The organism is Streptomyces sp. JK94 (genome assembly GCF_053613315.1).
In genome coordinates, this window is sequence record NZ_JBSICH010000045.1 from 1 (window position 1) to 55815 (window position 55815).

The window sequence follows — 55815 nt, forward strand, 5'->3', positions numbered from 1 at the left end:
TTCGCTGCCGCGATCGCTGTGGACCACGCAGCCCGGCTCCAGGCCGCCGCGGCCGTGGGCCATGTTGAGAGCGTCGACGACGAGCTCGGCGCGGTGGTGGTCGGCCATGGCGTAGCCGACGACCTCGCGGGTGGCCAGGTCCAGCCAGCAGGCGAGGTAGAGCCAGCCTTCGGCGGTGGGCAGGTAGGTGATGTCGCCGACCAGCTTGATGCCGGGCCGCTCGGCGTGGAATTCGCGGCCGATCAGGTCCGGGGCCGGCGTCGCCTTCTTGTCGGGCTGGGTCAGCGAACGCCGTCTGCGCCGGGTGACACCACGGATGTCGCGCTCACGCATCACACGGGCGATGCGCTTGCGGTTCACCTGCCGTCCCAGGCGGCGTAGTTCGGCGTGGATGCGCGGGACACCGTAGGTGTGGCGGGAGGCGATGTGCACCACGGTGATCTCGTGCGCGAGCGCATCGTCGGCGGCTTGCCGGGCACGGCGGGCCGCCTCGCCCTCCCACCATGCGTAGTAGGAGGAGCGGGCGACTTTCAGCACCCGGCACAGCAGGACGATCGGGTACGTAGCCTTCTCCGCATGGATCAACCGGTACAGCTCGCTCACCGGTCGTTCTCCTTCACGAAGAAGGCCGTCGCTTTTTTCAGGATCTCGATCGTCTGCTGCTGTTCGCGGACCTCCTTGCGCAGCCGCTTGAGCTCCTCGCGCTCGGCACTGGTCAGCTCACCGGACTCGCCCTCGCCCCGGTCGGCCTTGGCCTTGCGGTACCAGCCGCGCAGGGACTCCGAGCTGATGCCGAGTTCCCGGGCGACGGCGGTGACCGTCTTGCCCGAGGAGTCGACGAGCGCGATCGCGTCCCGCTTGAACTCCTCGGTGTACCGCTGCGTGTACTTGCTTCCCACCTGGTGCTACTTCCTCTGGAACCTCAAGATCCCAGTCTCCAGGTGTCCACGATCAAGGGGAAGCTTCAGAGGACCTGTTGAGCGCGATTCTCACCTCACCGGACAACGAGCTCGCACGTGCGCTGCACGGCGGACCGGCCGACCCTGCGATCTACGCCGACATCTCGGATTGGCGTGCCGCGCAAGACTCTCTGTTCGGAGACGTGATGGCCGCTCTCGCCGACTGGGCAGACCATACGATCGCCGCGCGTGTCGATGCCTTGCTCAGCGAGAACGACAGAGTCTTCGACACGGACATCGGACGGGCCCGGCCGTTCATCTTGACGCTGGTCACCCACCGCCCGCCCATCGGCGAAGCCATCTGCGAACAGGCCATGGCCGCGCCCGAGAGTTCGCTGACCTCGTTGGCGTCGGTCGCTCTCGCTGCGATGGGACATGTCGCCGGCGACCGCGCGGTCCACTGGGGCCGGACGCTCATGGGCTCGGGGAACACCGAACTCACCCGAGAAGTGGCGCACGCCTTCGGCATCCAGCGCGGTCGCGGAGATCTACTGGATGGCGAGGGGGACCTGCTCCGGAAACTCGCTGCCCACGGGGACAACGTCGTGCGAAGGGCCGCTCTCGGCGCCGTGCACGCCATCGCCGCGCAGCACAAGGACTTGGCCGTCGAACTGCTCACCGCATCGCTCCCCGTGGAGAGAGGGGACTTCGACGCGTTCGCCCTGGCTGTAGCAGGTCCTCCATACAGTCAGTTGTCCTGGTCGGATCTCTCCAAGGACCAGCAGAGCGCATTCCTCGCCGCCCTGGCCGCGGCACCGTCCATCGACGGCTACGAGATCGGCCAGTTCCTCGCAAAACTCGCCCGCACCGAGCCCCTCGCCGTCATCGAACTACTCGAAGCCAGGGTGGAAAGCCCACTACACCAAGTGACAGGCATGCACTCCCCCCTGCCCTTCCGCTGGCACGTGACCCCGCCGTTCCGCGATCACGACGACTTCCCACACCTGCTGCGACAGATTCGCGACTGGATCGCCGCCGACCCGGAGTCCACCCGCAGGCGCTTCCTGGGAGTCCACATCTTCGAGCTTGTAGCTGGGCCCTACGACAGTCGAGTCACTGACGTGATCGACGAGTATCTCGATGGCAGCGACCCAGTGAAGATCAAAGTCGCCGCGGCGATGCTGTCCAAGGCCCCTCGGACGATCGTCTGGGACGTCGGGTTCGTACGCCGCTGCCTGCGTGCCGCGGACCGCCATGGAGACGCCAGCCTGAGGAGAATGAGGGGCGCTCTGTACAACGCCAGCAACAGCGGAATGCGCTCCGGGACACCCGGACAGCCCTACCCTGAGGATGTCGAGGAACACGCGAAGGCCACTGAGCTGGCCGACGGATGCGCCACGGGCAGCGTCGAGGAACAGTTCTACCGCGACCTCGCGGCCTCTGCCCTGGACCGTATACAGGACGTGACAGATGAACTCCCTCCGGACGGCCGCGACTGGTGAGGACCGAGCGAGGGATAAGACCGACACCCACGGTGCCTTGAACTCTGGCTACCCTCCCGTAATGAATGCAGAAGAACAGGCGAGACACGACGAGTTCGAGCGGCAGCAGAAGATCCGCGCTGCTGCTTACGATGACATGATCACACTTGTCGGGCAGGCGGCGCAGGCCAGCGCCCTCGTGGAACTTCACCTCCGCCAACTCATGGTCGCGCTACTGGACTCCAGATACGCGAAGTTGGTCGCAGCTGGCCTGAGCGCAGGCGATCTCATCGACACCTGCACAGTCCTGCTCAAGGTGAACAAGGAGATCAACAGCGACCAGCGAACCGAAGGATTGGCGCTGCTGTCGGGACTGAAAGACCTGCTTAATACGCGGAACAACCTCGTGCACGGCCTCATCGCAATTGCCAGCGATAGCGACACCCGTACTGCCGAGACGGCCCCTGAACCCGTGATCGAGACCATGGCTTTGGTCAGCAAGAGGCGTAGGCCGGAGCTACTTCTCACCATCACCAAGGCCGAGGCCGAGAAGACGGTCAAGGACCTCCGTGAACGCGGAGATGGAATCCTGCATTGGGTCGTCGCGGCCCTACCCGCCCAGCTTCATCGAGACCAGGTCACCAACTGACGCTTCATCCCCGACGCCGGACGGCCTCACCGCTGAGGTGCCATCGTGCTGCGGATGTTCACTCGGATTATGGGTTTGGTCCCGTTCGGTCCCCTCAGTCCCCATGGAACTGCACAGTGGCCACCATGGGGATGCGCGTGGAGGAAGGGGCGACGCCGTCGCGAGTGGACGGCTTCGAGGTCGGCTGGCGGGACGACCAGGGTGAACATCGGCTGCCGTTGGCGGATGCGGTTTCGGTGCGGTTCGAGGCCGGGCGGCCGGTCCGCAGCTTCCCGTCGTATCGCAGGCAACGGCATTTCCCTGGGTTGTACTGGTCTTCGACGACCGGTGGGCACGTGGGGTTCGAGTCCTGGCTGGAGCGGGATCACGCGATGCTGCTCGACTTCACTCCGCAGGTGACGGGGCTGCTGTCGCAGCCGTTGTGGCTGTTCTGGGAGGACGAGCGGGGCAAGCGGGTCTCGCACGCTCCGGACTACTTCGCTCGGTTCGAGGACGGGCGGGGGCTGGTGGTGGACTGCCGGCCGCTGGACCGGATCGACGCACGGTGGGCGGCCAAGTTCGCGGCGGCACAGACAGCGTGTGAGGCGGTGGGGTGGGGCTACCGGGTTGTCGGCGAGGTTGATCAAGCGCGGATGGCGAACGTCCGCTGGCTGGCGGGATATCGGCATCCTCGGCACGGGGCGGCTGACAGCCGATCTGTCGCGGCCACTGTCAGATGCCACTCTGGTATTGCGGTCGGAGGCCCTGTGAACGGGCGCCCCGGGCCGAGGGCGGCGTTAAGGGTCGGGGACCGAGTGCGCCTGGATGACCGGCTGCACACAGTCGTCGGCCTCTCCGGCACGACGGTGCGGCTCCTGGACGAAGCCGGGTCAGCGAGCCTGGTGCTGTTACCCCATCTGCTGGCCTCGGAAGGCTTTGAGCTGATCGGCCAGGGTGCCGATCAGGCGCGCATGCCACCGTTCGCGCTCTTGGACATCGTGCCGGAGCGGGAGGCCGAGAAAGCGGCGGCCTGGGAACAGCACGTGACCGAGGTGGAGTTCGGCAAGCCGCTGGATGCTGATCCCACAGCCCTGCCTCGTCCGGAATATGACCCGGCCCGCCACACGGTGGAGGAGCGGGTGGCGGCCAAGGCGGCGGAACTGCGGGCTATCGGCTGGCAGGCGAGTGTGGGGACCGTTCAGCGAATGCGCAGGCGCTACCGCGAGCAGGGGCTGTGGGGCCTGGTGGATCACCGTGCGACTCGCCCGTCCTCACCGACGGGACGGGCCGATGACAGGGTGGTGGCCGCCATCACGGAGATCCTGGCCGCGACGACAGATGAGTCCACTGGCACCCGCGGCCGGCTGCGTCGGCGGGTGGAGGCGCTGCTGGCGGAACGGCACGGGCCGGGCACAGTCGCGATGCCGTCGAAGTCTGCGTTCTATCGGCTCGTCGAGGTGATGAGCGAAGGTACGCACGCCTTCGGCGAGGCCACATCACGCAGGTCAGCGGCTCGCCGCCCTCCAGGAGCGTTCACCCCTTCCTCGGCCTGCCGACCCGGCGAGATGGTGCAGATCGACACGACACCGCTGGACGTGCTGGTGATCCTGGAGGACGGGGTGAGCGGACGCCCGGAACTCACGATCGCCGTTGACGTGGCAACGAGGTCGATCTGCGCTGCGGTACTGCGACCGGCAGGAACCAAGGCCGTGGACGCCGCACTGCTGCTGGCCAAAATGCTGGTCCCGGAGCCGCTGCGACCCGGTTGGTCGGACGCGCTGGCGATGTCGATGACGCTGATCCCCCACCAAAGGCTGCTGGACATCGACGCACGCCTGGAGCAAGCGGCCGCCAAGCCGGTGATCGTGCCGGAGACGATCGGCATCGATCACGGCAAGGTGTTCGCCTCCGACACCTTCCTGACCGCCTGCCGGTCACTGGGCATCTCCGTCCAGCCGTCCCGCCCGGCGACCCCGACTGACAAGGGAATCGTCGAGAGGACATTTTCCTCGATCAACACGCTGTTCTGCCAACACATCCCCGGTTACACCGGTTGGAACACGACCCGTCGGGGCGCCGGGATCGAGGCTGTCTGGACGCTCGCGGAACTGGACGACCTACTCCAGGAGTGGATCGTGGCCTGCTGGCAACAGCGGCCACACGAAGGGCTGCGCAGCCCGTTCCTACCGGGCCAACCCATGTCTCCCAACGACGCATATGCCCTGCTGGTCTCCCGCACTGGCTACCTGCCGATGCCGCTGAGCGGCACCGACTACCTGGAGCTACTGCCAGCACTCTGGCGTTCGGTCAACGACTACGGCATCCGCATCAACCATCGCACCTACAACTGCCCCGGACTGAACCCGCTACGGCGCCGCTCCTCGGGAGTGACCGCCAAAGGCGGGCTCTGGGAAGTCCACTACGACCCCTACGACCTGTCCCAGGTCTGGGTACGCGACGCGCGCACCGGAGAGTGGATCACGGTTCCGTGGACACACCGGCACCTGGTCTCCGCGCCGTTCGCGGACTTCACATGGCGCCGGGCCCGGGACTTGCTCGCGATGCGAGGGCGGGACGACACCGACCAGGCCGCCGTGGCCGCTGCCGTAGACCAATTGCTGACCCGGGCGGAAAGCGGGCCGGACCGCCGGATCGCAGCCCGCACCCGCGCAGCCCTGGAACCCGCTCGGCCCGTCGCCGCGCTGCCACAGGCACCTGCTCCGGACGACACCGAGGACGAGACCGCCGTCCTGGAGCAGCCGTCGAACGTCATCCCCTTCGGCGTCTTCGACGCCTTCACTGACGGGAGCCGCCTGTGAGCCAGGCCCCGCCACAGGACATCGCCAATCCGCAGGCGTCGCTGACCACGAAGGAAGGCTGGCGGGCGTTCGTCGACGAGAACCCGGAGCCCCCGCCGTCCCTCGGGTCCAGCACCGTCCTGGACAAGGGCGAACTGGAGTCCTATAAGGAAGCGCGGATCGACTACCACACACGATCCGTCATCGTGAACACCCCCACGATCCGCGGCGTCGTCACCACCGGCCGCAAACGCATCGTGCTCAACCGGCACCAGGTCTCAGCCCGGCGCGGCCTGATCGTGTCCGGTTCCGCCGGGACCGGCAAGACAACAGCGATCACCCAGCTGGGCAAGAACGTCGAACAGATCACCCGGCGCCGCAACCCCGCTGCTGTCGGCGGACTGCCGGTCGTCTTCGTCACCGTTCCCCCGGCCGCCACCCCGAAGATGCTCGCAGGCGAGTTCGCCCGATTCCTCGGCGTCCCGCTGGAGCACCGCATGAGCCAGGTCCAGATCACCAACGCCGTCTGTGACCTGCTCGGCAGGCTCGGCACCACGCTCGTCCTGGTCGACGGGATCCACAACCTCGACCTGACCACCCGCAACGGAGCCGAGGCATCCGACCAGCTGAAGTACCTCTCGGAACGGATCGCGGCCACCTTCGTGCTCGCTGGTCTCGATGTTGAAACCAGCAGCCTGTTCCAGGGCACCCGCGGGCAGCAGATCGCCGGCCGCTACACGGTCATCCCCTCCCGACCCTTCGGCCACAAGAACCGCGCGGACAAGGAGCACTGGCAGGCCCTGGTGGCGACCATGGAGGACTCCCTCCGACTGCACGCCCATCGTCCGGGCACCTTGGTCGCCATGACCGATTACCTGCACGACCGCACCGGCGGACTGATCGGCAGCCTTTCCCAGCTCGTCCGAGAAGCCGCGGTGGACGCCATCGACACGGGCGCAGAAAAGATCACCAAGCGCATGCTCGACGCGATTGAGCTCGACCACGCTGTCCAGCAGCCTCACTCTGATCACCGCCGCGCCAAGCGCGCCCGCAAACCGAGGGCGGCCTGAGCGTTGGAGCCCTGGGAAGCCCCGGTCCGGCTCCTGCCGCTTCCTCTGCCACCGGTTCACGGGGAGGTCTTCGGCTGGTATCTGCACCGCCTCGCCGCCGCCAACCAAGTGACAGCGGGTCAACTGGCGAAAACTCTGACACCGTTCAAAAACGCGCAGGTCGGCAAGCGGACAGACACACTATGGCGCTGGACTCCGATGGTTCTGCCACGGCTGGCCGCCCTGACGGGTCTTACGCCCGAGACCCTTCGGATGCTGCTACCGGCGATCGCACGGGTTGAGGCGCGCACCGCAGGCGACGTAGTCCGCTACCGTCGGCGTCTTTACGTCGCCTGCTCACACTGCATGCACCGCCGCGGGATCACCAGACCCGTCCTCGCCCATCGCCCCGCCGATCTCCAGCTCTGCCGCCGACACGGCATTTGGGTGGACGGCAACCGTCACTACCGTGTCGGCCACCTCCCAGAGCTCGTTTCCGCTGAGCACCGACACCGACGGATCGCCCGCCGTTTCCCCGACACCCTGGAAGCAGCGACGAAAGAAGCGCAGCACTTGGTCCGCTCCTGGCTCCATAACAAGAACCAACCTCATCTGCTCTCACGCTGGAATGACCGCCTCGCCCAGCTCCCTCCCAAGGAAGCCATCTACGGGAACATCATCAGGCGACGCGTCGACGAGCGGGACTACATCGCGACCTATCCAGAGTTCGTCACGCTGTTGGGCATGCTGGCCGATCCTGCTTGGCGGACACTGCGGGCGCCTCGCCGATGGGCGAACCTCAGCCAGCACCGGCGCACCATCAACTCCGTCTATGCAGAGGCCGAGCACCGGCTGAACGTCCCCACCCTTCGCGAGAAGCTCCACTCCCACGCCTTCTCCAACGACGCCCTCTTCCGCTGGACCGACCCTTTGGGAAGATCACTGATGCTGGTGATGACGCCGGACGACCACGACGCCCTTCGGGATGAGCTTCAGCAGAAATAGCAAACTCCCGTATACGTCGGGCGAGTCCCGAGGGAGCATCCCAGACGACCTGCAATCCGCTGATCATGCCCAGGGAACGTTAGCCACGTCGCCCACCCAGCCCCGGATTCGTGTGAGATCCCTATAATTGCCGCTGTATCCTAGGGAGTTCAGAATCAACAGCACTAGGTAATGGCGAGCGAGAAGCCAAGCATCCCTCGTCAAGCCATCCAATCGGTAAACCGGCTCCTGCGACTCTTGCGGATGCACCAGTCGATTCCTGACCCAGGTTACGACGTCAGCCCCGTCAATGGCCTTGTTCTCGTTCATCTTTACATCAGCGGCGTACTGTGCGGCCGCCGGCAGGAGCTGAGGATTGATGTCGACGGGGATCTGGGCACTCAGCAGCACTTTGCGCAGCAACTCATGTGCCGGACGTTGCTTGTATTGCTGCTTGGTCAAAACGCCGTTGAGGACGAGACTTTCCCACATGATGTGTTCCAGTCCAGCTGTACCCATGATGATTCGAGGCTCGACAAAGTCACGGCTGCGCATGGCGGAGATGGCATACATCATCTGAAAGCGCAGCGGCACGAGTCGGTCAGGGTCCGCAAAGGCGTCGATCACGAGGCTCAAGAAGTCGCCAAGCGATTGGTGATCTTGGTCGTACCACCAACCATCGCTACTCGTGCGCGCCGGGTCACAGTGGGAGGCTCCCCACTGCTCCCACCCCACGCGACCGCCGCTGTCCTCGCCAACTGACAGCATGGGAGCAGCCCATCGGCCGAGCGCGAACGAGAACCCGACGTGCATCGCTGTCAGCACGGGATCCACCTCGTCGGCTGTAAAGGGCGAGCCGTCGGTACGACGCACTTCCATTACGTGCGTCATCACGTACACATCAGTCTTGTGGAGATCGCGCCAAACCCTCTGATAGTCGGGGCGAACATCTAGCGTGATCTTCCAGCCACTCGTTTGATGCTCCCAACGGCCTGACCACTCCTGCTCTCCGTCGGCCGTCCTCGCCACCAGCCCCAGCGGACCATGCCAGTTGGGCAGGTTGAACCAATGAACGACGAGTCGAGTCAATGGGGCCCCGGAGTTCCCGAACGAGGCCCCGTTCGACCATCCTCCGTCGATGTTCCGCGGCACCCCAGGCATGATCATGTCGCCTATCGGACGATGGAGAGTCAGGTCAACCTCGTCACGGTTCGCGAAGCCTGGAGATGCCCCATCTCCGACCTTCCACTCAAAGTTGAAGCCGTTTGAACAGATCAACTCGACGCGGCCAGGAACGTCAGTTGCTCCTAGCCCGCCGATCAGGCCGTCGTACAGAAGGACGGCCTGGCTCGGTTCGTTGTACGGATAGATCGGCGCGAGTGGTTGGCCCGCTGCGGGCATGTTCGTGGTAGCCACACCGTCACCGTAGTGATGCAGCATCTGACCACGCCGGGATTTAGAAGAAGTTCTCGGTGGACCTACTTAATCTGAGTGAGTGATGCCGTCGTCATGGTGCGGATGGGGACAACGGGCATTTCAGTCCTGCGTACGATCTCCGTCCCACGGGGGTCGAAGGAGCGCGTGGCCGGGCCCGGGGGGTGTCGCCTGCGAGGGGCCAATTGCAGGTGTGCTCGATGTACCCAGAGTTCGAGGGATCACCACCCGGTTCTCACCGAAGTACCGCCGGATGGAGTCTTGACGCGTCGTACGCATCCATAGAGGAGCCCCGATGAGGATGCGGCGGACGCCATCCAGCTCCGGCTCCACCCGGAAGTCCCACCGCCCCGGTGTAAGGACCACGTCCCTGTAGACGAGAGCGACGTACTCGGTCGCGTCGAACCCCAACACTGTGTATGCGCGGGTCTCGGGACGCCCCTGATGGGCAGCGGGTTCGGTGTAGATGCCCTGCGACATCGCGACCTTAAGGATCTCCACGGCAAGCTGCTCATCGTCGAACGGAAACTCGTGTCCCGTCCGCGTGCTCACCTCTGCACCTCGGAGGGCAATGAACTCCTCGATCATTGGGGCGGCCGACGAAGTCCACCCGCCGACACTGTCCTCCTCCGGAACAGCGAACCCCCTCAGGTTCTTCAGGCTTCCGAACAGGCAGAGATCGACTCGTCCCTCCCGCGTGATTCCCTGTGTGTGGATCACAGCGGTGCGCTGGTGGAGGCGGTGCTGTGGGTACCCCCACGTCTGGAACTCCGCCACCTCAGCATGGCCTGCCCCTTAAACGAGTTGCCCAGAAGCCGGGGGGCTGAAGTCCGTGATGATCGACTTGCGGAGCTTCCTCTTGAGCTTCTCGGCGACGTCGAAGGTGGTGTTCTCCTGGTCCCTGCCAGCGAGGCTGACGCCATTGCCCGCCAGACCGAGATTGAGGGCGGGCTGGATACGGGGGTTCAGCCGGACCCCGTTGTCGTCGATCACCTCGGTGACCAGGCGCTGGGACCAGTACACGTACCGGCCTACGGGTTGGCGCAACGCCTGCCTCCATCGCGCATCAGGGCCGGTTCGGAAACTGCGGCCGCTCAGGTAGATAAGGACGAACGGAGCTTGGCAAGAGGTTCCCATGACTCCGCCCGTTGCCAGGCCGCACGCACGGCCTTCGAGCAGTCGGGCGTCGCGCTGGATCTGACCGACCAGGACACACCACGTCTCCCCTTCGTCTTTCGGGCGCCGCGCGGAAACGACACCGGCGTCCCAGGAGAACTGAACAGGGCCAGGTCACGATCGTCGCCAAATTTCAGATGCACGGGGCTCCTGAGAACGAAACAGAAGATGAGAATCGTCCCGACAACTTCGCTGGGACGCCCCCGCCTGGCACCGTCCCAGCGAAAGCGACAGCTCCCTGATCAGAACAGGTCCGTCCCCTCACCTCTGTTGGGAAGGGACATCGACTGTCACATTTCAGCGCTTGTTGTCACGGCCGCGACTCGCACGGCACGGACGGGTACACCCGGGCCGCCGAGGTCATCCGCGCGCACTGGGCGGCGCGCGCGACGTCAGAAGGGCAGGGGCCGCCCGTGCACCACGTCCAGCCGGGACACCGCGCGGGTGAGCAGCACGTACAGCCGGTGCAGGCCCCGCCCTCCGGGCCCCTCCGCCTCCGCGACGGCCGCCGGTTCGACGGCGACGACGTGGTCGTACTCCAGGCCCTTGACGACGCTCGCCGGCACCACGGCCACCCGCGCACCCGGCGTCTCGGGCCCCGCCGCCGCGATCCCGGCCGCGTCGAGGGCCCTGCGGAGCCGGGGCACCTCCGCGTCGGCGGCGACGACGCCGACGGAGCCCTCCCGGGCGAGGGCGGCCCGTACGGCGTCGACGACCGCGTCGTGGACCCGGCCGGGCGCGGCCGGGCGCATCGTCAGCTCCCCGTCGGCGCGCAGGGAACGGACCGCCGGTACGTCCACGCCGAGCCGCGCCAGCAGCCGGTTGGTGAGGTCGACGACCGCCTGCGGCACCCGGAAACCGGTGGTCAGCGGGACCACGGGCGCGTCCGGCCGGCCCAGGTGCGCGAGGACCGTCCGCCAGGACCGCGCGGCCCACGGCGTGGTGCCCTGGGCCAGGTCGCCGAGGACGGTGAGCGAACCGAAGGCGGCCCGGCGGGCGATGGCCCGGCACTCCATCGGGGAGAGGTCCTGGGCCTCGTCGACGACGACGTGCCCGTAGCCCTCGGGGTGTTCGAGCAGCCCGGCGACCTCGTCGAGGAGGACCAGGTCGGCGGCGGACCAGCGGGCCGACTTCCACGACCGCGGCGCCCGGTCCGTCCACAGCACCGCCTTCTGCTCGTCGTCGTCGAGCAGCCCGTCGGCGGCCTGCGCGAGCGCGCCGGGGTCGGTGAGCAGCCGCGCGACGACCTCTTCCGGCCGCACCCGGGGCCAGGCCGCGTCGACGTACGCGCCGACCGGCCGGGACCGTTCGATCCGGCGCGTCCAGGCGCCCGTCCGCGGCCCGGCGCGCCGCTCGGCCAGGTCCTGGACGTACCGCACGATCCGTGCCCGCACCCGCTCCCGCCCCACGGTGTACGGCGGTTCCTCGTCCCGCACGTCCGCCACGATCCGGTCCAGCTCCTCGGCCGGGACCCGCCAGCGGTACGAACCGTCCGGTACGGCGAGGGAGCCGGCGGCGCCGACGGCCACCCGCGCGTACAGGGCGCGGCGCAGCACCTCGGCCATCCGGGCGTCGTGCTTGACGGTGGCGGCCCGCTCGCCGTCGGCGCCGGTGACCGGGTGCCGGGCCAGCTCCCGGGCGAGCGTGGACTGCCGTACGCCGGTCTCGCCGAGGGCGGGCAGCACCTCGGCGATGTAGGAGAGGAAGGCGGGGTGGGGGCCGAGGACCAGCAGTCCGCCCCGACGGATGCGCTGCGGGTGGGTGTAGAGCAGGTACGCGGCACGGTGCAGTCCGACGGCGGTCTTGCCCGTGCCCGGGGCGCCCTGCACGCAGACCGTGGTGGTGAGGTCCGCGCGGACGAGGTCGTCCTGTTCGGGCTGGATGGTGGCGGCGATGTCCCGCATCGGGCCGACGCGGGGCCGTTCGATCTCCCGGGCGACGATGTCGCTCGCCCGGGACTCACCCCGGCCGAGGTGCTCGTCCTCCAGCCCGGTGAGGTCGGCCGAGTCCCCGCGGCTGCCGGGCGCCCACCCGAAGCGGCGGCGGACGGCGACACCGCGCGGGTCGCCCGGGGTCGCCTGGTAGAAGGCGCGGGAGACGGGGGCGCGCCAGTCGACGACGAGGGGCGGGGCGGTCGGCTCCTCGGTGATCCGCAGCCGCCCGATGTGCAGGGCCGGTCCGGCGGCCTGCGGCTGCTGCGGCTGCCGGGCGCCGTCCTCGCCGGCGTCCGGGCCGGCGAAGTCCAGCCGTCCGAAGAAGAGCGGTCCCTCGGGCAGTTCGCGCAGTGCCCTGGCCCGGCTGCGCAGCCGGTGCCCGAGGACCTCGGCGTCGACACCGGAGGCGGAGACGTCCTCGCCGGTGACGACGTGTTCCCGGGCGCCCTCGACCAGGGCGGCGAGGGCGGCGCGGCAGTGTTCGTGGTGGGCGCGTTCCCGGGCGAGGGCGTGCTGGAGGGCGGGGTCGGGTGAGGTCATTCCATGGAGCGTACCCGCTTAGCGTTACCGAGTTACATTATTTACTCAGGCACCTTTGCTTGGCGGTTCCCCTTTGCCTGGCGGTTCCCCGTTACTCGGCGGTTCCCCGTCCCCCGGGCCGGCCAGCCACGGCAGCCCCGCCGCGAGCACGCCGAACCCCCGCTCCGCCGCCGCCACGGCGTCCTCCCGTACGTCGGCCACCCGCTCCCCGGCCGCGACCCGCCGCCAGTTCTCCAGCGCGAGGACCCGCTGCACGGCGATGATCTGCCCGGCGGCCAGCCTGGCCTCCAGGTCACCGCCGAGCACCTCGGCGAGCGCGGCCTCCGACCGCTCCAGGTGCGTGTACAGCCGGGCGACGAGGGCGGGGGTCCCGTAGAGCAGCGCGTGGAAGGCGAGTACGTCGGGACGGTCGTTGAGCCCGGTCACCGGATCGGACCGCTCCAGCCCTGCCAGGAAGTGCCGGCGCAGCGCGGCGAGCGGCGTGGGCCCCTGGCCGGCCACCCGTGCCGCCTCGCCCTCGTGGTCGGCGATGCGGTGCAGGACCAGGTCCTCCTTCGCCGGGAAGTACCGGAAGAGCGTGGGCTTGGACACCTCGGCCGCGGCGGCCACCTCCGCGACGGACACCGCGTCGAACCCCTTCTCCAGGAAGAGGCCGACGGCGACGTCCGACAGCGTCCGGAACATCCGCTGCCGCTTGCGTTCTCGCAGACCGGGGGCGTTCATGGGGGGAGGCTAACGCGTTCCGGGCGCCGGCCCCCGGTGGTGGGCCTGCGGCCTCGCGGTGCCGGCGGGCCGGCGGGCCGGGGTTGCCGGCACCCCGGCGTCCCCGGCCGCCCCGAGACCCCGTCCGGACCGGGCGGACCGGGCGGACCGGGCGGGGTCCCGGGGCCCCGTCCGGACCGGGCGGCCCGGCGCCCCGGCGCCCCGGTGCCCCAACCACGCCCCCCGCGTCCGGACGCAGCCGCCCCCGACCCCCGGGTCGCGGAGCCACCGCCCTCTCGCGGCCGTCCGCGGGCCCCCGGTCAGCGGTGGCCTCCCACGCGTCGCCGCCCCCCGCCCGCCGCCTGACGGGCGAGGCTCCTGGAGCGTCGTGTGACTCCCGCCCGTTCCGGTGGAGGCCGGCGGGACGAGGGGGTTGGCGGCACGTCGCCGCGCCGGGCCGTGTCCCGGCCGCCCGTCCGCGCTCCGTGCGGGACACTGCCGCGATGACCCACACGGGCTCCGGCCGGAACACGATCGACGACGACGAGTCCGCCCTGCTGCGCGCGTTCGGGTCCGCCCGCGCGGTGCTGTTCGACTTCGACGGTCCCGTCTGCGACCTGTTCGGCGCCTCCACCACGACGGACGTGGCGGAGCAGGTCAAGCGGACGGCCCGGCGGTACTGGGGACCGCTCGACCCCGCGGTGGAGGAGTGCGACGACTCCCACGGAATCCTCCGCCCCCTCAGGGAGATGTACGAGGGATCCGCACCCGGAGCGAGCACCCGCCCGCTGGAGCTGGCCGAGGCCGCCGTCACCTCCCGGGAGCGGCAGGCCGTGCGCACCGCGGCTCCCACGCCCCACCTGCACACGCTCGTGGACCTGCTGCGCGGGCTCGGCACGCGCCTGGCCGTCGTCAGCAACAACGCGCCGGGCCCGATCCGGCACTGTCTCGGCCGTCTCGGGCTGGACCGGGCGTTCGACGGGGTCTTCGGCCGCTCCCCGCACGACGCGCGGCTCATGAAGCCGCATCCGGACTGCGTGCACCGGGCCCTGCGCCACCTGGGCCTGCCCGCCGCCGGCTGCCTGCTCGTCGGCGACCAGCTCACCGACCTGGGGGCCGCCCGGTCGGCCGGGACCGGCTTCCTCGGGCTCACACCGTGCCCGGTCCGCGCGCGGGCCATGGCGGAGGGCGGCGCGGACGCGGTGGTCTCCTCCTACCTCCCGGTCGTACGGGCCGTCGCCGGGCTGCCGGCCCGCGGGTGACGGTCCGGTCGCTCCGCGGGCGGGCCTTGGCCGGCCGCACCGGGGGCCCGTTCCCGCAGTACCCGCAGGAGCGGTTCGAGGGAGCCGACGAGCACCGGTGCCCCCGCGTCCCGCAGTTGCCGCTCCTTGCGGTCGTTCCTCGCGTACCCGAGGAAGGCGACGCCGGCGCTCCGCGCCGCGGCCAGGTCGGCGGGTGAGTCGCCGAGCATCAGGGCGGCGGAGGCGGCGCAGCCCGTGTGGCGCAGGGCGCGGCGCAGGGAGTCCGGGTCGGGCTTCAGGAGGTGCGGGTCCCGGGTGCGGCCGTAGACGTGCGGGGCGAAGCAGGACAGCAGGCCGCGGCCGGCCAGGTAGGCGTGCGCCGCGCGCGGGGAGTTGTTCGTGACGACGGCCAGCCGGCTGCCCCGCGCCGACCAGGTGCGGATCAGCGGATCGGCGTAGGCGGTGGGCGTCGCGGAGGGCACGGCGCGCAGCTCCGCCGACGTGAGGAACTCCTCCAGTTCGGCCACCAGGGCGCTGCCGGGGCAGCGGCGGTTCGCGGCCCGCAGGACCTCCTGCGGGTCGTCGGCCCCGCGGCCGTCGGGCGGGAACAGGTCCGGCACGCCGCGGTCCGCCAGCCACGCCGTCATCTCGCCGGCGATCCGGCTCGCCCGGTAGCGGGCGAACAGGCGGCAGATCGGGCCGTCGAAGTCCCACAGCACGAGCCGGGCGTTCCGGACCGTGGAGCGCAGCCGCTCGTCGTCCGCCTCCGCGGTCATCGGTCGCGTCCGCTCCGTGTCAGGAGAAGGTCATGTCGGTGGCGATGGTGTTCCACAGGGCCTCGAACCACCGCTCCGACTCCTCCACGAACGCCGCGTCCCGGTGGCCCGACCGCTTCAGGAAGGAAAACAGCAGGGACTGGGAACCGAGGGCGTCGTACATCTCCAGTGTCCGGTTCTCGTACTCCTCCTCGCGCCGGGTCAGCATGTAGTGGCCCATGAGCGCCTCCTCGCCGTTGAGCAGGTACAGCTTCGTCGGCGGGGTGAACGGCAGCGTGCGGAAGGTCACCCGCACGTCGACGTGGCGGGTGGTGCGCACGGCGCGCAGATTGTGCCGGAGCACCCTGGCCTGGGCGTTGCGCATCTCCAGCCAGCGCCGGTGGACCGGGTCGTCCTCCTCCTGCTCGACCAGGACGGGGAAGGCCAGCGCGATGTCCCGCGCCGGCAGCAGGACGCGGAAGTCGATCGACTCCGGGCGGACGTGGCCCTCGTGGATCAGGCGGAGCGGCTCGCTGAGGGCGAGCACCAGCGTCTCCGAGGTGTGGCACACGACGTCCACCCGCACCCGTGGGGCGGAGAACGCCGCCGTCAGGCGGTGCCCCAGCGCCCGCATGGTCGGCTGCGGCTGGTCGCCCCCGGCCGGGGCGGGCTCGGCGATGCGCGGCGGGCTGCCCTTGCTGACGTTGGCGAGCAGCCCGTCCTCGTGGAGCGCCCGCAGGGCCTGGCGGACGGCGCCGCGCTCCACGCCGAACTCGTCGGCCAGCTCGGCCTGGGTGGGCAGGCGGTCGCCCGCCTTCAGCTCTCCGCCGCGGATCCGTTCCCGCAGGATGTCGGCGATCTCCTGGGACGAGAGCCTTCTGCTGCCGTTCACGGACACGTTCTCCTGGGTCACGACCGAACGTTACAACTTCGACCTGCCTGCCGGGAGTTGCTTGAAACCCGTTTACCGGCAGCTGCCAAGTGGGGACAACACGACTAAAGTTGGTTGCCAACTTACCCTAGTTGGCGGGAGTTTTCCTTCCAGGCTTCCGAAAGGGACGACCATGCCCGTCCTCGCTCTCGTGTCCGCGGTCTGCGTTCTCGCCTTCGAGCAGATCGCCCAGTGGAGGTACGGCACCACCGGCATCATCGGCCTGCTCCTGCTCGCCCTGGGCGTCAAGGCCAGGAGCCCGTCGCTCAGCTCCGCCGGGGCGGTGGTGCTGGCCCTCCTGGTCGCACGGCCCGCCCTGTGAGCCGACGACGGCCGAGGACTGCCGAGGACGCAACAACTTCCCGCCACCTTGGGCGAGTTCACAGAAAGGCGGTTCCAGAGTATTCCGTCCGAGCATAACCAACGCTAAGTTGGCAGCCAACTTGAGCAACGTGGTCGAACCCTCCAGGGGTTGGCCACCACGGTGAACAGGGGGTCCACCATGCCGCTCATCGCCATCCTCGTCGCCGCTCTGGCCGTGGGGTTCGAGCAGCTCGTGCAGTGGAAGTACGGCCCGATGGGCATCATCGCGTTCGTCGCGCTGTCCATCGGCATCAAGGCGAAGAACACCATGATCGGCGGTGTGGGCGCGGTGATCCTCGTGATGCTGCTCGCCCAGTCCGGCTGAACCGGCGTACTGCCGTCCGGGCCCCCTTCCGGAGGGGAGCCGGGAGCCCGGACGGCAGTCGGCACCACCGCACGGCCACCGCAACCGAAGAGCACGCGCTACGGATGCGCACACCCGCCCGTCACCGGCAGAAGGGAGCCGTTCTCAGAACATGTCCGGGCACCAAGGCCGCCTGGACGTACGCAGCAGGGCGTCGGCCACACGGGCGGCGCCCGCTCGTTCTTCCCCGGCCCGGCCGAGCGCGGCCAGCCGTACGGCCGACTCGTCACCGAGCCACAGCGCCGCCAGCTCGGCCGCGCCGAGCACGAGGTGGGCGCTCTCGGTGGTCGGCGTGCAGGCGGCGCCGTCCGGCCCCGCCTCCAGCCGCCACCGTCCGCCGGCCGGCCCGCCCCGGTCCTCGACCTCCAGCACCAGCGTGCCCCGCCCCTCGTACGTGCGCGCCTCCAGCGCCCGTACGACGTCCAGGACGCGCACCCACAGCCAGTCGGCCTGCGTGGTGATCCTGGCCGCGCGCGGGTCCGGCAGGAGCTGCGGGAGCAGGTCGTCGGGGGAGCGCCAGCCGCTCTTGACGGTCTGGACCCAGTCGATCGAGCACAGGTAGCGCCACAGGGCGCGCTCGGCGGCCGGCGTCACCGCCAGCAGCCAGTCGACGGTCGCCGTGTTCAGCGGCTGCTTGGCGCTCCAGTGGTCGTCGGACCGGTACGACACCATGCCCTCGACCTCGCCCTCCGCCGAGCGGTACACGGCGTAGAAGGGCTCGGTCCACGGGGTGCCGTTCCAGTTGACGACGCCGGTCCGTACCCGCCACCACAGGTCGGTCCGGCTGACCGCGCCCGGCTGGGCCCGGCGCAGCCGCTCGTGCAGCCCGGGGCCGAGCCTGCGGACGTCCTCCCCGTCCACGAGGTCGATCCGGCCGCCGTCCCCGGGGGCCGCCCAGCGCGGGTCGAGACGGGCCCGGGGCACGTCGACGGTCCACTCGGTCATCGTGGTCGCGGGCCCGAAGCCGTAGCGGCCGTAGATCGGGTACTCGGCCGCGATCAGGGTCGCGACGACGTCCCCGCGGTCCTTCGCCGCGGCCAGGTCCCGCGCCATCATGCGGGTCAGCAGGCCGCGGCGCCGGTGGGTGGCGGTGACGGTGACGTTGGAGATCGCGTCGGCCCGGACCGGGGCGCCTCCGACGGCGGTGACCTCCTGGTCGAAGGACCGGAAGGTCGCCACGCACCGGTCGCCGTCGAAGGCACCGAGGAACCGGCCGGGCGCGAACTCGTTGCGGCGGGTCTCCAACTGCTCCGCCCCCACGGCGGGCGGCAGGAGGAATCCGGTGTTCAGGGCACGGTTCCAGTCGGGGAACTCGGCCTCGGTGACGGGGCGTATGCCGATGTCGGTGCGGCTGGTCATGGCCTCACGGTAGGCCGCCGCCCCCGCCCCCGTCGCGCGGGTATTCGGGGCCGCCGGGACGGTCAGAAGGCCGCCCGGACCTCCCCCACCTCACGCCCGCCGCCCAGCAGGGGCGCGCGGCCGATGCGGTCGACCACGGGCTCCTTCACGCCCAGCAGGGTCAGCGCGCGGGCCAGGACCGGTCCCAGGGCCCGGGTCGAGCCGTCCTCCACCTTGAAGGCCAGGGCGCGGCCGTCCGGCAGGGCCACCGCCTGGACGGCCTCCGCGCCCATCTTGGAGAGGGCGCCCGGCACCTCGCGCATCAGCCAGGTGTCGGCGCGGCGGGTACCGGCGACGTACTCGGGATGGGCGCGCATCGCGTCGGCGACCCGGCGCTCCGCCGTGCCGGGCTCGGCGCCGACGAAGGAGCGGAAGGCGCGGGCCAGCCCGGTCAGACCGACCGCCATCAGCGGCGCGCCGCACCCGTCCGTGCCGACGGCGGCGACCGGCTCGCCCGCCGCCTCCTCCACGACCTCGTGGATGATCCGCTGCAACGGGTGCTCCGGGTCGAGATACGACTCCAGGGGCCAGCCCCGCTGCGCGCAGACGGCCAGCATCACGGTGTGCTTGCCGGAGCAGTTCATGGTGATCCGGTCGGGCACCGCGCCCGACGCCAGCCGGGCGTCCCGCTCCTCCGGGTCCAGGGGCAGGTCGGGCGGGCACTGGAGCAGGGCCGGCTCCAGGCCGTACTCGTCCAGCATCCTGCGGACCAGGTCGCGGTGGAAGGGCTCCCCGGCGTGGCTCGCGGCGGCCAGCGCCAGCCGCTCCCCGGACAGGCCGAGACCGGCGCGCAGGACGCCGGCCGCCTGCATCGGCTTGTTGGAGGAGCGCGGGAAGACCGGCGCCGTCACGTCCCCCAGCGCCAGCTCCACGGCCCCGTCGGCGTCCAGCAGGACCAGACTGCCCCGGTGCCGCCCCTCGACGAAGCCGGACCGGACGACCTCGGCGAGGACGGGCGGCACGGCGGACGAGGGGGCGGGCGGGGGCGTGGGCTGGGGCGACTGGGGCGCGGGCATCGGCGGTGGCCTTCCGGACGGGTGACCCGCCGCGGCGACGGCCCGGGGTCACCGGGCCGTGGGAGGGCGGCCCGGGAGCCGCCGCTCGTGTCACACCAGCAGGTCGTCGACTTGTGCTTCCCCTTCACGGTACCTGCGGGCGATCTCTGCGCTGCAGCCGTCCGCCGTGCGCTGGAGCCGCTGCCTGCGCCGGGAGACCTGCTGCTCGTAGCGCACGAGCCGGCCCATGCCGGCGGTCAGCTCGACATCGGTGCGGGCCGTCAGGTCCGACAGCTCCACCTCGCCGAGCATCTCCGCGGCCAACCTCCGGCACTCCTCGCTCCGCGGCGTGCCCAGCGTCACGTGGCGGGCGGAGGACCGCTGCCGGGCCGGGCCGTCGGCCAGGATCTCCGACAGCCGCTCGACGACGGGCCCCCTCGTGGCGGTGGTCACCACCGACGCCGGACCGCGCCGCGCCAGCTCCGCCCGCAGGATGTCGATCCGCCCCTGCAACAGCCGCCGTACGTAGCTGAGGTCCGCCTCCTCGCGCTGGGCGTCCCGGCGCAGGGTGCGCAGTTCGGGCAGGCTCAGCGCGGTCAGGTCGCGCCCCGGAGGGCCCGCGGGCAGCTCCGGGCTGTCCGTGCGCTGCACGGGTGGCCGGGGCGCCTCCAGGCCACCCGGGCAGGTCAGTGCGACAGTCCCAAGCGGCTGCCCCGTACTCGGTGTGCTCATGTGCCTCTACCGTCCGTCCCCTCGACCGGCCTCAGGAGAGCATCGTGCCACCCCAAGTGGCCGCTATGTGACCGAGTGCCCACGATCGGCCCCAGATGGGGGGTTAGGCAACAAAAAGAAACCCCGTACGGGCCCGTGTGCGGCGGACCGGAGGCGCACGGCATCATGACGGGATGCGTGCGGTGGTGCAGAGGGTGGACGGCGCGAGCGTCGTCGTGGACGGCGAGACGGTGGGGTCGATCGACGGCGAGGGCCTGTGCGTTCTGGTCGGCGTCACCCACGAGGACACCGAGGAGGAGGCGGCGCGGCTGGCCCGCAAGCTCTGGTCGGTGCGCCTGCTGCACGACGAGAAGTCGTGCAGCGACGTCGGCGCCCCGCTCCTGGTGATCAGCCAGTTCACCCTTTACGGCGACGCCCGCAAGGGCCGCCGTCCCACCTGGAACGCCGCCGCGCCCGGTGACGTGGCCGAGCCGCTGGTCGACGAGGTCGTCGCGCGGCTGCGCGCGCTGGGCGCGACCGTGGCGACGGGCCGCTTCGGCGCGCGGATGCGGGTGTCGCTGACGAACGACGGCCCGTTCACGGTCCTGATCGAGGTGTAGGGCCCGTCGTCCGGCGCGCGTCCCGGCCGTACGGCCCCGGGAGGGGCGCCGGCCGGGCTCGCGCGGGCCCGCCTACGGCTCGACGACCGTCTCCTGGGCGGCCGCCGTGTCCTCCGCCATCAGCCGGGCGTCCGCCGGCACGTTCCGCTTCACCAGGGCGAGGGCGACCGGGCCCAGCTCGTGGTGGCGTACGGACGTGGTGACGAAACCGATCTTCCGGCCGTCGGGGCCGTCGTCGGCGAGGCGCACCTCGGCGCCGGCGGGCGGCAGGTGGACCTCGCTGCCGTCCAAGTGCAGGAAGACCAGGCGGCGCGGCGGCCTGCCGAGGTTGTGCACCCGGGCGACGGTCTCCTGCCCGCGGTAGCAGCCCTTCTGGAGATGGACCGCCGTGCCGATCCAGCCCAGCTCGTGCGGGATGGTCCGGTGGTCGGTCTCGAAACCGAGGCGGGGGCGGTGCTGCTCGACCCGCAGCGCCTCGTGCGCGAGGATTCCGGCCGGCGGTCCGGACCGGTCGGCGAACGCCTCCAGTTCCTCGCGCGGCAGGAAGAGATCACGGCCGTACGGCGTCTGCCGGACGGCGACGCCCTCCGGGACCTCGGTGATCGAGCCGGCCGGCAGGTGCACGACCGCGGTGTCGGCGGTGCGGTCGGCGACCTCGACCCGGTAGAAGAACTTCATCGACTCCAGGTAGGCGATCAGCGCCTCCTGGCTGCCGGGCTCCACGTGGGCCCAGACGGTCGCGCCGTCGTCCACGAGGTACAGGGCGTGCTCGATGTGGCCGTTGGCGGAGAGGATCAGCGCCTCGGTGGCCTCGCCGGCCGGCAGGTCACTGACGTGCTGGGTGAGCAGCAGGTGCAGCCAGCTCAGCCGGTCGTCGCCGGTGACGGTGACGACGCCGCGGTGGGAGAGGTCGACGAAGCCGGCGCCGTCGGCGAGGGCACGCTGCTCGCGGAACAGGTCCCCGTAGTGGGCGGCGACGCCTTCGTCCACGCCCTCGGCGGGGACGGCGCCGGGCAGGGACAGCAGGGGGCTCTTCATACGCCTAGCCTACGACTCGGTGCCCGAGGCCTTCCCGGAGCAGTCCCGGCACCGGCCGAAGATCGCGAAGTGCTTCAGGTCGGTGTCGAACCCGAACTGCTCCCGCAGCTTGGCGGTGAACTCGGCGGCCACCGACAGATCGGCCTCGATCACGTTGGTGCAGTCCCGGCAGACCAGGTGGATGTGGTGGTGCCGGTCGGCGAGGTGGTAGGTGGGCGCGCCGTGCCCGAGGTGGGCATGGCTGACCAGCCCCAGCTCCTCCAGGAGCTCCAGCGTGCGGTAGACGGTGGAGATGTTGACCCCCGACGCCGTCTTCCTCACTTCGCCGAGGATGTCGTCGGGGGTCGCGTGTTCCAGCGTGTCGACGGCTTCGAGCACCAGCTGCCGCTGCGGGGTCAGCCGGTAGCCGCGCTGCCTGAGGTCGCTCTTCCAGTCGGTGCTCACCACACCCACGAGTCTAGGACCTCCCGGGCGGGGGCCTACTTGAAGAAGGCGATCCCGTCGTCGGGCATGTCATCGGGCAGCGCCTTGGCCCAGCGCTCGACGTCCTGCGGGGTGACGACCTTCTTCAGGTGCGCCGACATGTAGGGGCGCAGCTCGACCTCGGGGGTCTGCTTCTCGCCGACCCACATCAGGTCGCTCTTGACGTAGCCGTAGAGCCGCTTGCCGCCGGTGTAGGGCTGAGAAGCCGCCGTGCGGGCCACCGCGTCCGTCACCAGGTCGATCTGCGGCTTCTGGTCGGCCAGCTCGCCGTACCAGATCTCGATGACGCCGTCGTCGCGGGTCATCGTCACCTCGACCTTGCGGTGCGCGTCGATGCGCCAGAAGCCGTGCTCGGACTCCAGCGGACGGAGCTTGTTTCCGTCGTTGTCCAGCACCCAGGTGTGCGACCGGTACTCCAGGAAGTCCCGGCCGTCGTGGGTGAAGGAGACCTCCTGCCCGAAGTTGCACTTCTCGGCGCCCGGGAAGTCGTGCACGCCCGCGCCCGCCCAGTCGCCCAGCAGGAAGGCGAGGGGGACGAGGTCCTTGTGGAGGTCGGACGGGATCTCGATCATGAGCGGTACTTCCTGGCGTCGGTGATCAGCGCTGGCCCTGGTACAGCTTCTTCACGGTCAGACCGGCGAAGGCGAGGACGCCGACGCAGACCAGGACCAGCAGGGCTTCGAAGAAGATCTCCACGGGGTGCTCCTTGAGCGGGGGGCATACGACAGGGCCGCCCCCAGCTTACGCGGCCCCTCCCGCAGCTTCCCCTCGGACTCCGTCCACGAAGGCGGCCCACGCGGGGGCGGCGAACAGGAGCGCGCCGCGAGCGGGGTCCTTGCTGTCCCGGACGGGGACGAGGGAGGGGAGGTGGGGGGCGACCTCGACGCACTCGCCGCCGTCCTGGTTGCTGTAGCTGCTCTTGCGCCAGTCAGCGGTGCGGAGGAGGTCGTCGGAGACCTCGACGCAGTTGCCGCCGTCCGGATTGCTGTAGCTGCTCTTGCGCCAGGTGATCGCGCTCAGGTCGATGGCTCGCATGGCGCTTCCTCCAGCATCCGCTCGATGAACTCCCGCGACGCCCCAGGAGACAGGGCCGTATCTCGCACTCGATCGTAGCGGAGCTGAAGCAGATCAACGGCCTGGGTTTCTTGCACCAGTTCGCCCGAGTAGCCCGTCTCCACCCAAGCCACGGTCCGGCCGCTGGTACCGCGCAGGAACATGGCGTCGGTATTGGGCAGGCCGTGCAGCCCAGCCGACAGCAGTTGCACCTGGACGATGACGTTGGCACGGCCCCCCATCAGCAGGAGATGACGCAGCTGCGCCCGCCACTTGGCGGGTGCACTCATTGGGCTGCGCAGTGCTGCCTCGGAGAGGAGGGCCCTGAACTGTGGTCCGCCCTCGGCCAGCAGCGGTTCACGGCGGCCCATGCGCGCCGCCACCTGCTTGTCCAGGTCAACGCCCGTCAGACCACCCTGGCCGAGCAGCTCAGCCGCGTACTCCGGCGTCTGGAGCAGGCCCGGCACGATGCTAGGCGAGTACTGCCACATACTCACCGCCTCGGCCTCAAGGACCATGTACCGGCGGTACCGCTCCTTGAACTGCGTGGGATCGGCCACCGCCAGCTCCCACAGTGTGAGGAGCATGCCGCCCGTGCCGTAGTACTGGTCGAGCGCCTCGACGATCTCCGGGCCGCCCAGGGTGTGGCCGTTCTCCATCTTTCCGAACTGGGACGCGTCCCACCCCACCGCCTCCGCCATGCCCCGCAGGGACACGCCCCGCGCGTGGCGGAGCAGCCGCAGCTCCTCCGCGAACCGCGCCCTCGGTTCCTGACGGCGACCCGTGATCGCCCTCCGCTGCGGCACCGCACCCCTCCCGGCTGTGGAATTTGTGGAATTCGGAGCGCCCGTTGTGGCACTAGCGGCCGTTCCAGGCTTGGCGACCCCCGGAGTGGGTCATGCTCGTACTGCCCAGACTACGCAGAGTAGGGCAACTGTCGCATTCCGTACAGACATTGACGTAAGGGAGCGGACCCGTGAGAACAGAACCGGCCACCTTCGAGCCCGGCACCGTGCTCTACGACACCGCCGCAGCCAAGGTCGGTGAGTACCGGGGCCGCAGCGGGCCGCGTGCGATGCTCCGCCCGCTCGGCGGCGGGCGGGAGTGGGAGGCGGAGCCGGCCGCGCTGCGCCCGGCGACCGACCGCGAGCGCCTCGGGGCGAATCTCCGCGCCGCGAACGAGCGCACCTTCGCCACGCCCCCGGCCCCCGGTGACCCGGGCGGGCCGCCCGTGCCGGCCCCCGGCTGCGAGGCCTGCGCCCGGCTGGCCGCCCGGCGGGAGGCCGCTCGGGCGGCGTTCGACCACAGCGCGGTGACGGACGCGAACGTCCTGCTGCGCCGGCACCGGCGCAAGGAGCACGAGGCATGACCCACGACGGCGGACTGCCCTACGAGGAGTGCGCGCGGGCGCAGCGGCTCGCGCCGCGACGGGACCGGACGTCCCTCTCCCCCGGTTACGCGATGCCCCCGTTCCACCCGGCCCACCCGCCTCGGCCCGCACCGACACCCGCCCCGAAGCCTGCCCCGACACCCGCACCGGGGGGCGCCCCCAAGCCCGCACCGAAGCCCGCACCGAAGCCCGCACCGAAGCCCGCACCGGGGCGTGCACCGGGGCCCGCACCGACACCCGCCCCGGGGCGCGAGTCCGGGGCCCGGTGCCGGGCCCGGCCGTACGTCGGGCTGGACGGCGCCACGGTCAGCGGCCTGCTCACCGTCCTGTGCGTCGCGTCGCTGCTGGTGACGATCACCGTCGCCCTCTGACGCCGCCCGCGCGGGCTACGCTTTTGGCATGGCGAAGAAGCTCGTGATCAAGGTGACAGCGGGGGCCGATGCTCCCGAGCGGTGTTCGCAGGCGTTCACCGTGGCGGCGGTGGCCGTGGCCAGTGGGGTCGACGTGTCACTGTGGCTGACCGGGGAGTCCGCCTGGTTCGCGGTGCCCGGACGCGCCGCCGAGTTCGAGCTGCCGCACGCCGCGCCGCTGCCCGACCTGCTCGACTCGCTCCTGGCGGGCGGCCGGGTGACGCTGTGCACGCAGTGCGCGGCCCGCCGCGACCTCACCGAGAAGGACGTCATCGAGGGCGTACGGATCGCGGGCGCCCAGGTCTTCGTGCAGGAGGCACTGGCCGACGACACCCAGGCGCTCGTCTACTGACCCCCCTAAAAAGCGTGAGCACCCAAGATAAAAGTGTCCTCGGAACGCTCAATCGAGCGCCCCGAGGACAGCAGGGGACGAAATGCTCACGTTTCTGCCGGAGAAGCAGTCGGGTCTGCGGGGCCACGGTCTGCCGGACGGTTCACCTCCACCGCCCGGGGACGCTGGGCGCGGCGCCCGGGGACGCTAGGGGCGGCGTCCCTTCCTGCCGTCCAACTCGTCCCACCACTCGTCGGACTCCGGGTCGCCGGAGGGGTCGTCCCACCAGCGGTCGTCGGGGCCGCGGCGGTTGGCGACCATCGCGGCGAGCGGGGGGATGACCATGGCGACCACGCACATGCCGACGGCCGCGGGGACCGACCAGAGCCGGACGACGCCCCAGGCCAGGACGAACAGCGCGATGCAGATGCCCATCATCACGAAGTAGCGATGCCGCCGCCGCGCGTACATACGTCCAGGGTAGGACCGGACGGGCCCTCCGGACAGGCCGAAGGGCCGCACCCCGGGCGTCCAACCCGTGGGGTGCGGCCCTTCCGACCGTCGCTTGCCGCTCGCCGTTCACGCTCGCCGTCAGACGGCGATGGCGACCTCCGCCAGCCCGCCCTGCTGGGCGACGACCGTGCGGTCGGCGCTGGCGCCCGGGACGAGCGCCCGGAGGGTCCAGGTGCCCTCGGCCGCGTAGAAGCGGAACTGGCCCGTCGCGGAGGTCGGGACCTCCGCCGTGAACTCGCCGGTGGAGTCCAGCAGGCGGACGTAGCCCGTCACCGGCTCGCCGTCGCGGGTCACCTGGCCCTGGATCGTGGTCTCACCGGGCTTGATCGTCGAGGCGTCGGGGCCACCGGCCTTCGCACCGCACATGTCGTACTCCCGAGGGGTTGAGGGGGCGGACTTACTTGTTGGCGCCGAGCTCGATCGGCACGCCGACGAGGGAGCCGTACTCGGTCCAGGAACCGTCGTAGTTCTTGACGTTCTCCACGCCCAGCAGCTCGTGCAGGACGAACCAGGTCAGGGCCGAGCGCTCACCGATGCGGCAGTAGGCGATGGTGTCCTTCGCCAGGTCGACCTGCTCGTCGGTGTAGAGCTGCTTCAGCTCGTCGTCCGACTTGAAGGTGCCGTCGTCGTTGGCGTTCTTCGACCACGGGATGTTGCGGGCGGACGGGACGTGGCCCGGGCGCTGCGACTGCTCCTGGGGGAGGTGGGCCGGGGCGAGCAGCTTGCCGGAGAACTCGTCGGGCGAGCGGACGTCGACCAGGTTCTGGGCGCCGATCGCCTGGACCACGTCGTCGCGGAAGGCGCGGATCGCGGTGTTCTGCGGCTTGGCCTTGTAGTCGGTGGCCGGGCGCTCGGGCACCTCGGTGCCGTCGACCAGCTCGCGGGCGTCCAGCTCCCACTTCTTGCGGCCGCCGTCGAGGAGCTTGACGTTCTCGTGGCCGTACAGCTTGAAGTACCAGTAGGCGTAGGACGCGAACCAGTTGTTGTTGCCGCCGTAGAGGATCACCAGGGTGTCGTTGGCGATGCCCTTCGCGGAGAGGAGCTTCTCGAAGCCCTCCTGGTCGACGAAGTCGCGTCGGACCGGGTCCTGGAGGTCCTGGGTCCAGTCGATCCGGATCGCGTTCTTGATGTGGTTCTTCTCGTAGGCGGACGTGTCCTCGTCCACCTCGACGATCGCGATGTTCGGGTCGTCCAGGTGGTCCTGCAGCCAGTCGGCATCGACCAGGACGTCGCTGCGGCTCATGATTTCTCCTCCGGGGCAGTTGGCGGCGGGGCGTGCGGGTGAGAGGGCGGGCGCGCTCATGCCGGGGCGGCGCGCGGGTGCCCTGGGCAGCAGGGCGGGTGAGGGGGACGCGGACGGCGGCGGCGCCGTCCGCTCAGAAGGTGCGACAGAGCATGGCGGCAACGCGGCACAGGTCCACTGCCCGCCGCTTCGTGAGGTCCGCCTGTCGCTCCATGAGTCCCGATCGTAGGGAGGGACGGCGGGCCGTGTCACCGCCGTGTCGCCATATGAGACGGGATCGTCCGCGATACGGGATACCAGGGCCCCGCGGGGTACCGCCGGAGGGCGTCCGGGCGGGGCCTCCGTCACGTCATCTGCGGTACGGACGCCGTTGTCTCGCCTGTCGGACGCAGGTCGCCCTCCCGGAGAGGGCCGGTCGTCGTCCTACCCGGCCAGCCTGACGTTCGAACCCTGCACCGTGATGTCGACGCCGTCCTTCGCGGCCTCGACCTTGTCCAGCTCGATCCCGCCGGGCAGTTCGTCGATGGTCTGCTGGAAGTCGGTGATGGCCCGGATCCGGGATTCGGCGAGCTGCTTGCCGCCGATCTCCGGCAGCCCGTCGGCGACGACCTCGACGTGGTCGTCCTTGACCGTGACCGAGCTGAGGACGTCGACCGGCTCGGGCAGTTCGACGCCGAGCACCGTGGCCTGGAGGGACACCTTGATCTTGCCGTTGCCGCCGTCGGAGAGGCCGACGACCTTGGCGGTGACCCCGGGGGCGATGTCCGTGGGCTCGGACTTGGCGGCCTTCATCAGCTCGTCGTAGCCGACGGTCGCGGTGCCGGTGGCGGTGGCCGCCGTGGCGGAGCCGAAGTCGCTGGAGAACTCGACGCCCCGCAGGTGCGCACGCAGCTCGTCGACACGGATGCTCTCGGCGCCCTCTCCGGTGGAGGCCGGGTAGTCGTCGATGCCGACCTCGACGTCGTCCAGCTCACCGGCGACGGCCTGAGTGAGGAAGGGGAAGCCGTTGATCGAGACGTCCGGCGTCGAGGGCAGGTTCTCGGTGCTCCGCAGCCTCTCCGCCGCCTCGCCCTCGGCGAAGTTGACCGCCACGCGGTCCGCGATCACGAAGAGCCCACCGAGGACCACGACGACGATCAACAGTATTCGCAGTGCGCGCATGCGGTGTTCCCCAACCCGGGCGGTCGACGACGGCGGTCCCCCGACGGCCGGCGGCCGTCCGACGCGAGGGTAACGCGAACGGAACGGGCCACCGGGATTTTGTCGATCACCTGTGACAGGGGCCGCGGGGCGGGGCCGGGCCGGGACGCCGTCCGGGGCGGGCTGGGGACACCGTCCGGGGGCGGGCCCGGGACGCCGTTCGGGACGGGCCGGGGACGCCATCCGGGGCGGGCCCGGGACGCCGTTCGGGACGGGCCGGGGACGCCATCCGGGGCGGGACAGGGGCGCGCCATCCGGGACGGGCAAGAGGCGCACTGTCCGGGACGGACAAGAGGCGCCGTCCGGGACGGGCAAGGGCCGCCGCCATCCGGGACGGGCCGGGGACGCGACCCCGGGCGGGCAAGAGGCGCGCCATCCGGGACGGCATGGGGACGCCATCCAAAGCGGGACAGGGGCGCGCCGTCCGGGACGGCCCGGGGAGCCGTCCGGGGGCCTGGGGCGCCGTCCGGGGCCCGGCACCGGGCCCGGGAGACGCCCGGGCCCGGTACGGATCAGCCGAGCGCCCTGCCGAGCACGTACACGGCCGGGGCCGCGGCGGCGAGCGGCAGGGCCACGCCCGCCGTGAAGTGGACGAACCGGGAGGGGTAGTCGTAGGCCGCCACCCGGTGTCCGATCAGCGCGCACACCGCCGAGCCCGCGCCGAGCAGCGCCCCCGACGCACCGAAGCCCGTCATCGAGCCGACCGCGATGCCCACCCCGGCCGCCGCGAGCAGCGCAACGGCCGAGGAGGCCGGCGTCGGCAGCGGCAGGGCACGGGCGACGACGGCGACGGCCACCGCGATCGCGCCGACGGTCACCGCGTCCGCGTCGGCGGCGAGGTAGCCGCCCGCGACGACGGCCAGGGCCGCCGCGGCGACGGTCGCCATCAGGCCGTACATCCGCTCGTCGGGGTCGGCGTGCGAGCGCAGTTGCAGGACGAGGGAGAGCAGCACCCACACCCCGAGCGTGCCGAGGATCGCCGCCGGGGAACGGTCCGACACCAGCATCGCCGCATCGGCCGCGAGCGCACCCGCGAAGCCCAGCGCGATGCCCTGCCGGGCGGGCCACATGCCGTTCAGGCGGAACCAGCCCGCCGCGGTGACCGCCTGCAGGGCGACGAGCGGGACGAGCAGCGCGTACGTGCCCAGCGCCGCCGCACCGGCCAGCAGCAGCCCGAGCAGCGCGGTGAGCCCGGCGGGCTGCATCCCCGGGTCGATGATCGGTGACCGCCCCTCGGCCCGGGCGCGCTGCGCGTCGGTGACCCGCGTGTTCCCGGCGAGGGTCGCGGGACCGTATCCGGGCGCGTCGCCGGAGGCGGAGACGGAGGCGGAGGCGGGGGCCTCGGGAGCGGGAGGGGGAGCGGGGGCCGGCGCGGCCGGCTCGTACGGCTGGGGGCCGGGCTGCGGAGCGTAGGCGTGCGGCTGCGACAGATACGGCTGCTGCTGGGACTGATACGGCTGTGGCGACTGCGGTTGCGGCGTGTAGCCCCCGGCAGTCGCGCCGTACGCGCCGTACGCGCCGTACGGCGTGCCCGTCGGCTCCTGGTAGGTCTGCGGCGGCAGGTACGCCGTCTCCTCCGCCGGGACCGGCGGCTGCACCTGGGTCTCCCAGGTCTGCCCCTGCCACTGCTGCGTGTACTGGGCGGCGTCCGGGTCCTCGTAGCCCTGGTACGCCTGCTGCCCCTGGGGCTGCTGGTGTCCGGGCCAGGCCGGGGCGGCGTACCCCGCCTGCGCCTCGTACCCCTCATACCCCTCGTACGGCTGGTTCGGTCCGTACGGCTGATGCGGCTGGTCGGTCATCGCTCACCCTCCTGCGAACGGCGGGAGCACCTCGACCGTGCCGCCGTCGGCCAGCCGTACCGTCTCATGCCCGCGGGTGCCCACGGGGTCGCCGTCGACGAGGAACGAACAGCGCAGCAGCACGCGCGTGAGTTCGCCGGGGTGCCGCTCGCACACCGCGCCGAGCGCGTCGGCGAGCGTGACCGCCTCGTACGGCTCCTCGGCCACCCCCGCCGCGGCCTTCGCGGCGGCCCAGTAGCGCACCGTGACCTTTGCCATCTGGTTCCTTCGTCGCCGGTGCCGATCGGCGTCCGTGCCGATCGGCGGTGAACACCGTCAGGCTAGCCCGCCCGGGCCACTGCCCAGTCGCCGATCCGGTGCAGCAGCCCCTCGCCGGACGCGTGCTCGGCGTGGCCCATGCCCGGCTCCAGCCAGAGTTCCCCGTGGTCACCGGCCGCCTCGGCCAGCATCCGGGGGTGGTCGACGGGAAAGTAACCGTCCCGGTCGCCGTGCACGACCAGGAGCGGCGCCGGCGCGATCCGCCCCGCCGCCTCCACCGGCGACAGCGGCACCGGGTCCCAGTCCCGGTGATGGATACGGGTGCGCAGGCCGTAGCGGCCCACCAGGCGTCCCGTCGGCCGCATCACCAGCCAGTGCAGCCGGCGCATCGGGGCCGTCCCCCGGTAGTACCAGCGGGCCGGCGCGCTCACCGACACGACGGCGTCCGCGCGGGCCCCGTCGTCGTCGCCGTACAGCGCGGCGTGCCGCAGCACCACCGAGCCGCCCATCGAGAAACCGACGGTCACCACCCGCGCGTGCCCGAAGCCGCGCGCCCAGGCGACCACCGCCGCCAGGTCGAGCACCTCGCGGTCGCCGACGGTCGAGCGTCCGCCGGAGGCGCCGTGCCCCCGGAACGAGAACGTGACCACGGCGCCGTGCCGGGCGAAGGCCTGCGCGATCCGCCGCACATGCGGTCGATCCGCGTCGCCCGTGAAGCCGTGCGCCACGACGAACACCAGGTCAGAGGTGGCGCGACCGGACGCGCCGGGCTCGTACACGGCGTCGATCCGCACCCCGTCGGACGCGCGGAGAAAGGTGCGTGAGGGCGTACGGCGCGGCCCCTCCCGGGGTGTCTCGGAATGCGGACGGACGGTGGAACGCGCCACATGACCTGACGGACGACTGCTCATGTCGGCTATTCTGCTGGGCAGAGGACTCGGGCAACGTAGCCCCCGGGTCCTTTTGTGCTTTCGGGAGCGTTCCCGGGCGGTCGTCGAGCGATCGCCGGGCGTTCACCTCCCGGCCGCGCGGCGGGCCCCACCAGCACGGGGATCCGCACCCGTACGAAGCAGTGCCGTAAACGTCCTCGCAGGGACCGAGGAGGAACCAGACGTTATGGGCGAGCGAACCGTGCACGACCGCAGGACGACCCGGGCAGGTGGGGCACGATGAGTTCTCTGCTGCTCCTGACCAATGCCCTCCAGCCGTCGACGGAGGTGCTCCCCGCCCTCGGCCTGCTGCTGCACAACGTCCGCGTCGCGCCCGCGGAGGGCCCCGCCCTCGTCGACACCCCCGGCGCCGACGTCATCCTCGTCGACGGACGCCGTGATCTCCCGCAGGTCCGCAGCCTGTGCCAGCTGCTGCGCTCCACCGGGCTCGGCTGCCCACTCGTCCTCGTCGTCACCGAGGGCGGCCTCGCCGCCGTCACCGCCGACTGGGGCATGGACGACGTGCTGCTCGACACCGCGGGGCCGGCCGAGGTCGAGGCCCGGCTGCGCCTCGCGACGGGCCGCCAGCAGATCGCCGGCGACGACTCCCCGATGGAGATCCGCAACGGCGACCTGTCGGTGGACGAGGCGACCTACTCCGCCAAACTCAAGGGCCGGGTCCTGGACCTGACCTTCAAGGAGTTCGAGCTGCTGAAGTACCTCGCCCAGCACCCGGGCCGGGTCTTCACCCGCGCCCAGCTCCTGCAGGAGGTGTGGGGGTACGACTACTTCGGCGGCACCCGCACGGTCGACGTGCACGTACGGCGGCTTCGCGCCAAGCTGGGCCCCGAGCACGAGTCGCTGATCGGCACCGTCCGCAACGTCGGCTACCGCTTCGTCACACCGGAGAAGCCGGAGAAGACCGAGAGGACCGATAAGACCGAGAAGCCGGAGCAGCCGGAGCAGACGGAGCAGACGGAGCAGACGGAGCACGCGGCCGAGGACGCCGCGGCGGAGGCCGGGGCCCGGCCGGCGGCGCGGGCGGACACCGCGGCGCGGTGACGGACACCGCGACGGAGGCGGCGTCGGCCACGGTGTGAACCAAGGCGCGATACGCCCTGCCCAGGGCGCATCCATCCGCGTAGACTCCGCGCGTGGCCAAGGTGACTCGGGATGACGTGGCGCGGCTGGCGGGGACTTCCACCGCCGTCGTCAGTTACGTCATCAACAACGGACCCCGGCCGGTCGCCCCGGCCACGCGCGAGCGTGTCCTCGCCGCGATCAAGGAACTGGGGTACCGGCCGGACCGGGTCGCCCAGGCGATGGCGTCACGGCGCACGGACCTCATAGGCCTGATCGTGCCGGACGCCCGCCAGCCCTTCTTCGCGGAGATGGCCCACGCGGTCGAGTGGGCCGCCTCCGAGCGCGGGAAGATGGTCCTCGTCGGCAACTCCGACTACGTCGGCGAACGCGAGGTCCACTACCTGCGCGCCTTCCTCGGCATGCGCGTCTCCGGCCTGATCCTGGTCAGCCACGCCCTGAACGACCTGGCCGCCGCCGAGATCGACGCCTGGGACGCCCGCGTCGTGCTGCTGCACGAGCGGCCCGAGGCCATCGACGACGTCGCCGTCGTCACCGACGACCTCGGCGGCGCCCAGCTCGCCGTACGCCATCTGCTGGAGCACGGGTACGCGTACGTCGCCTGCATGGGCGGCACCGCCGAGACCCCGTCCGTCGGCGACCCCGTCTCCGACCACGTCGAAGGCTGGAGGCGCGCGATGAAGGAGGCCGGGCTCCCCACCGAGGGCCGGCTCTTCGAGGCGCCGTACAACCGGTATGACGCGTACCGGGTGGCGCTGGAGCTGCTCTCCGGGCCCGAGCGCCCGCCCGCGATCTTCTGCTCCACCGACGACCAGGCGATCGGCCTGCTGCGCGCGGCCCGCGAGCTGCGCATCGACGTTCCCGGCGAGCTGGCGGTGGCCGGCTTCGACGACATCAAGGAGGCGAACCTGGCGGACCCGCCGCTGACGACGGTCGCCTCGGACCGCTCCGCGATGGCGCGGGCCGCCGTGGACCTGGTCCTGGACGACGGCCTGCGGGTGGCGGGCTCCCGGCGGGAGCGGCTGAAGGTCTTCCCGTCGCAGTTGGTCGTACGGCAGTCCTGCGGCTGCGCGTAGGACCGCGGGACCGCCCCACGGGCGTCTTTATATCGGGCATACGAGGTTCTGCCGGGCTTCTCAGGCAGCGCTCAGACCGCTCTCATCCGCGGGCGCGAAGCTCATGGACATGACCGAGAGCCTCCGCCGCGACGGCGAGTACGAGCACGCGAACCCGTACCAGGGAACCCGGCAGCACGCCTCCTCTCCCGTCAGTCCCGAGTGGCCGCCCCCGCCGGCCCAGCCGCCCGCCGCCGCCTTCCCGGAGGGCGGGACCGGGCAGCCCGAGCACCCCCAGCCCCAGCACTCCGGGCAGCCCCAGCACTCCGGGCAGCCCCAGCACCCCGAGCACCCCGAGCACGCCCAGCACCCCGAGCAGCCGCGCAGGAAGCGTGCCGCCCGCCGCGGCCCCGTCGCCCTGCTCGCGGCCGTGGCGATCGTCGCGGCCGCCGTCGGTGGCGGCACCGCGTTCGGCATCCAGGAGCTGACCGGCGGCGACACCGTCGCCTCCAGCTCCACCAGCACCACCGTGGTGCCCTCCAGCCAGAAGGGCACGGTCGCCGGGGTCGCCGAGGCGGTCAGCCCGAGCATCGTCGAGATCAACGCCACCTCGAACGCCGGTTCCTCCACCGGGTCCGGCGTGATCATCACCGATGACGGCGAGATCATCACCAACAACCACGTCATCTCCGGCGCCTCGTCCGTCAAGGTCACGACCAGCGACGGCAAGGAGTACACCGCCCAGGTCGTCGGCACCGACAGCGGCAAGGACCTCGCGCTGATCAAGCTGGAGAACGCCTCCGGCCTGAAGACCGCGACCCTCGGCGACTCCGCCGGCGTCGGGGTCGGCGACCAGGTCGTCGCCATCGGCTCCCCCGAGGGCCTGACCGGCACCGTGACCAGCGGCATCGTCTCGGCCCTTGACCGCGACGTGACCGTGTCGACGGACGAGGAGCAGCAGCAACAGCAGCAGCAGCGAGGGCAGAGCGGTGGCTGGCCGTTCGAGTTCGGGGGCCAGGAGTTCAACGGCGACACCGGGTCGTCCACGACGACGTACAAGGCGATCCAGACGGACGCGTCCCTCAACCCGGGCAACTCCGGCGGCGCCCTGATCGACATGAACGGCAACATCATCGGCATCAACTCCGCGATGTACTCGGCTGCCGAGTCCTCCGCCGGCGCGGGCAGCGTCGGTCTCGGCTTCGCCATCCCGATCAACACCGTCAAGGACGACCTGGCCGCGCTGCGAGCGGGCGCCGACAGCTGAGCGGGCCCGAGAACGTGCGACGCTGAAGACATCGTCAGCCCGTACCCCACCACTCCGAGGACCCGAGCCCATGAGCCCCGCAGAAGGCGACCGCGACCGTGACATCCAGCGCATCCTGATCGTCGACGACGAGCCGGCGGTCCGCGAGGCCCTGCAGCGCAGTCTCGCCTTCGAGGGGTACGACACCGAGGTCGCCGTCGACGGCGCCGACGCCCTGGACAAGGCGGCGGCGTACCGGCCCGACCTGGTCGTCCTCGACATCCAGATGCCCCGCATGGACGGCCTGACCGCCGCCCGCCGGATCCGCGGCGCGGGCGACCTGACCCCGATCCTGATGCTGACGGCCCGCGACACGGTCGGCGACCGGGTGACCGGTCTGGACGCCGGGGCCGACGACTACCTGGTCAAGCCCTTCGAACTGGACGAGCTGTTCGCCCGCATCCGCGCGCTGCTGCGGCGCAGCTCCTACGCGGCGGCGGTCGAGGCCACCGCGGGCCACGACGACACCCTCACCTTCGCCGACCTGTCCATGGACCTGTCCACGCGGGAGGTCGTCCGGGCCGGGCGCCCGGTGGAGCTGACCCGCACGGAGTTCACCCTCCTGGAGATGTTCATGGCGCACCCGCGCCAGGTCCTCACGCGGGAGCAGATCCTGAAGGCGGTCTGGGGCTTCGACTTCGAGCCGTCCTCCAACTCCCTCGACGTGTACGTCATGTACCTGCGCCGCAAGACCGAGGCGGGCGGCGAACCGCGCCTCGTGCACACCGTCCGCGGCGTCGGCTACGTGCTGCGGCAGGGCGGCGCGGAGTGAGAGGTCTCGCCCGGCGCTTCCGCGCCCTGCCCATCCGGGCCCGGCTGTCGCTGCTGGTGGCTGCGGCGGTGGCGTTCGCGGTGGCGGCGGTGTCGGTGGCGTGCTGGTTCCTGGTGCGTGAGCAGTTGTACAAGCAGCTGGACGACCAGCTTCGCAGTGAACAGGTCTCCAGGGGACTGCTGAACAGCATGCTGCGCAACTGCCAGTCGGGGGGCTCGGAGGAACTCCCCCAGGCACCGAACGCCCCCGTCGTCACCATCCTCTACTCCGACGGATCCACCTGCGTGAATCCCGGCAACGAGGAGCTGCGCGTGCAGGACGCGGACGTGGACGTCGCGGACGGCCGGGCGGAGGACGCCCTGCACACCGCGAAGACCACCGACGGCACCACCATGCGCGTCTACACCCAGCGGGTGTACGACGCCGGGACCGGGCAGGTGCAGCCCGGGACCGCCGTCTCCATCGCCAAGCCGGTCGAGGACGTCACCAAGCCCCTGTCCTCCCTGGTCTGGATCCTCCTCGTCGTCAGCGGCATCGGAGTCGTCGGAGCCGGTGCCGCCGGCCTCGCCGTGGCCCGCGCGGGCCTGCGCCCGGTCGACGAACTCACCGAAGCGGTCGAACACGTCGCCCGCACCGAGGACCTGGCGATCCGCATCCCCGTCGAGCCGGACAGCGAGGACGAGATCGCCCGCCTCTCCCGTTCCTTCAACAGCATGACCTCGTCCCTGGCCAGCTCCCGCGACCTGCAACAGCAGCTGATCGCCGACGCCGGCCACGAACTGCGCACGCCGCTGACCTCTCTGCGCACCAACATCGAACTCCTCACCCGCAGCGAGGAGACCGGCCGGCCGATCCCCGAGGCGGACCGCAGGGCACTCCTCGCCTCGGTGAAGGCCCAGATGACGGAACTGGCCGCCCTCATCGGCGACCTCCAGGAACTCTCCCGCCCCGACACCGGCCAGCAGGAGGGCCGCACCCGCATCCTCGCCTGGCACGACGTGGTCGAGTCGGCCCTGCGCCGCGCCCGCCTGCGCGGCCCGGAGCTGACCCTCACGGCCGACGTGCGGCCCTGGTACGTCCGTGCCGAGCCCGCCGCCCTGGAACGCGCGGTCGTCAACATCCTGGACAACGCCGTGAAGTTCAGCCCGGAGGGCGGCACGATCGACGTGTGCCTCGCCGACGGCGTCCTCACCGTCCGCGACCACGGCCCCGGCATCCCCGCCGAGGAACTCCCCCACGTCTTCGACCGCTTCTGGCGCTCGCCGAGCGCACGCGCCCTGCCCGGCTCGGGCCTCGGCCTGTCGATCGTGGCCCGGACGGTGCAGCAGGCGGGCGGCGAGGTGGACCTGTCCCCGGCGGAGGGCGGCGGCACGTCCGCCACGGTCCGGCTGCCGGGGGCGCCGACGCCGCCGCCCGAGGTGCCGTAGGGACCGGCCCGGCGGGCGGCAACCTTTCCGTGCGGGGCGGCGACTGAGCGGCGACCCATCCCCCCACGCGGAACGGATCGCCGTATGAGTGAGCACGAGCACCGCAACAAGCCCCGGCACCGCAGAGGCGGGAGGGCCCTGGCCGTCGGGGTCCCGCTGGCCCTGACCGCCGCCGGCACCCTGGCCTACGGCACGGACCTGGGCGTCCTCGGCGCCGGTGCCCGGCAGGCGTCCGCCGCGACGGCCGCCCCGCCCGCCGGGGCGACCGCCTCCACCAGGGCGGCGACGACCCTCACGGTCGCCAAGGACGGCACCGGCCAGTACCGGACCGTGCAGGCCGCCGTGAACGCCGTGCCCGCGAACAACCCGTCCCGGGTCGTCATCGCCGTGAAGCCGGGGACGTACCGCGAGACGGTGAAGGTGCCCGCCAACAAGCCGCACGTCACCGTGCAGGGCACCGGCGGCAGCCGCAAGGACACGGTGATCGTCCACAACAACGCCTCGGGCACCCCCAAGCCCGACGGTTCGGGCACCTACGGCACGTCCGGCAGCGCCACCGTCGCCGTCGAGGCGGACGACTTCCAGGCCCGCAACCTGACCGTCTCCAACGACTTCGACGAGGCCGCCAACCAGTCGCTCTCCGGCCACCAGGCCGTGGCCCTGCGCACCGCCGCCGACCGGGTCTTCCTGGACGGCGTGATCGTCGAGGGCGACCAGGACACCCTGCTGCTGGACACGGCGGCCAAGGACAGGCTCGGCCGGGTCTACATGACCAACTCCTACGTCGTCGGCAACGTCGACTTCGTGTTCGGCCGGGCGACGGCCGTGATCGACCGGTCGGTCATCACCCTGAAGAAGCGCTGGAACGGGACCTCGGCCGGCTACATCACCGCACCGAGCACCGCGGCCGGCCGCAAGGGCATCCTCATCAACAACTCCACGGTCAACGGAGACGTCGCAGACGGCACCTTCCACCTGGGCCGCCCCTGGCACGCGGGCGGTGACGCCTCCCTCGACCCGCAGACCACGGTCCGCAACACCACCCTGAGCGCCGCGGTCAAGTCCGCTCCCTGGACCGACATGAGCGGCTTCTCCTGGAAGGACGACCGCTTCGCCGAGTACCGCAACACGGGCCCCGGCGCGGGCGCGGCCGGCCCCGACCGCCCCCACCTCACCGACGCCCAGGCGGCGGACCAGGAGGTCGCGGACTGGCTGGCGGGCTGGGTCCCCACGGCGTCGTAGCGGACGGAACCGACGGCCCGTACTCCGGCGGACGGAGTACGGGCACCGCCCCTACGCCACGTGCCCCTTCATCCCCGCCACGAAGGCCCCCCACGAGGCCGCCCCGAAGACCAGCACCCGACCGTCCGGCACCTTGCTGTCCCGCACGGGGGCGAGGCCGGGGTGACCTTGGGCGACCTCGACGCAGTTCGTGCCGCCCCCGTCGCTGTAGGAGGACTTGCGCCACGTAACCGTCGTGAGGTCAGGGATTCGGTTCATGATCTGCGCTCCTCCAGAAGGCCCTTGATGAACGCCAACGACTCCACCGGAGTCAGAGCCGCGTCCCTGACCAGATCGTAGGACAAGCGAAAGGACAGAACCTTGTCCGGATCGTCGATCAGCTCACCGAAGCCGTTGCCTTCCACGTAGGCGACGGGATCGCCGACCCGTTGCCACAGCAGCCAGAGGTGGCTGTCCATGAGGTCGTGCACACCAGCCGCGTAGGGCAGCACCTGAAGTGCGACCGACGGCAGTGCCGCCGCGTCCGCCAGATGCGACAACTGCTCCTGCCACACCTTGGCGTCGGGAACGGGCCGCCGCAGCGCGCCCTCGTCCAGAATCACGCGGACGCTCGGCGCAGGCCGGCGGTACAGCAGCTCCTGCCGACCCAGGCGCAAGGCCACCTGTTCCTCGACTGCCTCGCCATTGCCCGCCGTTGTCTGGGCCCCCGACAAGCCGGACAACACCGCCCGCGCGTAACCCTCGGTCTGCAACAGCCCCGGGACCCGGAGCTGGAACAGCCACATCACCCGCGCCGTCGACTCAAGTTCCATGAACGTCTTGTACTTGTCCTTGATGACCTCCTGGCGCGCGTCCCGCCACAGGCGGACCAGCAGGTCGCCGGTGCCGTGGTACCTGTCCAGGTCCTCCATGACCGCCCGCTTGGAGAGCCGTTCGCCCTTCTCCAAGCGGTACAGGTAGCTCTTGTCGTACGACGTCTCCTCGGCCAGTTGCCCGAGCGACCGGCCTGCCTTCTCCCGCAGTATCCGAAGCGTCTGCCCCAGCTCTGCACGCCTCGATTCCCGTGCCCCGTGTGAACCTTCGGTCACGTCACCCTTCCCCGTTGCCTGGTACTCAGGCAACGCCAGACCTCTTTCGCAGCGTACGTCGTGACGGTGACGATTCACTCACGAACGGTGATAACCGCTGGCCGACGTCTGGAAAGGGAATCTGATGACTCCTCCGCCACTCCGCCTCCTCCCCTGGACCACCCCCGAAGGCAACCCCTGCTATCTGAGCACCGACAGCGATCGCAGCCTGCTGTCCCGGCTCGCGGACGACATCGAGGAAGCCCAGATGGATTCGGGCGAGCAGGTGCTCGCGGGGGCCAGGGCCGTGCTCGCCGACCGGCGGGCCGGGGAGCGGGCGGTGCGGTTCGCGCTGACCAGGGCGACCGAGGCCCTCGCGGACCTGCTCCGTATCGCGGTCAGCCGAGGCGAACGGATCACCGACGGTGACCCCCGGATGCAGTGACACCCACAGGCAAACTGTCCGCGCCGCGCCCATACGAGCGCGGCGCGAACATCACACGCCCATGTGTACCCGTTTCGGCCCGGCCGGCTACCGCACGACCGTGATCCGGTCGGCCGCCGGCGGCGCGAGGGGCGCGGCCTCCGACGAGTTGGCGGTCAGGTACTGCTCCAGCGCCGTCAGGTCGTCCGTTCCGACCAGTTCGTTCGCGCCCTGGCCCAGGGTCGCGAAGCCGTCGCCGCCGCCCGCGAGGAAGCTGTTCGACGCGACGCGGTAGGTGGCCGCCGGGTCGATCGGGGCGCCGTTCAGGCGGATGGAGTCCGTGACGACGCGGTCCGCGCCGGACCTGGTCAGGTCCAGGGTGTAGGTGAGGCCGGACGAGACCTGGAGGATCTTCGGGGCCGCCTCGTTCGGGCCGCTCACCTGCTCCTTGAGGACCTGGATCAGCTGGGCGCCCGTGTAGTCCTTGAGGTTCACCGTGTTGGCGAAGGGCTGGACGGTGAAGCCCTCGGCGTACGTGACGACGCCGTCGCCCTCGCCGCTCGTGGAGGTGTAGGTGAGGGGCGCGCGGATACCGCCGGGGTTCATCAGGGCCAGGTCGGTCTCCGGGTCCTGGGTCCTGCCGTACGCCAGTTGCGCGTCGGCGATCAGGTCGCCGAGCGGGGACTCGGTGCCGTCGCGGGAGACGTCGCCGGAGATGTAGCCGATGGGGCGGTTGCCGATCGGGGCGGCGAGGGTGCTCCACCTGTCGATCAGACGGGTCATGTCCGGCGCCTTCGGGACGTCCCGCGTCACCACGTGGTTCGCCGACTGCACGGCCGTACGGGCGATGTCACCGGTGCGGCGGTCGTACGTCAGCGTCGTGTCCGTGTACAGGCGGCCGAAGGACGCGGCCGACGTGACCGTGCGGGGCTTGCCCGCCGGGTCGGGGATCGTGCAGACGTACGCCGCGTGGGTGTGGCCGGTGACCAGCGCGTCGACCTCGGGCGTGACGTTCCTGGCGATGTCGGCGATCGGGCCGGAGATGCCGTCGCCGGCGCCCGGGGAGTCGCAGTCGTAGTTGTAGGAGGAGGACGCCGGGAAGCCGCCCTCGTGGACCAGGGCGACGATCGACTTGACGCCCTGGCGCTGGAGCACCTTGGCGTACTTGTTGATCGTCTCGGCCTCGTCCTTGAAGGAGAGGCCCTTGACGCCCTCCGCCGAGACGATGTCCGGGGTGCCCTCCAGGGTCACGCCGATGAAGCCGACCTTGACGCCCTTCTGCTTCCACACCCAGTAGGGCTTCAGGAGGGGCTTGCCGGACTTCTCGTCCAGGACGTTCGCCGCCAGGTACGGGAAGTCGGCGCCCTTGAACCGCTTGTCCGTGTAGCAGCCCTCGGTGGGGTGGCAGCCGCCGTTCTGCAGGCGGGCCAGTTCCTTGGCGCCCTCGTCGAACTCGTGGTTGCCGACGCTCGTCACGTCCAGGTCGAGCGCGTTCAGCGCCTCGATGGTCGGCTCGTCGTGGAAGAGGCCGGACAGGAGCGGGGACGCGCCCACCATGTCGCCGCCCGCCGCGGTGATCGAGTAGGCGTTGCCCTTGCGGGCCGTGCGCAGGTGGGTGGCCAGGTACTCCACACCGCCCGCGTCGACCGTCTCCGTCGTGCCGTCGTGCTGGAGTTCGGTGACCCGGCCGGAGGAGCCGGCGGGCGGCTCCAGGTTGCCGTGCAGGTCGTTGAAGGAGAGAAGCTGGACGTCCTGGTAGCGGCCGGGGCCGCCGTGGCCCCGGTGGTTCCCGTCCGCGCTCGCCGACGCGGGCAGGGCCGCCGCGGCGAGCGCACCGGCGGTGACGACGGTGGCGGCGACGGCGAGGAGACGGTTCGTACGGCGTCCGCGGCGCGGTCGGTGCGACTGTGCTGTGGCTGGCATGCGCCCCCCTGTGGGTGTGCGTGTCGCGAGCCGCTGAGGAGACGGCTCGCCGGCGCAGCAGCCTAGAGTCAACGCGCGTAGCGCGACAGGTGTTTCCCGGTTACATCCTGGTGTACCCCGCTCCTCCTCCACTGCCGCCGCTTTGCCGCGCCCGCCCCTTACCCTCGTACGCATGACCAGCGACGACACCGTGCGGCCCGGCCGCCCCCGCTCGATCGAGACCCTCGCCGAACTCACCCCGGAGCAGACCGAGGCCGTCCTCGCCCTGCTCGCCGAGGCCGCCCGGAGCGACGGACAGCAGGCCGTGTCCGAGCAGGGACGGCTGCAACTGCGCGGCCCCGCCCGGGAGGGCGTCTCGCACCTGCTGCTCTCCGGGGACGGCGACGAACTCGTGGGCTACGCCCAGTTGGAGGGCACCGACCCGATCGAACCCCCGGCCGCCGAACTGGTCGTCCACCCCTCGCACCGGGGCCGGGGGCACGGGCGGGCGCTGGGTGCCGCGCTGCTCGCCGCCTCCGGCAAGCGGCTGCGGGTGTGGGCGCACGGCGGCCACTCCGCCGCCCGGCACCTCGCGCAGGTGCTCGGGCTGACCCTGTTCCGGGAACTGCGGCAGATGCGGCGCCCGTTGGCCGGCCTGGACCTGGCGGACCCGCATCTGCCCGAGGGCGTGAGCGTCCGCACCTTCGTGCCCGGCCGGGACGACACGGCCTGGCTCGCGGTGAACGCCGCCGCCTTCGCCCACCACCCCGAGCAGGGCTCGCTCACCCAGCGGGACCTCGACGACCGCATGGCAGAGGCCTGGTTCGACCCGTCGGGGTTCTTCCTGGCCGAGCGGGACGGCGTGCTGATCGGCTTCCACTGGACCAAGGTGCACGCCGAGGAGCGGCTCGGTGAGGTGTACGTCGTCGGCATCCGCCCGGACACCCAGGGCGGCGGCCTGGGCAAGGCCCTGACCACCATCGGCCTGCGGCACCTGGCGGAACGGGGGCTGCCCACGGCGATGCTGTACGTCGACGCCGACAACAAGGCGGCGGTGTCCGTCTACGAACGCCTGGGGTTCGTCACCCACGAGACGGACCTGATGTACCGCACGGAGACCTGAGCCGCGCGGTCAGGGATGTCCGACGGCCCCGCGCGGCCATCGGCCCCACCGCCCCAACGGCCCCGCCGCCCCAGCGACCCCGCGCGGCCAGCGGCCCCACCGTCCCAGCGATCCCGCGCGGCCATCGGCCCCGCCGCCCCAACGGCTCCACCGTCCCAGCGACCCCGCCGCCCCAGCGGCTCCACCGTCCCAGCGACCCCACCGTCCCAGCCACTCCGCCGTCCCAGCGATCCCGCGCGGCCATCGGCCCCGCCGCCCCAACGGCTCCACCGTCCCAGCGACCCCGCCGCCCCAGCGGCTCCGGCCCGCAGGCCACCCACACCGCCACCGCCGCGGCCGGCGGCACCGCCCACCGGTCGTGCGCGGCCGGCCACCGGGGATCGCCGGGCGCCGCGAACAGCGCCCCGTCCTCCGGCGCCACCAGCCGTGCGAGGACGGCCGCGAGCAGCAGGGCCACCGTGACCGCCGGCCCCGGACGCGCCTCGTCCGTCAGCCCTACGACCGCCGCGGCCCCGGTGAGCGCCAGGACGCCCGTCGCCCCCGTCTCCAGGGTGACGCCGGCGGCAGGGGGCCGGGACGCGGAGGGAGCGAGCAGCGGGACGGCCGTCCACCACAGCGCGGCCGGCGGTGCGACCAGGGCCACCCGCGGCGCCTGCCGCGACGGGCGGCTTCCCCCGCCCCGGCGGCCGCGCGGCCCCGCGGCCGTACGGCGCACCGCCCGCGCCCACTGCCGGAGGCCCGCCGCTATCCCACACGTCATGTCCCCGTAACCATTGATTCAGACTGCCTTGCGACGCTCACGGAATGACGCCGACCGTGCCAGAGCGACCAGGAGCGGAGCATCCCGCGCCTTCCGACGCGCCTGTCCCGCGCGTGGCGCGGAAGAATGGGTTCATGAGGCAGCCGAACACCCGGGCAGAGATCCAGCACACGCAGCCCTCCGTGGGCTCCATCGCCGCACACCGGCCGCACACCGTGGCCGCGACGGTCTCCGACCTGGAGCCCGACATCGACGCCGACCTCGACGCGTACGAGGAGTCGGAGGAGTCCCAGGCCGGGGGAGCCCGGCTCCCGCAGGGCCGCTTCCTGGACCGCGAGCGCAGCTGGCTCGCGTTCAACGAACGTGTGCTCGAGCTCGCCGAGGATCCGAGCACGCCCCTCCTGGAGCGCGCCAACTTCCTCGCGATCTTCGCCAGCAACCTCGACGAGTTCTTCATGGTCCGCGTCGCCGGCCTCAAGCGCCGTATCGCGACCGGCGTCGCCACCCGTTCCGCCTCCGGGCTCCAGCCGCGGGAGGTCCTGGAGATGATCTGGGCCCGCTCCCGCGAGCTGATGGCCCGGCACGCCGCCTGCTTCCACGAGGACGTCCTGCCCGCCCTGGCCGACGAGGGCATCCACCTGGTCCGCTGGAGCGAACTGGCGGAGAAGGAGCAGGCCCGCCTCTTCACCCTCTTCCGGCACCAGATCTTCCCGGTCCTCACCCCGCTCGCGGTCGACCCGGCGCACCCGTTCCCGTACATCTCGGGCCTCTCCCTGAACCTCGCGGTGGTCGTCCGCAACCCCGTCACGGGCCACCGGCACTTCGCCCGCGTCAAGGTCCCGCCGCTGCTCTCCCGCTTCCTGGAGGCCTCCCCGGGCCGCTACGTCCCCCTCGAGGACGTCATCGCCGCCCACCTCGAAGAGCTGTTCCCGGGCATGGAGGTCCTGGAGCACCACGCCTTCCGCCTCACCCGCAACGAGGACCTCGAGGTGGAGGAGGACGACACCGAGAACCTCCTCCAGGCCCTGGAGAAGGAGCTCATGCGGCGCCGCTTCGGCCCGCCCGTGCGCCTGGAGGTCGAGGAGAGCGTCGACCGCGAGGTCCTGGACCTCCTCGTCCGCGAGCTGAAGATCGGCGAGGCGGAGGTCTACCCTCTCCCCGGCCCCCTCGACCTCACCGGGCTCTTCCGCATCCACGGCCTCGACCGGCCCGAGCTGAAGTACCCGAAGTTCGTCGCCGGGACCCACCGCGACCTCGCCGAGGTCGAGTCGGCCTCCGCGCCGGACGTCTTCGCGGCCCTCCGCAGCCGGGACGTCCTCCTGCACCACCCGTACGACTCGTTCTCGACGTCCGTCCAGGCCTTCCTGGAGCAGGCCGCCGCCGACCCCGACGTCCTCGCGATCAAGCAGACGCTCTACCGCACCTCCGGCGACTCCCCGATAGTCGACGCGCTCATCGACGCGGCCGAGTCCGGCAAGCAGGTCCTCGTCCTGGTCGAGATCAAGGCCCGCTTCGACGAGCACGCGAACATCAAGTGGGCCCGCAAGCTGGAGGAGGCCGGCTGCCACGTCGTCTACGGGCTGGTCGGCCTGAAGACCCACTGCAAGCTGTCGCTGGTCGTCCGCCAGGAGGGCGAGACGCTGCGCCGCTACAGCCACGTCGGCACCGGCAACTACCACCCGAAGACGGCCCGCCTCTACGAGGACCTGGGCCTGCTCACCGCGGACCCGCAGGTCGGCGCGGACCTCTCCGACCTGTTCAACCGCCTCTCCGGTTACTCCCGCCGCGAGACCTACCGGCGCCTCCTCGTCGCGCCCAAGTCCCTGCGCGACGGTCTGGTCTCCCGTATCCACAAGGAGATCCAGCACCACCGCGCGGGCCGCCCCGCCTCCATCCGCATCAAGGTCAACTCGATGGTCGACGAGGCCGTGATCGACGCGTGCTACCGCGCGTCCCAGGCCGGCGTCCCGGTCGACGTGTGGGTGCGCGGCATCTGCGCGCTGCGTCCGGGCGTGGCGGGCCTGTCGGAGAACATCCGGGTCCGGTCGGTCCTCGGCCGCTTCCTCGAACACTCGCGCGTCTTCGCCTTCGGCAACGGCGGCGAGCCGGAGGTCTGGTTCGGCAGCGCCGACATGATGCACCGCAACCTCGACCGCCGGATAGAGGCGCTGGTCCGGGTCACCGACCCGGCCCACCGGGCTGCCCTCAACCGGATGCTGGAGACCGGCATGTCCGACGGCACCGCGTCCTGGCACCTCGGCCCGGACGGGGAGTGGACCCGGCACGCGGCGGACGCGGACGGCCAGCCCCTGCGCAACATCCAGGAGATGCTCATAGACGCCCGGAGGCGCCGGCGTGGCACAGCGACACCTTGACCCGACGGACCCGACGACGGTGACGGCGACGACGGCGGCGGTGACGGACCCGACGGCGACGACGGCGACCGCGGCGGACCCGACGGCGACGGCGACGACGACGGACCCGGCGACGACGGCCACGGCCGCCGCCGCCGTGGCCGGCCCGCTCCGACCCGCGGACGCGGACGCCCTCGCGCGCTACCTGCGTGCCCAGGCCACGGAGTTCCTCCGCGCGCTGCGCCTGCACCGGGAGACGGGCGCGAACGGCGCGCACGGCTCCGCCAAGGCGCCCGCGCCCGCGGGCCCCGTCGACGCGGTCCGCGCCCTGCGCCGGGCGGCCCGCCGCCTCAGCGGCACCCTGCACACCTTCCAGCCCCTGCTGGACGCCGACTGGGCGGAGGCCATGCGCCCCGAGCTGGCCTGGCTGTCCGGCACGCTGGCCCTGGAGCACGCGTGCGCGTCCCGTCTGGAGCGCCTGCTGGAGGCCCTGCACCGGCTGTCGGGGGCGACCGGGCCGTCGGGGTTCCCGGCGCAGCCGCCGGGCCGGACCGCGGCGACCGCGACCGTGGCCGTCACCGTGCCCGCCCCCCACCAGTCGCCCCCGGACCGGGGCAGCCTCACCGTGGGCGCGGCCAAGGCGGGCGCCCTGCTCGACCGCCAGCTGACCCTGGCCCGCACCCGCGCGCACTCCACCGCCCTGCAGGCGCTGGGCAGCAGCCGCTTCCACGCGGTCGCCGACAAGGTCGCCCTGCTGGCCAGCGAGGTCCCGCTGCGGAGCACCACCGCGCCCACCACCGACCTGCGTCCCCTGGCCACCGCCGCCGCGGACCGGCTGACCGACGCCGTGGCCGCGCTCCCCCTCGTCACCGCGGGCAGCCCGTACAACGCCCAGGCCCTGGTCCACGGCCTCTCCCCGGACCCGGCACCCCATCCCCAGGACACCCAGTGGCACCAGGTCCGCCTGCTGCTGCGCCTGCACCGGTACGCCCTCGAAGTGCTCGCCGACGAGGACGCCGAGGCTCCGGAGGCGTCCCCGGACGTCCGCCTCCTGGCCGCCGGCGAGGCCCTGGACCGTCACCGCGACGCCTCGGAGGCCGCCGCGGCCGCGGCCCAGGCCGCCCGTACGCCGCGCATCGCCCCGGCGACGGCGTACGCGCTCGGCGTGCTCCACGCCGACCAGCGGCATGAGGTGGAGGCGGCGAGGTACGCGTTCCAGCACAGCTGGCGCAAGGAACCGATCAGGCTGCCGTAGGGACAGGAGGCGCCGACGCACCGTGAACCGAGCCGAAGACACCAACGCCCCCACCATCCGCGCGGCCGGCTGCGTCCTGTGGCGCCGGTCCCCTCGCCCGCCGGGCCTGGAACTCTGCCTCGTGCACCGGCCGAAGTACGACGACTGGTCGCACCCGAAGGGCAAGCTCATGCCCGGCGAGGACCCGCTCGCGGGCGCCCTGCGCGAGGTCGCCGAGGAGACGGGGTACGCCGCCGCGCCGGGCGCCGAGTTGCCCACCGTGCGCTACCTCGCGGACGGCCGCCCCAAGGAGGTCCGCTACTGGGCGGCGGCGGCCACCACCGGCGCCTTCACCCCGTCCGACGAGGTCGACCGCATCCTGTGGCTGGACCCCGCGGCAGCCGGCGCCCGGCTGACCCAGCCCCGGGACCGGTCCCTCGTGGACGCGCTGCTGGCCACCCTCGGGCCGGCCTGAGACGACGGGGAACGGCCGAGGGCGGGCCCCGACGACCGAGCGGGCACCCTCGGCGTCCGCCCGGAACCGGGCAGGACTCCTCCCGTGACCACCCGGGACCGGAGAGAACGCCTCCCACGACCACCCGGGACGGGAGAGAACGCCGTCCATGACCGTCCGGCGCCAGACAGGACGCCCTCCGTCACCGCCCGGCACCGGAGAGGCCTCCACCGTGACGGCCGACCGCGCCCGCCGTCGGGGCCCACGCCGCGCCCGCCGGGCCCCGTGCCGTCAGGCCCTCCGCGTCATCCGGCCCCTCCGCGCCCGCCGGGGCCCCTCCACCCCGTCAGGCCCCCACCTCCGCACCGTCAGGCCTCCCTCCGCACCGTCAGGCCCCCCTCCGCACCGTCAGGCCTCCCCGCGTCTTCGCGCCCCGCGCCCGTCGGATACCTCACCGTGTCTTGGGCGTAAGCGTTCCGTGACCTCACCACACCGTCCACAGGGGTTCACCCCGCGTTCATTTACGGCCATCGGCGGCTTCACCTGTTCTGCCTAATTTCGGCCTTACCCGATACGGGGCGCATCCCGAAAACGCGTCCGTATCACCCAGTCTTCTCCGCACGCCGCCGAATTCAGGACGGCGGCTCCTGGAAGGAACTCCCTCAAGTGAAGCTTCAGCGCATGAACCGGCGGGCCCTCGCTCTCGGTGCTCTCGCCGTCTCCGGCGCCCTGGCCCTCACGGCGTGCGGCTCCGACGACACCGGCGGCAGCGACAGCGGCAGCGGCGACAACGCCGCCGCGACCACCAACAGCAACGTCCAGTGCGACGACGCCAAGGGCCAGCTCCAGGCCTCCGGCTCCTCCGCCCAGAAGAACGCGATCGACGCCTGGGTCAAGCAGTACACCGCGGCCTGCAAGGACGTGCAGATCAACTACCGCCCCGACGGTTCGGGCGCCGGTATCACCGCGTTCACCCAGGGCCAGACCGCCTTCGCCGGCTCGGACTCGGCGCTGAAGCCCGAGGAGATCGAGGCCTCCAAGAAGGTCTGCACCGACGGCCAGGGCATCGACCTCCCGATGGTCGGCGGCCCCATCGCCATCGGCTTCAACGTCCCGGGTGTCGACACGCTCGTCCTGGACGCCTCGACGCTCGCCAAGATCTTCGACAGCAAGATCAGCAACTGGAACGACCCGGCGATCGCCGAGCTCAACCCCGACGCCAAGCTGCCCGACCTGAAGATCCAGGCCTTCCACCGCTCGGACGAGTCCGGCACCACGGACAACTTCACCAAGTACCTGCAGGCCGCGGCGCCCGACGACTGGAAGTACGAGCCGGCCAAGGCCTGGGCGGCCAAGGGCGGCCAGTCCGCTCCGCAGTCCTCCGGTGTGGCCCAGCAGGTGAAGCAGACCAGCGGCGCGATCTCGTACTTCGAGCTGTCCTACGCCAAGGACGGCATCAAGACGGTCGACATCAAGACCGAGGCCGCCGAGCCGGTCGAGGCCAACGTCGAGAACGCCACCGCCGCCATCGGCGCGGCCAAGGTCGTCGGCACCGGCAAGGACCTCGCGCTGGAGCTGGACTACACCCCGTCCGCCGACGGCGCCTACCCGCTCGTCCTCGTCACGTACGAGATCGTCTGCGACAAGGGCAACAAGGCCGACAGCCTGCCCGCCACCAAGTCCTTCCTGAACTACGTCGCCTCGGAGGAGGGTCAGGGCCTGCTCGCCGACGCCGGCTACGCCCCGATGCCCACCGAGATCATCACCAAGGTCCGCGAGACCATCTCGGGCCTGAGCTGACCCGAGTGCGGTCCGGCCCCCGGCACGGGGGCCGGACCGCACCGTCCGGTGCACCGCCGCCAGGAGCCCCCCGCCATCCGGACGGGCTCCGCCCGAGCCGCCACCACGGCGGCTCCGCAGACCGGAGAACCCGATGGACATAACCACTGACCCCCAGAAGCCGGCACCAGCCCCCGTACCCCACCAGCCCCCCGCGGCCCAGGACGACGGCGCCGCACACGGCGTCACCCGCCCCGGCGACCGGATCTTCCTCGGGATGTCCCGTGGGTCCGGCATCCTCGTGCTGGTCATCATGGCCGCCATCGCGGCCTTCCTCACCTACCGCGCCTCCATCGCGATCAGCGAGGACGAGGCCAACTTCTTCACCACCTTCGAGTGGAACCCGAGCGGCGTCCCGTCGGAGTTCGGCATCGCGGTCCTGGCCTTCGGCACCGTCGTGTCGTCGATCGTCGCCATGGCCATCGCGGTCCCGATCGCGGTCGGCATCGCCCTGTTCATCACGCACTACGCCCCGCGCCGCCTCGGCGGCACCATCGGGTACGTGATCGACCTGCTCGCCGCCGTGCCCTCGATCGTGTACGGCCTGTGGGGCGCGCTCGTCCTCGTGCCGCACATGAACGGGCTCTACGGCTGGCTGGACGAGTACCTGGGCTGGACCGGCGTCTTCGAGTGGAACGGCGGCGCACCGCGCTCCCTGCTCACCGTCGGCATCCTGCTCGCGATCATGATCCTGCCGATCATCACCAACGTCAGCCGCGAGGTCTTCCGGCAGGTCCCGCAGATGCACGAGGAGGCGGCCCTGGCCCTCGGCGCCACGCGCTGGGAGGTCATCAGGATGTCCGTCCTGCCCTTCGGCCGCTCCGGCGTCATCTCCGCCTCGATGCTCGGCCTCGGCCGCGCGCTCGGCGAGACGATGGCCGTCGCCATGGTGCTCTCCCCGACCTTCGACATCAGCGCCAGCCTGCTCGACCCGGGCGGCGGCACCTTCGCCCAGAACATCGCCAGCAAGTTCAACGAGGCCACCCCCATGGGCCGGGACGCCCTCATCGCGTCCGGCCTGGTGCTCTTCGTCATCACCCTGCTGGTCAACGGCGCGGCCCGGATGATCATCGCCCGCCGCAAGGAGTACTCGGGGGCCAACGCATGAGCCACGCAACCCTCACCGACAAGCCGGCCGAGCGCCCGCGCAGTTCGCTGCGCGGTGCGACCCTGCCCAAGTGGTTCCCCTGGGCGGTCGCCGCGGGTTCCGTCGCCCTGGGCCTCGGCATCAGCGCCGTGGCCGGCCTGCACAGCTCCATCCAGTGGGCCCTGATCGCCGCGGTCCTCTTCGTCCTCGGCTCCTACGCCATCTCGGCCAAGATCGAGGGCGGGCGGCAGGCCAAGGACCGGGTCGCCACCAGCATGGTCTGGGTCGCGTTCCTGCTGGCCGTCATCCCGCTGGCCTCCCTCGTCTGGGAGACCGTCAAGCAGGGCGTGAAGGTCCTCGACGGCTTCTTCCTGAGCCACTCCATGGGCGTCGTCTCCGACTCCGAGCCGGGCGGCGGCATCTACCACGCCCTGCTCGGAACCGTGCAGCAGGTCGGCATCGCCACCGCGATCTCCGTGCCGCTCGGCGTACTGACCGCGATCTACCTGGTCGAGTACGGTCGCGGCAGGCTCGCCAAGGCCGTCACCTTCTTCGTCGACGTCATGACGGGCATCCCCTCGATCGTCGCGGGTCTGTTCATCCTCAGCCTGTGGATCGTGATCCTGGACATGGGCTACTCCGGCTTCGCCGGCTCCCTGGCCCTGTGCATCCTGATGATCCCGGTCGTCGTCCGCTCCACCGAGGAGATGCTCAAGCTCGTCCCGAACGAGCTGCGCGAGGCGTCGCTGGCGCTGGGCGTGCCCAAGTGGCGCACCATCCTCAAGGTCGTCGTCCCGACGTCCGTCGGCGGCATCACCACCGGTGTGATGCTCGCGATCGCCCGCATCACCGGCGAGACCGCTCCCGTGCTGCTGCTGGTCTGGGGTACGAACTTCATCAACACGAACCCCTTCTCGGACCCCCAGGCGTCCCTGCCGATGTACATCTACCTGCAGTACGGCGCCGGCTACGACGCGGCACACGACCGCGCCTGGGCGGCGGCCCTGACGCTCATCGCGTTCATCATGATCCTCAACCTTGCGGCCCGCGGCATCGCGCGCTGGAAGGCCCCGAAGACCGGTCGCTGACGCGCGGCCCCGGACAGTACTCCGTCAGCGACCCGAAAGAAGCAGTGATTCCCATGGCCAAGCGCATCGATGTCAGCGGCCTCAACGCCTACTACGGCTCCTTCCTGGCCATCGAGGACATCTCGATGACCGTCGAGCCCCGCTCCGTGACGGCCTTCATCGGCCCCTCCGGCTGCGGCAAGTCCACCTTCCTGCGCACGCTCAACCGCATGCACGAGGTCACGCCCGGCGGCCGCGTCGACGGCAAGGTCATGCTCGACGACGAGAACCTCTACGGCGCCGGCATCGACCCGGTGGCCGTGCGGCGCGAGGTCGGCATGGTCTTCCAGCGGCCGAACCCGTTCCCGACCATGTCGGTGTACGACAACGTCGCGGCCGGCCTGAAGCTCAACGGCAAGTTCAGGAAGTCGGAACTGGACGACGTCGTCGAGAAGTCCCTGCGCGGCGCCAACCTCTGGAACGAGGTGAAGGACCGCCTGAACAAGCCGGGCTCCGGCCTCTCCGGCGGCCAGCAGCAGCGCCTGTGCATCGCCCGCGCGATCGCGGTCGAGCCGAACGTCCTGCTCATGGACGAGCCCTGCTCCGCCCTGGACCCGATCTCCACCCTCGCCATCGAGGACCTGATCGGCGAGCTGAAGGAGCGCTTCACGATCGTCATCGTGACGCACAACATGCAGCAGGCGGCGCGCGTCTCGGACCGTACGGCGTTCTTCAACCTGGCGGCGGTCGGCCAGCCCGGCAAGCTGATCGAGATCGACGAGACGGAGCGCATCTTCTCCAACCCGTCGGTCCAGGCCACGGAGGACTACATCTCGGGCCGCTTCGGCTAGGCCCCACCCCGACCCCTCGCGGTGCTGCATGGCGGTGCCACCGCGAGGAGCACAAAGGGCCCGCCCCCGAATCCGGGGGCGGGCCCTGTCAGCTGCGGGCGGAAGCGAACGCACCCGGCACGGCCGCGGCTACGGCTACGGCTACGGCTACGGCTACGGCTACGGCTACGGCTACGGCTACGGCTACGGCTTACAGCTACAGGAACGCCAGGTTGACCAGCCAGAACGAGCACGCGGCCACCAGCGCGGCGGCCGGCATCGTGATGAACCACCCCAAGATGATGTTCTTCGCGACCCCCCACCGCACGGCGTTCACCCGCTTCGTGGCGCCCACACCCATGATCGCCGAGGTGATCACGTGCGTCGTGGAGATCGGCGCGTGGAAGAGGAACGCCGACCCGAACATGATCGAGGCCCCCGTCGTCTCCGCGGCGAAGCCCTGCGGCGGGTCCAGCTCGATGATCTTGCGGCCCAGGGTCCGCATGATCCGCCAGCCACCCGCGTACGTCCCGGCGGAGAGCATCAGCGCGCAGGCGATCTTCACCCACACCGGGATCGGGTCGCCGTAGTCCTCGACGTCGGCGATGACCAGGGCCATCACCACGATGCCCATCGTCTTCTGCGCGTCCTGCAGGCCGTGCCCCAGCGCCATGCCCGCCGCCGACACCGTCTGCGCGATACGGAAGCCCCGCTTCGCCTTGTGCGGGTTGGCCCGCCGGAACATCCACATGATCGCGGTCATCACCAGGTAACCGGCGAGGAGACCGACCACCGGCGACACGAACATCGGGATGACGACCTTGTCGACGACCCCGTCCCAGTACACGGTCGTGCTCCCGGCCAGCGCCGCTCCGACCATGCCGCCGAACAGCGCGTGCGAGGAGGACGAGGGCAGGCCGAAGTACCAGGTGATGAGGTTCCAGACGATGGCGCCCACCAGCGCCGCGAAGAGGATGCCCATCCCCTTCGAGCCCTCGGGGGTCTCGATCAGCCCCTCACTGACGGTCTTGGCGACGCCGGAGCCGAGGAACGCGCCGGCGAGGTTCATCACGGCGGCCATCGCGAGCGCCGCCCGGGGCGTCAGCGCACGCGTCGACACGGACGTGGCGATCGCGTTGGCCGAATCGTGGAAACCGTTGGTGTACGTGAAGAAGAGCGCGACCCCGATGGTCACGACCAGAGCAAACGTCTCCATGGAGGGGTCAGGACTCCTTGACCGCGATGGTCTCCACCGTGTTCGCCACGTGCTCGAAGGCGTCCGCCGCCTCTTCCAGAACGTCCACGATCTGCTTCAGCTTCAGCACCTCGATGGCCTCGTACGTGCCGTTGAAGAGGTGGGCGAGCAGCTTGCGGTGGACCTGGTCGGCCTGGTTCTCCAGCCGGTTGACCTCGATCCAGTACTCGGTGAGGTTGTCCATGGTCCGCAGGTTCGGCATGGCCTCGGCGGTCAGCTCGGCGGCCCGTGCCAGCACCTCGATCTGCTGGTCGACGCCCTTGGGCAGATCCTCGACGTTGTAGAGGACGACCAGGTCGACGGCCTCCTCCATGAAGTCCATGATGTCGTCGAGGGACGAGGCGAGGTTGTAGATGTCCTCGCGGTCGAAGGGCGTGATGAACGAGGAGTTCAGCTGGTGGAAGATCGCGTGCGTGGCGTCGTCACCTGCGTGTTCGGCGGCCCGCATACGCTCTGCGATCTCGGCCCGGGCGGATGCGTCCGCCCCGAGCAGTTCCATCAGGAGCTTGGAGCCCGTGACGATGTTGTCCGCGGAGGCGGCGAACATGTCGTAGAAGCTCGTCTCCCTGGGGGTCAGACGAAAGCGCACGTGGGGTCCTCGGGGTGCATCGGTTTCGGTCAGGCTGATGCTAGGCGCATCATCCGGCCACGGCTAACGGGCCGTCCTCCAGTGTCGCCCATCAGGCAGAGTGATGAGCAGGGGGGCGACGCCGGGGCCGCTGCCGGGGTTCCACGCAGGACCCGCTGCCCCGCAAAGTTCGTTACGATATACCCGCCAGGGGTATTTGTCCGCTATCCACCCGGTCCCGGCCCACTCTCTCCCCACAGGAGGACGCGATGACGACCACCGAGGCCGGCGCAGGCGCGCCCTCCCCCGCCGTGGACGCGGTGAAGACGAACGGGACAGACACAGCGAACGGGACGGATGCGACGGACGGGACGGACGGCGGCGCGGACGTCCTGACCGACCACGACCGCGGGGTGCACGGCTACCACCAGCAGAAGGCCGAGCACCTCAAGCGCCTGCGCCGCATCGAGGGCCAGATCCGCGGCCTGCAGCGGATGGTCGACGAGGACGTCTACTGCATCGACATACTCACCCAGGTCTCCGCCTCCACCAAGGCCCTGCAGTCCTTCGCGCTGCAACTCCTGGAGGAGCACCTGCGCCACTGCGTCGCCGACGCGGCCGTCAAGGGCGGCGCCGAGATCGACGCCAAGGTGGAGGAGGCGACGAAGGCGATCGGCCGGCTGCTGCGCACGTGACCCGGGTCCACCGGACACGCGGCCCGGGCCGCCGGGGCCCCGGCCTGCTCCTCCCGGCCGGTCCCGGCCCTTCCCCTACTGGTCGGCCCGCCGCTCCTCGGCCACCCGCAGCACCTCGTCGATGCTCTCCAGGCTGAGCCGCTCCCGGGCGGCCGACGCCGCGATGATCAGCTCACCGCACAGCTCGATCTCGGCGAGGGCCACGTGGTCCTGAACTGCCGTACCGCCGACCGGAGCCACGCCGTCACCTCGTCTCTGCCGTCACCGGCTTCCTCGGCTTCCTAGAGTAGGGAGCGGCACACACAACGCGCATGGCACGGAAGGGCTAGTTCTTGCCGTCCGCCCCCTCGCCGGGCCCCCCGCCCGCCTCGCCCGGTCCCTCGGCGATCCGGCCGGCGTAGATGTCCCGCTCCTCGGGCAGCCGTACGCGGACGGCGGCGCCGAAATCGTAGAGCAGGGTCGTCGAGGCGACGGCCACGTCGGCCTCGTCCCGCCCGTTGGAGAAGCTGAAGCGGTGCCGGAGCTTGCGGATGCGTCCCTCGTCGTCGAGGTAGGCGTCGAACGGCACCTCCGCGGTGGCGAACCCCTCGGCCGCCGCGGCCA

At 71.2% G+C, this 55815-nt stretch carries 58 protein-coding genes and 1 pseudogene (1 of these 59 only partly in view); 28 read left to right on the top strand and 31 right to left on the bottom strand.

The features are described from left to right. Positions 1-603: IS3 family transposase (locus ACVV2G_RS30345; protein WP_453844448.1), on the bottom strand; the 603-nt coding region annotated here is incomplete at its 3' end. Continuing rightward, a complete protein-coding gene (locus ACVV2G_RS30350; protein ID WP_453844447.1) occupies positions 600-899 on the bottom strand; it encodes a transposase in 300 nt (99 codons plus the stop codon). The genes ACVV2G_RS30345 and ACVV2G_RS30350, both read right to left, overlap by 4 nt. Before the next feature lie 77 nt (positions 900-976). Here ACVV2G_RS30350 and ACVV2G_RS30355 point away from each other — a divergent pair, with 77 nt between their 5' ends. From ACVV2G_RS30355 to ACVV2G_RS30375, 5 genes are all read left to right on the top strand, one after another. Continuing rightward, positions 977-2401 (top strand): hypothetical protein, encoded by a 1425-nt coding sequence (locus ACVV2G_RS30355; protein WP_453845997.1) that lies wholly within the window; start codon positions 977-979, stop codon positions 2399-2401. Positions 2402-2462: 61 nt separating this feature from the next. Next, the gene (locus tag ACVV2G_RS30360) at positions 2463-3029 is read left to right on the top strand and encodes a hypothetical protein (protein ID WP_453845998.1); all 567 of its coding nucleotides are present in this window, start codon (positions 2463-2465) and stop codon (positions 3027-3029) included. Positions 3030-3154: 125 nt separating this feature from the next. After that, complete coding sequence (locus tag ACVV2G_RS30365; RefSeq protein ID WP_453846058.1) at positions 3155-5827, top strand: TnsA-like heteromeric transposase endonuclease subunit; 2673 nt, start codon at positions 3155-3157, stop codon at positions 5825-5827. Further along, a complete protein-coding gene (locus ACVV2G_RS30370) occupies positions 5824-6876 on the top strand; it encodes an AAA family ATPase (protein WP_453845999.1) in 1053 nt (350 codons plus the stop codon). The genes ACVV2G_RS30365 and ACVV2G_RS30370 overlap by 4 nt, the downstream gene beginning before the upstream one ends. Before the next feature lie 3 nt (positions 6877-6879). Beyond that, positions 6880-7860 carry a TniQ family protein gene (locus tag ACVV2G_RS30375; protein ID WP_453846000.1) on the top strand — a complete coding sequence of 327 codons (981 nt, stop codon included), beginning with the start codon at positions 6880-6882 and terminating at the stop codon, positions 7858-7860. Between the two features lie 63 nt (positions 7861-7923). On the opposite strand, the gene ACVV2G_RS30380 is transcribed toward ACVV2G_RS30375, so the two are convergent. The 5 genes from ACVV2G_RS30380 to ACVV2G_RS30400 all read right to left on the bottom strand — a co-directional run bounded on the left by ACVV2G_RS30380 (position 7924) and on the right by ACVV2G_RS30400 (position 13646). Beyond that, positions 7924-9255 carry a YopA family protein gene (locus ACVV2G_RS30380; protein WP_453846001.1) on the bottom strand — a complete coding sequence of 444 codons (1332 nt, stop codon included), beginning with the start codon at positions 9253-9255 and terminating at the stop codon, positions 7924-7926. Between the two features lie 120 nt (positions 9256-9375). Further along, positions 9376-10050: a hypothetical protein gene (locus ACVV2G_RS30385; RefSeq protein WP_453846002.1), complete on the bottom strand. Its 675-nt coding sequence runs from the start codon at positions 10048-10050 to the stop codon at positions 9376-9378. Positions 10051-10068: 18 nt separating this feature from the next. Next, positions 10069-10320 (bottom strand): hypothetical protein, encoded by a 252-nt coding sequence (locus tag ACVV2G_RS30390; RefSeq protein ID WP_453846003.1) that lies wholly within the window; start codon positions 10318-10320, stop codon positions 10069-10071. A 521-nt stretch (positions 10321-10841) separates the two neighbouring features. Further along, the gene (locus tag ACVV2G_RS30395; protein WP_453846004.1) at positions 10842-12923 is read right to left on the bottom strand and encodes a HelD family protein; all 2082 of its coding nucleotides are present in this window, start codon (positions 12921-12923) and stop codon (positions 10842-10844) included. A gap of 45 nt (positions 12924-12968) precedes the next feature. Then, a complete protein-coding gene (locus ACVV2G_RS30400) occupies positions 12969-13646 on the bottom strand; it encodes a TetR/AcrR family transcriptional regulator (RefSeq protein ID WP_453846005.1) in 678 nt (225 codons plus the stop codon). A 482-nt stretch (positions 13647-14128) separates the two neighbouring features. Here ACVV2G_RS30400 and ACVV2G_RS30405 point away from each other — a divergent pair, with 482 nt between their 5' ends. Next, a complete protein-coding gene (locus tag ACVV2G_RS30405; RefSeq protein WP_453846006.1) occupies positions 14129-14887 on the top strand; it encodes an HAD family hydrolase in 759 nt (252 codons plus the stop codon). Here ACVV2G_RS30405 and ACVV2G_RS30410 read toward each other — a convergent pair. Both ACVV2G_RS30410 and ACVV2G_RS30415 read right to left on the bottom strand, forming a co-directional pair. Next, positions 14839-15642, bottom strand: a complete 804-nt coding sequence (locus tag ACVV2G_RS30410) for an HAD family hydrolase (protein WP_453846007.1) — start codon at positions 15640-15642, stop codon at positions 14839-14841. The two genes, ACVV2G_RS30405 and ACVV2G_RS30410, sit on opposite strands and share 49 nt — an antisense overlap. A gap of 19 nt (positions 15643-15661) precedes the next feature. Further along, entirely contained in the window at positions 15662-16513 is an 852-nt protein-coding gene (locus tag ACVV2G_RS30415; RefSeq protein ID WP_453846059.1) for a winged helix-turn-helix domain-containing protein, read from the bottom strand. A gap of 172 nt (positions 16514-16685) precedes the next feature. Between ACVV2G_RS30415 and ACVV2G_RS30420 the strand changes: the two genes are divergently transcribed. Further along, positions 16686-16874 carry a hypothetical protein gene (locus ACVV2G_RS30420; RefSeq protein WP_453846009.1) on the top strand — a complete coding sequence of 63 codons (189 nt, stop codon included), beginning with the start codon at positions 16686-16688 and terminating at the stop codon, positions 16872-16874. 180 nt (positions 16875-17054) lie between these two features. Further along, positions 17055-17240, top strand: coding sequence for a hypothetical protein (locus ACVV2G_RS30425; protein WP_453846010.1), 186 nt, complete (start codon positions 17055-17057; stop codon positions 17238-17240). 144 nt (positions 17241-17384) lie between these two features. On the opposite strand, the gene ACVV2G_RS30430 is transcribed toward ACVV2G_RS30425, so the two are convergent. From ACVV2G_RS30430 to ACVV2G_RS30440, 3 genes are all read right to left on the bottom strand, one after another. Next, on the bottom strand, positions 17385-18638 hold the full coding sequence (locus ACVV2G_RS30430) for a GNAT family N-acetyltransferase (RefSeq protein ID WP_453846011.1): 1254 nt from the start codon (positions 18636-18638) through the stop codon (positions 17385-17387). 62 nt (positions 18639-18700) lie between these two features. After that, a complete protein-coding gene (locus tag ACVV2G_RS30435) occupies positions 18701-19693 on the bottom strand; it encodes an asparaginase (protein ID WP_453846012.1) in 993 nt (330 codons plus the stop codon). A 90-nt stretch (positions 19694-19783) separates the two neighbouring features. Next, positions 19784-20404 (bottom strand): RsiG family protein, encoded by a 621-nt coding sequence (locus tag ACVV2G_RS30440; RefSeq protein WP_453846013.1) that lies wholly within the window; start codon positions 20402-20404, stop codon positions 19784-19786. Between the two features lie 173 nt (positions 20405-20577). Here ACVV2G_RS30440 and dtd point away from each other — a divergent pair, with 173 nt between their 5' ends. After that, on the top strand, positions 20578-21003 hold the full coding sequence (gene dtd, locus ACVV2G_RS30445) for a D-aminoacyl-tRNA deacylase (protein ID WP_453846014.1): 426 nt from the start codon (positions 20578-20580) through the stop codon (positions 21001-21003). Between the two features lie 72 nt (positions 21004-21075). Here dtd and ygfZ read toward each other — a convergent pair whose 3' ends face one another. From ygfZ to ACVV2G_RS30470, 5 genes are all read right to left on the bottom strand, one after another. Next, entirely contained in the window at positions 21076-22041 is a 966-nt protein-coding gene (gene ygfZ / locus ACVV2G_RS30450) for a CAF17-like 4Fe-4S cluster assembly/insertion protein YgfZ (protein WP_453846015.1), read from the bottom strand. A gap of 9 nt (positions 22042-22050) precedes the next feature. After that, positions 22051-22488: a Fur family transcriptional regulator gene (locus tag ACVV2G_RS30455; protein WP_453846016.1), complete on the bottom strand. Its 438-nt coding sequence runs from the start codon at positions 22486-22488 to the stop codon at positions 22051-22053. A gap of 32 nt (positions 22489-22520) precedes the next feature. Further along, positions 22521-23096, bottom strand: a complete 576-nt coding sequence (locus tag ACVV2G_RS30460; protein WP_453846017.1) for a heme-binding beta-barrel domain-containing protein — start codon at positions 23094-23096, stop codon at positions 22521-22523. A gap of 169 nt (positions 23097-23265) precedes the next feature. Further along, entirely contained in the window at positions 23266-23559 is a 294-nt protein-coding gene (locus ACVV2G_RS30465; protein WP_453846018.1) for a DUF397 domain-containing protein, read from the bottom strand. Beyond that, positions 23541-24383 (bottom strand): helix-turn-helix domain-containing protein, encoded by an 843-nt coding sequence (locus tag ACVV2G_RS30470; protein WP_453846019.1) that lies wholly within the window; start codon positions 24381-24383, stop codon positions 23541-23543. Before ACVV2G_RS30470 ends, ACVV2G_RS30465 begins: the two co-directional genes overlap by 19 nt. 170 nt (positions 24384-24553) lie before the next feature. Here ACVV2G_RS30470 and ACVV2G_RS30475 point away from each other — a divergent pair, with 170 nt between their 5' ends. From ACVV2G_RS30475 to ACVV2G_RS30485, 3 genes are read left to right on the top strand one after another with little or no spacing between them, the layout of a single operon-like run. Continuing rightward, on the top strand, positions 24554-24946 hold the full coding sequence (locus ACVV2G_RS30475) for a hypothetical protein (RefSeq protein ID WP_453846020.1): 393 nt from the start codon (positions 24554-24556) through the stop codon (positions 24944-24946). Continuing rightward, positions 24943-25338, top strand: coding sequence for a hypothetical protein (locus tag ACVV2G_RS30480; RefSeq protein WP_453846021.1), 396 nt, complete (start codon positions 24943-24945; stop codon positions 25336-25338). The genes ACVV2G_RS30475 and ACVV2G_RS30480 overlap by 4 nt, the downstream gene beginning before the upstream one ends. 28 nt (positions 25339-25366) lie before the next feature. Beyond that, positions 25367-25729, top strand: a complete 363-nt coding sequence (locus ACVV2G_RS30485; RefSeq protein ID WP_003974797.1) for a DsrE family protein — start codon at positions 25367-25369, stop codon at positions 25727-25729. A gap of 186 nt (positions 25730-25915) precedes the next feature. Here the strand turns inward: ACVV2G_RS30485 and ACVV2G_RS30490 are convergent, their stop codons facing one another. From ACVV2G_RS30490 to ACVV2G_RS30520, 7 genes are all read right to left on the bottom strand, one after another. Further along, positions 25916-26179, bottom strand: a complete 264-nt coding sequence (locus ACVV2G_RS30490; protein ID WP_453846022.1) for a DUF3099 domain-containing protein — start codon at positions 26177-26179, stop codon at positions 25916-25918. A gap of 120 nt (positions 26180-26299) precedes the next feature. Further along, positions 26300-26587 carry a DUF1416 domain-containing protein gene (locus tag ACVV2G_RS30495; protein WP_053133316.1) on the bottom strand — a complete coding sequence of 96 codons (288 nt, stop codon included), beginning with the start codon at positions 26585-26587 and terminating at the stop codon, positions 26300-26302. 31 nt (positions 26588-26618) lie between these two features. Continuing rightward, positions 26619-27464: a sulfurtransferase gene (locus ACVV2G_RS30500; protein WP_453846023.1), complete on the bottom strand. Its 846-nt coding sequence runs from the start codon at positions 27462-27464 to the stop codon at positions 26619-26621. A gap of 423 nt (positions 27465-27887) precedes the next feature. Next, positions 27888-28625, bottom strand: coding sequence for an LmeA family phospholipid-binding protein (locus tag ACVV2G_RS30505; protein ID WP_453846024.1), 738 nt, complete (start codon positions 28623-28625; stop codon positions 27888-27890). A 551-nt stretch (positions 28626-29176) separates the two neighbouring features. Beyond that, positions 29177-30463 (bottom strand): hypothetical protein, encoded by a 1287-nt coding sequence (locus tag ACVV2G_RS30510; protein WP_453846025.1) that lies wholly within the window; start codon positions 30461-30463, stop codon positions 29177-29179. A gap of 3 nt (positions 30464-30466) precedes the next feature. Then, positions 30467-30721 (bottom strand): MoaD/ThiS family protein, encoded by a 255-nt coding sequence (locus tag ACVV2G_RS30515; protein ID WP_453846026.1) that lies wholly within the window; start codon positions 30719-30721, stop codon positions 30467-30469. 62 nt (positions 30722-30783) lie between these two features. After that, positions 30784-31632: an alpha/beta hydrolase gene (locus ACVV2G_RS30520; protein WP_453846027.1), complete on the bottom strand. Its 849-nt coding sequence runs from the start codon at positions 31630-31632 to the stop codon at positions 30784-30786. 258 nt (positions 31633-31890) lie between these two features. Here ACVV2G_RS30520 and ACVV2G_RS30525 point away from each other — a divergent pair, with 258 nt between their 5' ends. The 6 genes and pseudogenes from ACVV2G_RS30525 to ACVV2G_RS30550 form a co-directional block, all read left to right on the top strand. Further along, complete coding sequence (locus ACVV2G_RS30525; protein WP_453846028.1) at positions 31891-32712, top strand: winged helix-turn-helix transcriptional regulator; 822 nt, start codon at positions 31891-31893, stop codon at positions 32710-32712. 92 nt (positions 32713-32804) lie between these two features. Beyond that, entirely contained in the window at positions 32805-33827 is a 1023-nt protein-coding gene (locus ACVV2G_RS30530; protein WP_453846029.1) for a LacI family DNA-binding transcriptional regulator, read from the top strand. Between the two features lie 103 nt (positions 33828-33930). Beyond that, entirely contained in the window at positions 33931-35073 is a 1143-nt protein-coding gene (locus ACVV2G_RS30535; protein ID WP_453846030.1) for a S1C family serine protease, read from the top strand. A gap of 70 nt (positions 35074-35143) precedes the next feature. Further along, a complete protein-coding gene (locus ACVV2G_RS30540) occupies positions 35144-35884 on the top strand; it encodes a response regulator transcription factor (protein WP_453846031.1) in 741 nt (246 codons plus the stop codon). After that, positions 35881-37311 carry a sensor histidine kinase gene (locus tag ACVV2G_RS30545; RefSeq protein WP_453846032.1) on the top strand — a complete coding sequence of 477 codons (1431 nt, stop codon included), beginning with the start codon at positions 35881-35883 and terminating at the stop codon, positions 37309-37311. The genes ACVV2G_RS30540 and ACVV2G_RS30545 overlap by 4 nt, the downstream gene beginning before the upstream one ends. A 258-nt stretch (positions 37312-37569) precedes the next feature. Then, positions 37570-38553 (top strand): annotated as a pseudogene (locus tag ACVV2G_RS30550) (pectinesterase family protein); the annotation flags it as partial. Between the two features lie 51 nt (positions 38554-38604). Here the strand turns inward: ACVV2G_RS30550 and ACVV2G_RS30555 are convergent. Beyond that, positions 38605-38811: a DUF397 domain-containing protein gene (locus tag ACVV2G_RS30555; protein WP_453846033.1), complete on the bottom strand. Its 207-nt coding sequence runs from the start codon at positions 38809-38811 to the stop codon at positions 38605-38607. Then, entirely contained in the window at positions 38808-39641 is an 834-nt protein-coding gene (locus ACVV2G_RS30560; RefSeq protein WP_453846034.1) for a helix-turn-helix domain-containing protein, read from the bottom strand. The genes ACVV2G_RS30555 and ACVV2G_RS30560 overlap by 4 nt, the downstream gene beginning before the upstream one ends. A 124-nt stretch (positions 39642-39765) precedes the next feature. On the opposite strand from ACVV2G_RS30560, the gene ACVV2G_RS30565 reads away from it, so the two are divergent. Continuing rightward, complete coding sequence (locus ACVV2G_RS30565) at positions 39766-40065, top strand: hypothetical protein (protein WP_453846035.1); 300 nt, start codon at positions 39766-39768, stop codon at positions 40063-40065. Between the two features lie 87 nt (positions 40066-40152). On the opposite strand, the gene ACVV2G_RS30570 is transcribed toward ACVV2G_RS30565, so the two are convergent. After that, positions 40153-41967, bottom strand: coding sequence for a bifunctional metallophosphatase/5'-nucleotidase (locus tag ACVV2G_RS30570; protein ID WP_453846036.1), 1815 nt, complete (start codon positions 41965-41967; stop codon positions 40153-40155). A gap of 172 nt (positions 41968-42139) precedes the next feature. Here ACVV2G_RS30570 and mshD point away from each other — a divergent pair, with 172 nt between their 5' ends. The 8 genes from mshD to pstB all read left to right on the top strand — a co-directional run bounded on the left by mshD (position 42140) and on the right by pstB (position 52715). Continuing rightward, positions 42140-43069, top strand: coding sequence for a mycothiol synthase (gene mshD / locus ACVV2G_RS30575; protein ID WP_453846037.1), 930 nt, complete (start codon positions 42140-42142; stop codon positions 43067-43069). Positions 43070-43963: 894 nt separating this feature from the next. After that, positions 43964-46204, top strand: coding sequence for an RNA degradosome polyphosphate kinase (locus ACVV2G_RS30580; protein ID WP_453846038.1), 2241 nt, complete (start codon positions 43964-43966; stop codon positions 46202-46204). 136 nt (positions 46205-46340) lie between these two features. Further along, complete coding sequence (locus ACVV2G_RS30585; protein ID WP_453846060.1) at positions 46341-47438, top strand: CHAD domain-containing protein; 1098 nt, start codon at positions 46341-46343, stop codon at positions 47436-47438. Positions 47439-47460: 22 nt separating this feature from the next. Further along, positions 47461-47892, top strand: a complete 432-nt coding sequence (locus ACVV2G_RS30590; protein WP_453846039.1) for an NUDIX hydrolase — start codon at positions 47461-47463, stop codon at positions 47890-47892. A gap of 645 nt (positions 47893-48537) precedes the next feature. Continuing rightward, the gene (pstS, locus tag ACVV2G_RS30595; RefSeq protein ID WP_453846040.1) at positions 48538-49671 is read left to right on the top strand and encodes a phosphate ABC transporter substrate-binding protein PstS; all 1134 of its coding nucleotides are present in this window, start codon (positions 48538-48540) and stop codon (positions 49669-49671) included. Positions 49672-49804: 133 nt separating this feature from the next. Continuing rightward, entirely contained in the window at positions 49805-50818 is a 1014-nt protein-coding gene (pstC, locus tag ACVV2G_RS30600; RefSeq protein WP_453846041.1) for a phosphate ABC transporter permease subunit PstC, read from the top strand. Then, complete coding sequence (pstA, locus tag ACVV2G_RS30605) at positions 50815-51885, top strand: phosphate ABC transporter permease PstA (protein ID WP_453846042.1); 1071 nt, start codon at positions 50815-50817, stop codon at positions 51883-51885. The genes pstC and pstA overlap by 4 nt, the downstream gene beginning before the upstream one ends. A gap of 53 nt (positions 51886-51938) precedes the next feature. Then, positions 51939-52715, top strand: coding sequence for a phosphate ABC transporter ATP-binding protein PstB (gene pstB, locus ACVV2G_RS30610; RefSeq protein WP_053133394.1), 777 nt, complete (start codon positions 51939-51941; stop codon positions 52713-52715). 196 nt (positions 52716-52911) lie between these two features. Here the strand turns inward: pstB and pitH are convergent, their stop codons facing one another. Together pitH and ACVV2G_RS30620 are read right to left on the bottom strand one after the other, a co-directional pair. Further along, positions 52912-53910, bottom strand: coding sequence for a low-affinity phosphate transporter PitH (pitH, locus tag ACVV2G_RS30615; protein ID WP_453846043.1), 999 nt, complete (start codon positions 53908-53910; stop codon positions 52912-52914). Between the two features lie 7 nt (positions 53911-53917). Then, on the bottom strand, positions 53918-54538 hold the full coding sequence (locus ACVV2G_RS30620) for a DUF47 domain-containing protein (RefSeq protein WP_453846044.1): 621 nt from the start codon (positions 54536-54538) through the stop codon (positions 53918-53920). A gap of 248 nt (positions 54539-54786) precedes the next feature. Between ACVV2G_RS30620 and ACVV2G_RS30625 the strand changes: the two genes are divergently transcribed. Then, a complete protein-coding gene (locus ACVV2G_RS30625) occupies positions 54787-55212 on the top strand; it encodes a metal-sensitive transcriptional regulator (RefSeq protein ID WP_453846045.1) in 426 nt (141 codons plus the stop codon). Between the two features lie 75 nt (positions 55213-55287). On the opposite strand, the gene ACVV2G_RS30630 is transcribed toward ACVV2G_RS30625, so the two are convergent. Beyond that, complete coding sequence (locus tag ACVV2G_RS30630; RefSeq protein ID WP_453846046.1) at positions 55288-55452, bottom strand: hypothetical protein; 165 nt, start codon at positions 55450-55452, stop codon at positions 55288-55290. A gap of 85 nt (positions 55453-55537) precedes the next feature. Beyond that, a protein-coding gene (locus ACVV2G_RS30635) for an SCO4651 family lipoprotein (protein ID WP_453846047.1) crosses the window boundary here: on the bottom strand, positions 55538-55815 show its 3' end. The gene runs 619 nt beyond the window's last position; 278 of the gene's 897 nt are visible here — the last part of the coding sequence; the start codon falls outside the window, past its right edge; it ends in the stop codon at positions 55538-55540.

Excerpts from the sequence above, each read along its gene's own strand:
- ACVV2G_RS30360 (WP_453845998.1), top strand. The coding sequence starts at position 2,463 with ATGAATGCAGAAGAACAGGCGAGACACGACGAGTTCGAGCGGCAGCAG.
- ACVV2G_RS30365 (WP_453846058.1), top strand. The coding sequence starts at position 3,155 with ATGGGGATGCGCGTGGAGGAAGGGGCGACGCCGTCGCGAGTGGACGGC.
- ACVV2G_RS30395 (WP_453846004.1), bottom strand. The coding sequence starts at position 12,923 with ATGACCTCACCCGACCCCGCCCTCCAGCACGCCCTCGCCCGGGAACGC.
- ACVV2G_RS30400 (WP_453846005.1), bottom strand. The coding sequence starts at position 13,646 with ATGAACGCCCCCGGTCTGCGAGAACGCAAGCGGCAGCGGATGTTCCGG.
- ACVV2G_RS30405 (WP_453846006.1), top strand. The coding sequence starts at position 14,129 with ATGACCCACACGGGCTCCGGCCGGAACACGATCGACGACGACGAGTCC.
- ACVV2G_RS30410 (WP_453846007.1), bottom strand. The coding sequence starts at position 15,642 with ATGACCGCGGAGGCGGACGACGAGCGGCTGCGCTCCACGGTCCGGAAC.
- ACVV2G_RS30420 (WP_453846009.1), top strand. The coding sequence starts at position 16,686 with ATGCCCGTCCTCGCTCTCGTGTCCGCGGTCTGCGTTCTCGCCTTCGAG.
- ACVV2G_RS30425 (WP_453846010.1), top strand. The coding sequence starts at position 17,055 with ATGCCGCTCATCGCCATCCTCGTCGCCGCTCTGGCCGTGGGGTTCGAG.
- ACVV2G_RS30430 (WP_453846011.1), bottom strand. The coding sequence starts at position 18,638 with ATGACCAGCCGCACCGACATCGGCATACGCCCCGTCACCGAGGCCGAG.
- ACVV2G_RS30435 (WP_453846012.1), bottom strand. The coding sequence starts at position 19,693 with ATGCCCGCGCCCCAGTCGCCCCAGCCCACGCCCCCGCCCGCCCCCTCG.
- ACVV2G_RS30440 (WP_453846013.1), bottom strand. The coding sequence starts at position 20,404 with ATGAGCACACCGAGTACGGGGCAGCCGCTTGGGACTGTCGCACTGACC.
- dtd (WP_453846014.1), top strand. The coding sequence starts at position 20,578 with ATGCGTGCGGTGGTGCAGAGGGTGGACGGCGCGAGCGTCGTCGTGGAC.
- ygfZ (WP_453846015.1), bottom strand. The coding sequence starts at position 22,041 with ATGAAGAGCCCCCTGCTGTCCCTGCCCGGCGCCGTCCCCGCCGAGGGC.
- ACVV2G_RS30460 (WP_453846017.1), bottom strand. The coding sequence starts at position 23,096 with ATGATCGAGATCCCGTCCGACCTCCACAAGGACCTCGTCCCCCTCGCC.
- ACVV2G_RS30465 (WP_453846018.1), bottom strand. The coding sequence starts at position 23,559 with ATGCGAGCCATCGACCTGAGCGCGATCACCTGGCGCAAGAGCAGCTAC.
- ACVV2G_RS30480 (WP_453846021.1), top strand. The coding sequence starts at position 24,943 with ATGACCCACGACGGCGGACTGCCCTACGAGGAGTGCGCGCGGGCGCAG.
- ACVV2G_RS30485 (WP_003974797.1), top strand. The coding sequence starts at position 25,367 with ATGGCGAAGAAGCTCGTGATCAAGGTGACAGCGGGGGCCGATGCTCCC.
- ACVV2G_RS30490 (WP_453846022.1), bottom strand. The coding sequence starts at position 26,179 with ATGTACGCGCGGCGGCGGCATCGCTACTTCGTGATGATGGGCATCTGC.
- ACVV2G_RS30495 (WP_053133316.1), bottom strand. The coding sequence starts at position 26,587 with ATGTGCGGTGCGAAGGCCGGTGGCCCCGACGCCTCGACGATCAAGCCC.
- ACVV2G_RS30500 (WP_453846023.1), bottom strand. The coding sequence starts at position 27,464 with ATGAGCCGCAGCGACGTCCTGGTCGATGCCGACTGGCTGCAGGACCAC.
- ACVV2G_RS30505 (WP_453846024.1), bottom strand. The coding sequence starts at position 28,625 with ATGCGCGCACTGCGAATACTGTTGATCGTCGTCGTGGTCCTCGGTGGG.
- ACVV2G_RS30510 (WP_453846025.1), bottom strand. The coding sequence starts at position 30,463 with ATGACCGACCAGCCGCATCAGCCGTACGGACCGAACCAGCCGTACGAG.
- ACVV2G_RS30515 (WP_453846026.1), bottom strand. The coding sequence starts at position 30,721 with ATGGCAAAGGTCACGGTGCGCTACTGGGCCGCCGCGAAGGCCGCGGCG.
- ACVV2G_RS30520 (WP_453846027.1), bottom strand. The coding sequence starts at position 31,632 with ATGAGCAGTCGTCCGTCAGGTCATGTGGCGCGTTCCACCGTCCGTCCG.
- ACVV2G_RS30525 (WP_453846028.1), top strand. The coding sequence starts at position 31,891 with ATGAGTTCTCTGCTGCTCCTGACCAATGCCCTCCAGCCGTCGACGGAG.
- ACVV2G_RS30535 (WP_453846030.1), top strand. The coding sequence starts at position 33,931 with ATGGACATGACCGAGAGCCTCCGCCGCGACGGCGAGTACGAGCACGCG.
- ACVV2G_RS30540 (WP_453846031.1), top strand. The coding sequence starts at position 35,144 with ATGAGCCCCGCAGAAGGCGACCGCGACCGTGACATCCAGCGCATCCTG.
- ACVV2G_RS30555 (WP_453846033.1), bottom strand. The coding sequence starts at position 38,811 with ATGAACCGAATCCCTGACCTCACGACGGTTACGTGGCGCAAGTCCTCC.
- ACVV2G_RS30565 (WP_453846035.1), top strand. The coding sequence starts at position 39,766 with ATGACTCCTCCGCCACTCCGCCTCCTCCCCTGGACCACCCCCGAAGGC.
- ACVV2G_RS30570 (WP_453846036.1), bottom strand. The coding sequence starts at position 41,967 with ATGCCAGCCACAGCACAGTCGCACCGACCGCGCCGCGGACGCCGTACG.
- mshD (WP_453846037.1), top strand. The coding sequence starts at position 42,140 with ATGACCAGCGACGACACCGTGCGGCCCGGCCGCCCCCGCTCGATCGAG.
- ACVV2G_RS30580 (WP_453846038.1), top strand. The coding sequence starts at position 43,964 with ATGAGGCAGCCGAACACCCGGGCAGAGATCCAGCACACGCAGCCCTCC.
- pstC (WP_453846041.1), top strand. The coding sequence starts at position 49,805 with ATGGACATAACCACTGACCCCCAGAAGCCGGCACCAGCCCCCGTACCC.
- pstA (WP_453846042.1), top strand. The coding sequence starts at position 50,815 with ATGAGCCACGCAACCCTCACCGACAAGCCGGCCGAGCGCCCGCGCAGT.
- pstB (WP_053133394.1), top strand. The coding sequence starts at position 51,939 with ATGGCCAAGCGCATCGATGTCAGCGGCCTCAACGCCTACTACGGCTCC.
- pitH (WP_453846043.1), bottom strand. The coding sequence starts at position 53,910 with ATGGAGACGTTTGCTCTGGTCGTGACCATCGGGGTCGCGCTCTTCTTC.
- ACVV2G_RS30625 (WP_453846045.1), top strand. The coding sequence starts at position 54,787 with ATGACGACCACCGAGGCCGGCGCAGGCGCGCCCTCCCCCGCCGTGGAC.